This window comes from Lentzea sp. NPDC060358 (assembly GCF_042725365.1).
Taxonomy (GTDB): Bacteria; Actinomycetota; Actinomycetes; order Mycobacteriales; family Pseudonocardiaceae; genus Lentzea.
The window spans coordinates 1-55,084 of record NZ_JBHXCW010000024.1 but is presented as its reverse complement, the minus strand read 5'-3'; the positions used below and the strand labels follow the sequence as shown (position 1 = coordinate 55,084).

General features: G+C 71.6%; 52 protein-coding genes and 2 pseudogenes (1 of these 54 cut by a window edge). 26 read left to right on the top strand and 28 right to left on the bottom strand.

Going from position 1 to position 55,084, the window contains the following annotated elements:
- Positions 1-1,365 carry the 5' portion of a LuxR C-terminal-related transcriptional regulator gene (locus tag ACFWGZ_RS08065; RefSeq protein ID WP_382450746.1) on the bottom strand. 21 nt of this gene lie to the left of the window's left edge, so only the first 1,365 of its 1,386 coding nucleotides appear in the window; its start codon is at positions 1,363-1,365; the stop codon falls past the left edge of the window.
- Positions 1,366-1,619: 254 nt separating this feature from the next.
- On the opposite strand from ACFWGZ_RS08065, the gene ACFWGZ_RS08060 reads away from it, so the two are divergent.
- Positions 1,620-2,483 carry an AraC family transcriptional regulator N-terminal domain-containing protein gene (locus ACFWGZ_RS08060; RefSeq protein ID WP_382450745.1) on the top strand — a complete coding sequence of 288 codons (864 nt, stop codon included), beginning with the start codon at positions 1,620-1,622 and terminating at the stop codon, positions 2,481-2,483.
- On the opposite strand, the gene ACFWGZ_RS08055 is transcribed toward ACFWGZ_RS08060, so the two are convergent.
- From ACFWGZ_RS08055 to ACFWGZ_RS08045, 3 genes are read right to left on the bottom strand one after another with little or no spacing between them, the layout of a single operon-like run.
- Positions 2,461-3,630, bottom strand: a complete 1,170-nt coding sequence (locus ACFWGZ_RS08055) for a hypothetical protein (RefSeq protein WP_382450744.1) — start codon at positions 3,628-3,630, stop codon at positions 2,461-2,463. The genes ACFWGZ_RS08060 and ACFWGZ_RS08055 overlap by 23 nt on opposite strands.
- Positions 3,631-3,645: 15 nt before the next feature.
- The gene (locus ACFWGZ_RS08050) at positions 3,646-4,461 is read right to left on the bottom strand and encodes an SDR family NAD(P)-dependent oxidoreductase (RefSeq protein ID WP_382450743.1); all 816 of its coding nucleotides are present in this window, start codon (positions 4,459-4,461) and stop codon (positions 3,646-3,648) included.
- A gap of 42 nt (positions 4,462-4,503) precedes the next feature.
- Positions 4,504-6,162, bottom strand: a complete 1,659-nt coding sequence (locus tag ACFWGZ_RS08045; protein WP_382450742.1) for an AMP-binding protein — start codon at positions 6,160-6,162, stop codon at positions 4,504-4,506.
- 92 nt (positions 6,163-6,254) lie between these two features.
- Between ACFWGZ_RS08045 and ACFWGZ_RS08040 the strand changes: the two genes are divergently transcribed.
- A complete protein-coding gene (locus ACFWGZ_RS08040; RefSeq protein WP_382450741.1) occupies positions 6,255-7,016 on the top strand; it encodes a LuxR C-terminal-related transcriptional regulator in 762 nt (253 codons plus the stop codon).
- Positions 7,017-7,439 (top strand): nitroreductase family deazaflavin-dependent oxidoreductase, encoded by a 423-nt coding sequence (locus ACFWGZ_RS08035; RefSeq protein ID WP_382450740.1) that lies wholly within the window; start codon positions 7,017-7,019, stop codon positions 7,437-7,439. It begins immediately after the preceding gene.
- Here the strand turns inward: ACFWGZ_RS08035 and ACFWGZ_RS08030 are convergent.
- Both ACFWGZ_RS08030 and ACFWGZ_RS08025 read right to left on the bottom strand, forming a co-directional pair.
- Positions 7,395-7,958 carry a hypothetical protein gene (locus ACFWGZ_RS08030; RefSeq protein WP_382450739.1) on the bottom strand — a complete coding sequence of 188 codons (564 nt, stop codon included), beginning with the start codon at positions 7,956-7,958 and terminating at the stop codon, positions 7,395-7,397. The two genes, ACFWGZ_RS08035 and ACFWGZ_RS08030, sit on opposite strands and share 45 nt — an antisense overlap.
- Positions 7,955-8,518 carry a TetR/AcrR family transcriptional regulator gene (locus ACFWGZ_RS08025; RefSeq protein ID WP_382450738.1) on the bottom strand — a complete coding sequence of 188 codons (564 nt, stop codon included), beginning with the start codon at positions 8,516-8,518 and terminating at the stop codon, positions 7,955-7,957. Before ACFWGZ_RS08025 ends, ACFWGZ_RS08030 begins: the two co-directional genes overlap by 4 nt.
- 381 nt (positions 8,519-8,899) lie before the next feature.
- Here ACFWGZ_RS08025 and ACFWGZ_RS08020 point away from each other — a divergent pair, with 381 nt between their 5' ends.
- Positions 8,900-10,117, top strand: coding sequence for a family 16 glycosylhydrolase (locus ACFWGZ_RS08020; RefSeq protein WP_382450737.1), 1,218 nt, complete (start codon positions 8,900-8,902; stop codon positions 10,115-10,117).
- A 96-nt stretch (positions 10,118-10,213) separates the two neighbouring features.
- Here the strand turns inward: ACFWGZ_RS08020 and ACFWGZ_RS08015 are convergent, their stop codons facing one another.
- The 4 genes from ACFWGZ_RS08015 to mhpB all read right to left on the bottom strand — a co-directional run bounded on the left by ACFWGZ_RS08015 (position 10,214) and on the right by mhpB (position 12,597).
- On the bottom strand, positions 10,214-11,071 hold the full coding sequence (locus tag ACFWGZ_RS08015; protein ID WP_382450736.1) for an ornithine cyclodeaminase family protein: 858 nt from the start codon (positions 11,069-11,071) through the stop codon (positions 10,214-10,216).
- 46 nt (positions 11,072-11,117) lie between these two features.
- Positions 11,118-11,300, bottom strand: coding sequence for a hypothetical protein (locus tag ACFWGZ_RS08010; protein ID WP_382450735.1), 183 nt, complete (start codon positions 11,298-11,300; stop codon positions 11,118-11,120).
- Between the two features lie 47 nt (positions 11,301-11,347).
- Positions 11,348-11,560 carry a DUF3039 domain-containing protein gene (locus ACFWGZ_RS08005; RefSeq protein WP_382450734.1) on the bottom strand — a complete coding sequence of 71 codons (213 nt, stop codon included), beginning with the start codon at positions 11,558-11,560 and terminating at the stop codon, positions 11,348-11,350.
- Positions 11,561-11,754: 194 nt separating this feature from the next.
- Positions 11,755-12,597, bottom strand: coding sequence for a 3-carboxyethylcatechol 2,3-dioxygenase (mhpB, locus tag ACFWGZ_RS08000; RefSeq protein ID WP_382450733.1), 843 nt, complete (start codon positions 12,595-12,597; stop codon positions 11,755-11,757).
- 368 nt (positions 12,598-12,965) lie between these two features.
- Here mhpB and ACFWGZ_RS07995 point away from each other — a divergent pair, with 368 nt between their 5' ends.
- Both ACFWGZ_RS07995 and ACFWGZ_RS07990 read left to right on the top strand, forming a co-directional pair.
- The gene (locus tag ACFWGZ_RS07995) at positions 12,966-14,627 is read left to right on the top strand and encodes a DEAD/DEAH box helicase (RefSeq protein ID WP_382450732.1); all 1,662 of its coding nucleotides are present in this window, start codon (positions 12,966-12,968) and stop codon (positions 14,625-14,627) included.
- Positions 14,624-14,890 carry a hypothetical protein gene (locus ACFWGZ_RS07990; protein WP_382450731.1) on the top strand — a complete coding sequence of 89 codons (267 nt, stop codon included), beginning with the start codon at positions 14,624-14,626 and terminating at the stop codon, positions 14,888-14,890. Before ACFWGZ_RS07995 ends, ACFWGZ_RS07990 begins: the two co-directional genes overlap by 4 nt.
- Here the strand turns inward: ACFWGZ_RS07990 and ACFWGZ_RS07985 are convergent.
- From ACFWGZ_RS07985 to ACFWGZ_RS07970, 4 genes are all read right to left on the bottom strand, one after another.
- Positions 14,850-15,638 (bottom strand): methyltransferase domain-containing protein, encoded by a 789-nt coding sequence (locus ACFWGZ_RS07985; RefSeq protein ID WP_382450730.1) that lies wholly within the window; start codon positions 15,636-15,638, stop codon positions 14,850-14,852. The genes ACFWGZ_RS07990 and ACFWGZ_RS07985 overlap by 41 nt on opposite strands.
- Before the next feature lie 90 nt (positions 15,639-15,728).
- The gene (locus ACFWGZ_RS07980; protein WP_382450729.1) at positions 15,729-16,124 is read right to left on the bottom strand and encodes a VOC family protein; all 396 of its coding nucleotides are present in this window, start codon (positions 16,122-16,124) and stop codon (positions 15,729-15,731) included.
- 19 nt (positions 16,125-16,143) lie between these two features.
- Positions 16,144-16,920, bottom strand: coding sequence for a helix-turn-helix domain-containing protein (locus ACFWGZ_RS07975; protein ID WP_382450728.1), 777 nt, complete (start codon positions 16,918-16,920; stop codon positions 16,144-16,146).
- 85 nt (positions 16,921-17,005) lie between these two features.
- A complete protein-coding gene (locus tag ACFWGZ_RS07970; protein ID WP_382450727.1) occupies positions 17,006-17,980 on the bottom strand; it encodes an ROK family protein in 975 nt (324 codons plus the stop codon).
- Between the two features lie 38 nt (positions 17,981-18,018).
- On the opposite strand from ACFWGZ_RS07970, the gene ACFWGZ_RS07965 reads away from it, so the two are divergent.
- The 9 genes from ACFWGZ_RS07965 (at position 18,019) to ACFWGZ_RS07925 (ending at position 28,544) form a co-directional block, all read left to right on the top strand.
- A complete protein-coding gene (locus ACFWGZ_RS07965) occupies positions 18,019-19,023 on the top strand; it encodes a Gfo/Idh/MocA family oxidoreductase (RefSeq protein WP_382450726.1) in 1,005 nt (334 codons plus the stop codon).
- The gene (locus ACFWGZ_RS07960; RefSeq protein WP_382450725.1) at positions 19,020-19,490 is read left to right on the top strand and encodes a heme-degrading domain-containing protein; all 471 of its coding nucleotides are present in this window, start codon (positions 19,020-19,022) and stop codon (positions 19,488-19,490) included. Before ACFWGZ_RS07965 ends, ACFWGZ_RS07960 begins: the two co-directional genes overlap by 4 nt.
- A 406-nt stretch (positions 19,491-19,896) precedes the next feature.
- Positions 19,897-21,303: a family 2B encapsulin nanocompartment shell protein gene (locus ACFWGZ_RS07955; protein WP_382450724.1), complete on the top strand. Its 1,407-nt coding sequence runs from the start codon at positions 19,897-19,899 to the stop codon at positions 21,301-21,303.
- Between the two features lie 5 nt (positions 21,304-21,308).
- Positions 21,309-22,391 carry a hypothetical protein gene (locus ACFWGZ_RS07950; protein WP_382450723.1) on the top strand — a complete coding sequence of 361 codons (1,083 nt, stop codon included), beginning with the start codon at positions 21,309-21,311 and terminating at the stop codon, positions 22,389-22,391.
- 16 nt (positions 22,392-22,407) lie between these two features.
- Positions 22,408-23,397, top strand: coding sequence for a hypothetical protein (locus ACFWGZ_RS07945; protein ID WP_382450722.1), 990 nt, complete (start codon positions 22,408-22,410; stop codon positions 23,395-23,397).
- 78 nt (positions 23,398-23,475) lie between these two features.
- Entirely contained in the window at positions 23,476-24,834 is a 1,359-nt protein-coding gene (locus ACFWGZ_RS07940; protein ID WP_382450721.1) for a family 2B encapsulin nanocompartment shell protein, read from the top strand.
- 2 nt (positions 24,835-24,836) lie between these two features.
- Complete coding sequence (locus ACFWGZ_RS07935; protein ID WP_382450720.1) at positions 24,837-25,895, top strand: family 2 encapsulin nanocompartment cargo protein polyprenyl transferase; 1,059 nt, start codon at positions 24,837-24,839, stop codon at positions 25,893-25,895.
- An 11-nt stretch (positions 25,896-25,906) separates the two neighbouring features.
- On the top strand, positions 25,907-26,848 hold the full coding sequence (locus tag ACFWGZ_RS07930) for a 4-hydroxy-3-methylbut-2-enyl diphosphate reductase (protein ID WP_382450719.1): 942 nt from the start codon (positions 25,907-25,909) through the stop codon (positions 26,846-26,848).
- Complete coding sequence (locus tag ACFWGZ_RS07925; protein ID WP_382450718.1) at positions 26,838-28,544, top strand: 1-deoxy-D-xylulose-5-phosphate synthase; 1,707 nt, start codon at positions 26,838-26,840, stop codon at positions 28,542-28,544. Before ACFWGZ_RS07930 ends, ACFWGZ_RS07925 begins: the two co-directional genes overlap by 11 nt.
- A gap of 347 nt (positions 28,545-28,891) precedes the next feature.
- Here the strand turns inward: ACFWGZ_RS07925 and ACFWGZ_RS07920 are convergent, their stop codons facing one another.
- Positions 28,892-30,013 carry a citrate synthase gene (locus tag ACFWGZ_RS07920; RefSeq protein ID WP_382450717.1) on the bottom strand — a complete coding sequence of 374 codons (1,122 nt, stop codon included), beginning with the start codon at positions 30,011-30,013 and terminating at the stop codon, positions 28,892-28,894.
- Positions 30,014-30,055: 42 nt separating this feature from the next.
- Here ACFWGZ_RS07920 and ACFWGZ_RS07915 point away from each other — a divergent pair, with 42 nt between their 5' ends.
- Positions 30,056-31,168, top strand: a complete 1,113-nt coding sequence (locus ACFWGZ_RS07915; RefSeq protein ID WP_382450716.1) for a citrate/2-methylcitrate synthase — start codon at positions 30,056-30,058, stop codon at positions 31,166-31,168.
- On the opposite strand, the gene ACFWGZ_RS07910 is transcribed toward ACFWGZ_RS07915, so the two are convergent.
- Entirely contained in the window at positions 31,161-31,310 is a 150-nt protein-coding gene (locus tag ACFWGZ_RS07910) for a hypothetical protein (protein ID WP_382450715.1), read from the bottom strand. The genes ACFWGZ_RS07915 and ACFWGZ_RS07910 overlap by 8 nt on opposite strands.
- A gap of 71 nt (positions 31,311-31,381) precedes the next feature.
- On the opposite strand from ACFWGZ_RS07910, the gene ACFWGZ_RS07905 reads away from it, so the two are divergent.
- Positions 31,382-32,326 (top strand): helix-turn-helix domain-containing protein, encoded by a 945-nt coding sequence (locus ACFWGZ_RS07905; protein WP_382450714.1) that lies wholly within the window; start codon positions 31,382-31,384, stop codon positions 32,324-32,326.
- Between the two features lie 135 nt (positions 32,327-32,461).
- Here the strand turns inward: ACFWGZ_RS07905 and ACFWGZ_RS07900 are convergent.
- Positions 32,462-32,650, bottom strand: a pseudogene (locus ACFWGZ_RS07900) (MarR family winged helix-turn-helix transcriptional regulator); the annotation flags it as partial.
- 208 nt (positions 32,651-32,858) lie between these two features.
- Between ACFWGZ_RS07900 and ACFWGZ_RS07895 the strand changes: the two are divergent.
- Both ACFWGZ_RS07895 and ACFWGZ_RS07890 read left to right on the top strand, forming a co-directional pair.
- A complete protein-coding gene (locus ACFWGZ_RS07895) occupies positions 32,859-33,416 on the top strand; it encodes a YceI family protein (protein ID WP_382450713.1) in 558 nt (185 codons plus the stop codon).
- A gap of 149 nt (positions 33,417-33,565) precedes the next feature.
- Positions 33,566-34,216 (top strand): response regulator, encoded by a 651-nt coding sequence (locus tag ACFWGZ_RS07890; RefSeq protein ID WP_382450712.1) that lies wholly within the window; start codon positions 33,566-33,568, stop codon positions 34,214-34,216.
- Positions 34,217-34,265: 49 nt separating this feature from the next.
- Here the strand turns inward: ACFWGZ_RS07890 and ACFWGZ_RS07885 are convergent, their stop codons facing one another.
- Positions 34,266-35,828 (bottom strand): GAF domain-containing sensor histidine kinase, encoded by a 1,563-nt coding sequence (locus ACFWGZ_RS07885; RefSeq protein ID WP_382450751.1) that lies wholly within the window; start codon positions 35,826-35,828, stop codon positions 34,266-34,268.
- Positions 35,829-35,985: 157 nt separating this feature from the next.
- Here ACFWGZ_RS07885 and ACFWGZ_RS07880 point away from each other — a divergent pair, with 157 nt between their 5' ends.
- Positions 35,986-36,630 carry a hypothetical protein gene (locus ACFWGZ_RS07880; RefSeq protein ID WP_382450711.1) on the top strand — a complete coding sequence of 215 codons (645 nt, stop codon included), beginning with the start codon at positions 35,986-35,988 and terminating at the stop codon, positions 36,628-36,630.
- 6 nt (positions 36,631-36,636) lie between these two features.
- Here ACFWGZ_RS07880 and ACFWGZ_RS07875 read toward each other — a convergent pair whose 3' ends face one another.
- Together ACFWGZ_RS07875 and ACFWGZ_RS07870 are read right to left on the bottom strand one after the other, a co-directional pair.
- Positions 36,637-37,794 (bottom strand): hypothetical protein, encoded by a 1,158-nt coding sequence (locus tag ACFWGZ_RS07875; RefSeq protein WP_382450710.1) that lies wholly within the window; start codon positions 37,792-37,794, stop codon positions 36,637-36,639.
- 80 nt (positions 37,795-37,874) lie between these two features.
- On the bottom strand, positions 37,875-38,402 hold the full coding sequence (locus ACFWGZ_RS07870; protein ID WP_382450709.1) for a CGNR zinc finger domain-containing protein: 528 nt from the start codon (positions 38,400-38,402) through the stop codon (positions 37,875-37,877).
- A gap of 118 nt (positions 38,403-38,520) precedes the next feature.
- Here ACFWGZ_RS07870 and ACFWGZ_RS07865 point away from each other — a divergent pair, with 118 nt between their 5' ends.
- Together ACFWGZ_RS07865 and ACFWGZ_RS07860 are read left to right on the top strand one after the other, a co-directional pair.
- Entirely contained in the window at positions 38,521-38,955 is a 435-nt protein-coding gene (locus ACFWGZ_RS07865; RefSeq protein ID WP_382450708.1) for a nuclear transport factor 2 family protein, read from the top strand.
- 5 nt (positions 38,956-38,960) lie between these two features.
- On the top strand, positions 38,961-39,641 hold the full coding sequence (locus ACFWGZ_RS07860) for an MOSC domain-containing protein (RefSeq protein ID WP_382450707.1): 681 nt from the start codon (positions 38,961-38,963) through the stop codon (positions 39,639-39,641).
- On the opposite strand, the gene icmF is transcribed toward ACFWGZ_RS07860, so the two are convergent.
- Both icmF and ACFWGZ_RS07850 read right to left on the bottom strand, forming a co-directional pair.
- Positions 39,638-42,871, bottom strand: a complete 3,234-nt coding sequence (gene icmF, locus ACFWGZ_RS07855) for a fused isobutyryl-CoA mutase/GTPase IcmF (protein ID WP_382450706.1) — start codon at positions 42,869-42,871, stop codon at positions 39,638-39,640. The genes ACFWGZ_RS07860 and icmF overlap by 4 nt on opposite strands.
- A 139-nt stretch (positions 42,872-43,010) precedes the next feature.
- A complete protein-coding gene (locus tag ACFWGZ_RS07850) occupies positions 43,011-44,267 on the bottom strand; it encodes a LuxR C-terminal-related transcriptional regulator (RefSeq protein ID WP_382450705.1) in 1,257 nt (418 codons plus the stop codon).
- A gap of 140 nt (positions 44,268-44,407) precedes the next feature.
- On the opposite strand from ACFWGZ_RS07850, the gene ACFWGZ_RS07845 reads away from it, so the two are divergent.
- A complete protein-coding gene (locus tag ACFWGZ_RS07845) occupies positions 44,408-45,307 on the top strand; it encodes an NADP-dependent oxidoreductase (RefSeq protein ID WP_382450704.1) in 900 nt (299 codons plus the stop codon).
- On the opposite strand, the gene ACFWGZ_RS07840 is transcribed toward ACFWGZ_RS07845, so the two are convergent.
- A complete protein-coding gene (locus ACFWGZ_RS07840; protein WP_382450703.1) occupies positions 45,294-46,157 on the bottom strand; it encodes a polyprenyl synthetase family protein in 864 nt (287 codons plus the stop codon). The two genes, ACFWGZ_RS07845 and ACFWGZ_RS07840, sit on opposite strands and share 14 nt — an antisense overlap.
- Before the next feature lie 176 nt (positions 46,158-46,333).
- Between ACFWGZ_RS07840 and ACFWGZ_RS07835 the strand changes: the two genes are divergently transcribed.
- Positions 46,334-47,299 (top strand): aldo/keto reductase, encoded by a 966-nt coding sequence (locus tag ACFWGZ_RS07835; RefSeq protein ID WP_382450702.1) that lies wholly within the window; start codon positions 46,334-46,336, stop codon positions 47,297-47,299.
- Positions 47,300-47,390: 91 nt separating this feature from the next.
- Here ACFWGZ_RS07835 and ACFWGZ_RS07830 read toward each other — a convergent pair whose 3' ends face one another.
- The 4 genes and pseudogenes from ACFWGZ_RS07830 to ACFWGZ_RS07815 all read right to left on the bottom strand — a co-directional run bounded on the left by ACFWGZ_RS07830 (position 47,391) and on the right by ACFWGZ_RS07815 (position 52,379).
- On the bottom strand, positions 47,391-48,581 hold the full coding sequence (locus tag ACFWGZ_RS07830) for an acyl-CoA dehydrogenase family protein (protein WP_382450701.1): 1,191 nt from the start codon (positions 48,579-48,581) through the stop codon (positions 47,391-47,393).
- Positions 48,582-48,690: 109 nt separating this feature from the next.
- Complete coding sequence (locus ACFWGZ_RS07825; RefSeq protein WP_382450700.1) at positions 48,691-49,434, bottom strand: crotonase/enoyl-CoA hydratase family protein; 744 nt, start codon at positions 49,432-49,434, stop codon at positions 48,691-48,693.
- 130 nt (positions 49,435-49,564) lie between these two features.
- A pseudogene (locus tag ACFWGZ_RS07820) lies at positions 49,565-49,819 on the bottom strand (LysR family transcriptional regulator); the annotation flags it as partial.
- A 37-nt stretch (positions 49,820-49,856) separates the two neighbouring features.
- Entirely contained in the window at positions 49,857-52,379 is a 2,523-nt protein-coding gene (locus ACFWGZ_RS07815) for a BTAD domain-containing putative transcriptional regulator (RefSeq protein WP_382450699.1), read from the bottom strand.
- A 67-nt stretch (positions 52,380-52,446) separates the two neighbouring features.
- Between ACFWGZ_RS07815 and ACFWGZ_RS07810 the strand changes: the two genes are divergently transcribed.
- Positions 52,447-52,911: a hypothetical protein gene (locus ACFWGZ_RS07810; RefSeq protein WP_382450698.1), complete on the top strand. Its 465-nt coding sequence runs from the start codon at positions 52,447-52,449 to the stop codon at positions 52,909-52,911.
- A 427-nt stretch (positions 52,912-53,338) separates the two neighbouring features.
- Here ACFWGZ_RS07810 and ACFWGZ_RS07805 read toward each other — a convergent pair whose 3' ends face one another.
- On the bottom strand, positions 53,339-53,938 hold the full coding sequence (locus ACFWGZ_RS07805; protein ID WP_382450697.1) for a TetR/AcrR family transcriptional regulator: 600 nt from the start codon (positions 53,936-53,938) through the stop codon (positions 53,339-53,341).
- Between the two features lie 91 nt (positions 53,939-54,029).
- On the opposite strand from ACFWGZ_RS07805, the gene ACFWGZ_RS07800 reads away from it, so the two are divergent.
- Positions 54,030-54,974: a beta-ketoacyl-ACP synthase III gene (locus tag ACFWGZ_RS07800; protein ID WP_382450696.1), complete on the top strand. Its 945-nt coding sequence runs from the start codon at positions 54,030-54,032 to the stop codon at positions 54,972-54,974.
- Positions 54,975-55,084: the final 110 nt, after the last annotated feature.

The following is a 55,084-nucleotide window of genomic DNA, read 5'->3' as shown; positions in this document are numbered from 1 at the left end:
GCGGCGGAGTCCCGGCCTCCCCTCCACCCCCATCTTGCGGTAGACGGAGGTGAGGTGGAACTCGACCGTGCGCAGCGTCAGGTTCAGCTCGGCGGCGATCTCGCGGTTCGACCGCCCGGCCCTCGCCAGCAGCGCGATCCGGCGCTGCTGGCCGCTCAGGGCGGACTCGCCGTCGGTGCGCAGCAGCCGGTGCGTCAGCTCGTCCGCCGACCGCGTCCACTGCGGGCACGCGGCCGTCCCGGCCTCCTCGCGCAGGTACCGGGTGTGCCCGCGGGCCCGTTCGGCTTCCCCGCGGGCGAGCAGCAACTGCGCGAGGTCGTGCCGTGCGCGCAGCGACTCGTCCGCGGTCGAGGCCTTGCCCAGGCAGGTGACCGCCTCCTCGAGCAGGACGTCGTCGCCACCGCGGGCCAGCGCCACGGCGTGCAGCGCGAGCCCGACGCCCCTCGGCGCTCCCCACCGCCGCGCCGCGACGAGGTCCTTGTCGGCGCAGATCCGGGCGAGCACGAGGTCACCGGCGCCGGCCGCCGCCAGTGCCGCCGCCGACCGCCAGGGCAGCACCACGGGGTTGGCGACACCCCACGCGGCGATGTGGCGGCCGCAGTCGAGGAACTCCTCCAGCGCCGCGGCGGCCCGTCCCTCGGCCAGCAGGAGCCGGCCCCGCGCGAAGTGCAGCTCGGCGCCGTCGGGGTGCTCGGCCGGCGCGCCCGCCCTGCGCTCGGCCTGCGCCACGCCGTGGGCCCTGCCGAGCTCGCCGGCCTCGACGAGCGCCAGCACCAGCCAGGCGACCGCGGCGACCCGCGAGCGCGGACCGACACCCCGGCCGAGTGCGCCGTCCAGCAGCCGGACCGCCGTGCGCGGGGCGCGGCGCAGCACCGCGATCCGCCCGCCGAGCAGGTCGTGGACGTCCCTGCCGTGCCGGTGGGCGGAGCAGGCCCAGTGCCGGTGCGCCAGTGCGGCCTCGCCGGCGTGCACCAGCACAGTCACCGCCTGCCAGAACGTGGCGGCGTCAAGCGCCTGCGCCGACGTCAGCGCCTGCCGGGCGGCGTCCACCGCCGCGGACCTCCCGGCGCCGCGGTTCGCCGCCTGCACCGCGCGGAACACGGCCTCCCGGACCGCCGGCGGCGCCTCGCCCGGCCCCGGGCAGCCCGGCACGTAGGCGAGGTCGGCCGGACTGAGTCCGGCAACGGGTCCCCCGGCGCCCACCGCACGGGCCACCGCGGCACCGGCGAGCAGTTCCGCTTCTTTCCAGCGTCCATTGCGGATCAATTCGACCCGCGTGCGCCGAATCGCGTCGAGCGCGGTGTTGTCCAGCACTTCGACGACGCCCTTTCCCGCTCGGGCCGCACCGGATGCGGAATCCGCCAATTGATACGCCGTGCGGGCTGTCGTTCAGCATCACCGCAGCCCAGAGGCCGTGCCATCTGTCCAGAACCGTCTCAACCGGACGGCCACCTGGTCTGGACCATACCGGCAAACACCCGTTCCGGGAACCGGCCGCCGCCCACTCACCGCATTACTGTCAAAACAAAAGAAATGTCTCGTTCTGTCATTTCGGCGCGACGCGCCGACTCCGCCGGCCCACTTGCCCGATCGTCCCGCCGGCGGGAACGATCGGCGGTGTGGACGAACTGCGCGCGCTGATCACCAGGCACGCTCGGCCCGACCTGACCACGGTGATCCCCGACGTCCTGGTCTCGAGGACGACGGCCGGCGGTCCCCCGGCACCGGCGATGACCGGCACGATCCTCGCGTTCGTCGCCCAGGGCCGCAAACGCATCGCGGTGGGCGACCGCGTCCACGACTACCGCGCCGGCCAGTACCTGGTCGCGTCGATCGACCTGCCGATCACCGGCCACCACGTGGGCATCAGCTCGGCCGAGCCCGCCCTCGGTCTCGGCCTGGTCCTGCGCCCCGAGCAGGTCGCCGCACTGCTGCTGGACGCCGAGCTCCCGAAGCCCGCGGGCACCCCGCAGGGGCTCGCCGTCGGCGACGCCACCCCCGAGCTGCTCGACGCCGTCACGAGGCTCGCGCGCCTGCTCGACCGGCCCGCCGACGCCCGCGTGCTCGCCCCGCTCGTCAAGCAGGAGATCCTGTGGCGGGTGATGACCGGCGACCAGGGCGCCGTCGTCCGCCAGCTCGGCGTGCGGGACAGCGGCCTCAGCCACATCGCGCTGGCGGTGCGGTGGATCCGGGAGAACCACGCCGAGTCGTTCAAGGTCGAGGACGTCGCGCGGATCGCCGGCATGAGCGAGTCGGCGTTCTACCGCAACTTCCGGACCGTCACGGCGATGAGCCCGATCCAGTTCCAGAAGCAGATCCGCCTGCAGGAGGCCAGGTTGCTGCTCGCGACCACCAGGGACGTCACGGCCGTCGGCCACCGCGTCGGCTACGACAGCCCGTCGCAGTTCAGCCGCGAGTACCGCCGCCGGTTCGGCACCCCGCCCAGCAGGGACGTGCTGCTCAGGCCCGGACCCGCTCTCTGACGTCCAGGTAGACGGCGCGGACCTCCAGCGTCCGTTCGACCTTCTCCAGCACGGGTGCGAAGAACTGGCGCCGGTGCTCGGCGTCGCTCATCGAGATCACCGAGAAGTACATGCTGCCGAACGCGGCGAACAGCGTGGCGTTGCGCAGCATCGCCGACGGCACACCGGGGACGAGCGACATCTGCGGCGGGGCCCCGATCCACTGCTCGGCGATCGCGGGCGTGACGACGATCAGGCCCAGCAGCACGAAGAACGCGAACAGCGCGAGCCCGACCACCGCGGCCTGCACGAGCTGCCGGATCGCGAGCATCACCAGCAGGTTGCGCAGCTGCTGGCCGTTCAACCGCTTGGCCGGCAGCGGTTCCGGGATGTCCACACCGGACAGCGGCGTGCCCTTGCAGGCACCCGAGAGGATCTCGGGCCGCAGGTCCTGCTCGACCCGGCCGATCTCGTCGCGCAGCCGCGCCGCCGCGGCCAGCACGGTGATCGAGGCGAACAGCAGCACGACGAGGCTCACCCGCGGCCACCGCAGCTGGTTCATCGCCTGCCACAGCTCGCCGGTGAAGAACAGGAAGAGCGTCACGAACAGCATCGGCGGCAACGCCCTGCCGAGCAGCTGCATGCTGTTGCGCAGGTCGGCGATCACGTGCCGGATCGCCGCGCGGGTCAACGCCCCCAGCCCGTAGGTGGTGGCCAGCATCGTTGCCACGAAAGCGAGTCCGAAGAAGATGACGAACAGGACCAGCGCGCCCCACACGGTGTCGGGCTCCTCGTCCCCGGCGGGCGCGGTGACCTTGCTGTCGATCGCGTACTGCACCAGCGGCGTGATCACCGGCATCGCGGCGTACGCGACCAGCACCAGCGCGGTGGTGCGCGGCGAGAAGTTCGGCATCCGGCGCACGAAGAGCGACAGCAGCACCCACGCCGTCACCATCACCGCGACGATCAGCCCGAGCAGCACCCACCGCGACAACCCCGACGACTGCTGCAGCACCAGCCACGCGAGGCTGCCGACGGCGACGAACGCCAGCGCGGGCATCATCCGCGGCAGCACGTGGGACCGGAAGCCGTAGCCCTCGATCATGGTGGGCGCGCCCTGCTGGACGAACCACTGCTCGGTCCGGCGCACCACCGCCTCGGAAGCCATGGCGTGGATCATGCCTCACCGCTCGACGAGCCGCGCCATCACGCTGAAGTAGTGGGTCGGGGCGATGCGGGCCAGTGCGTCGAACACGTACGCGTCCGGCCCCACGAGGATCCGCGCCTTCCCGCGCTCGACCCCGCGGTGGATGATCTCGGCGGCCTTGTCCGGGGTGGTCAGCGCGATCCTGTCGAAGTCGGCGGCGATCTGCTCGAGCGAGCGCCCCCGCTCGTCGAGCTCGGCGTGGATGCGGCCGTTGCGGACGATGTTGGTCTTGATGCCGCCGGGGTGCACGGTCACCGCGGAGACGCCGGTGCCGCGCAGCTCCTGGCGCAGCGAGTCGGTGAAGCCGCGGACGGCGAACTTCGCGGCGCAGTAGGCGCTCTGCTTCGGCATCCCGACGAGCCCGTAGACGCTGGAGGTGTTCACGATGACGCCGTAGTTTCGTTCGAGCAGCAGCGGCAGGAAGGCCCGTGTGCCGTTGACGACACCCCAGTAGTCGATGTCGAACAGCCAGGAGTCGTCCTCCGGCACGGAGTCCAGCACCGTCGAGTACGTGGCGACGCCCGCGTTGTTGAACACGGCGGCCACCGGCAGCGACAGCCAGTCCCGCGTCTCCTCGGCGAACCGCCGCACGTCCCCGGCGTCGCGCACGTCGAGGACCCGGCTCAGCACCGGGCCGCTCAACGACCTCGCCGTCTCCGCGAGGCCCGCCTCGTCGACGTCCGCGATGGCGACCGGCGAACCGAGGCGGGACAGCCGCTGCGCGAGGCTGCGGCCGATCCCCGACGCCGCCCCGGTGATTACGGCCGGGCGTCCGGCGAGCGTGCGCTGCATCAGAGGTGCTCCTGTCGTCGTCGACGGCGGCGGCACCTCACGTTAGCCGCGCAGCTCCGGGAACTGGTCGTCCCGCCACTCCTGTGGCCGTTCGGCACCTTCCTCCTCGCGGGCGCGCAGGTCGACGCGGCGGATCTTGCCGGACACGGTCTTGGGCAGCTCGTAGAACTCCAGGCGCCGGATGCGCTGGAACGGCGCCAGGTTCTCGCGGGCGTGCCGCAGGACCTGCAGGGCCGTCTCGCGGTCCGGTTCCCAGCCGGGGCTCAGCGCCACGTACGCCTTGGGCACCGCGAGGCGCAGCGGGTCCGGTGACGGCACGACCGCCGCCTCGGTGACCGCCGGGTGCTCGATCAGCACGCTCTCCAGCTCGAACGGCGAGATCTTGTAGTCCGACGCCTTGAACACGTCGTCGGTGCGCCCGATGTAGAAGAGGTAGCCGTCCTCGTCGCGGCTCGCGATGTCGCCGGTGTGGTAGTAGCCGCCGGCCATCGCCTCGCCGTTGCGCTCCTCGTCGCCGAGGTAGCCGACCATCAGCGACATCGGCCGCCGCCCCAGGTCGACGCAGATCTCGCCCTCGTCGGCGAGCTCCCCGGTGACCGGGTCGACGAGCACGACCGGCACGCCCGGCAGCGGTGTCCCCATCGAGCCGGGCTTCACCGGCGCACCGGGCACGTTGCCGACCGACAGCGTGGTCTCGGTCTGCCCGAAGCCGTCGCGCAGCGTGAGGCCCCAGTGCTGCTGGACCTGTTCCACGACCTCGGGGTTGAGCGGCTCGCCGGCCGCGACGACCTCCCGCAGCGCACCCGCGCCACCGCTGAGATCGGCCTTGATCAGCATCCGCCACACGGTCGGCGGCGCGCAGAACGTCGTGACGCCCTTGTCCCGGATCTGGCCGAGCAGCGCCGCCGCGTCGAACCGGGCGTAGTTGTAGACGAAGATCGTCGCCTCGGCGATCCACGGCGCGAAGAAACAGCTCCAGGCGTGCTTGGCCCAGCCCGGCGAGCTGATGTTGAGGTGCACGTCGCCGGGGCGGACGCCGATCCAGCGCATCGTCGTGACGTGCCCGACCGGGTACGAGACCTGCGTGTGCTCGACCAGCTTCGGGCGGCTCGTGGTGCCGGAGGTGAAGTACAGCAGCAACCGGTCGCCTGCCCTGGTGTCCGGGTGCGGCAGCGGGTCGTCCGGCGAGGCGTCGGCGTCGGCGTAGTCGAGCCAGCCCGGCGCGGTGCCCCCCACCGCGATCAGGACGGGGCCGCTCGCGAACTTGTCCGCGTCCTGCGCCCGTGCGACGACGTGCCGCACGGACCCGCGGTGCAGCCGGTCCGCGAGGTCGGCCGGGCCGAGCGCGGTGGTGGTCGGCATGATCACCGCGCCGAGCTTCATCACCGCGAGCATCGACTCCCACAGCTCGACCTGGTTGCCGAGCATGATCATCACGCTGTCGCCCCGGCCCACGCCGTGCGACGCGAGCCAGTGCGCGACCCGGTTGGACCGGCGGCGCATCTCGTCGAACGTGCGGACGCGCTCGGTCCCGTCCTCCTCGACGAGGTGCAGCGCCGTCCGGCCGTTGTCCCGCGCGATGACGTCGAACCAGTCGTGCGCCCAGTTGAAGCCGTCGTCGCCGAAGTCCGGCCAGCCGAACTTCTCCGGCTCGGTGAGCATCAGGTCGCGCGCCGCGCGGTAGGTGTCGTGACTGGACATTCCCCGAGGGTGAGGAGGTCGGGGCCTCCGGTATACCCCCGTCCGGGGGTGTACCCCTTTTCGAGGGTGCGGTCGTGGGTGAGACTGCGGGCGTGTTGCCAGAACGTTTCCACGCGCTGCTCCCGCAGCGCCTGGACATGCTGCGCCGGGCCACCGGGCTGCCCGTGGTGTTCGGCGGTGCCGTCACGCCGGCCCGGGACCTCGTGCTGAGCAGCTTCTTCGGCACGCACGGCACCTCGTTGCAGGGGTTGCGCGTCGGCACCGGCCGCGGACTGGGCGGCGCGGCGATCGCGATGGGCACGGCGGTGCGCGTCAACGACTACGCCTCGACCCGCGCGATCACCCACGAGTTCGACCAGATGGTCGTCGTGGACGAACGCCTGACCTCGGTGTTCGCCTACCCGGTGACGGTGCGCGGCACGGTGCACGGCGTCCTCTACGGCGCCGTGCGCGGACAGACGACCGTCGGCGACCGGGCCATCAGGACGGCCGGTGCCATCGCACAGGGCTTCGCGGGGGACCTGGACATGCCTTCTCTTCACACGCAGGCCGCGCTCCGCGAGCTCTCGGAGGTCGCGAAGCTGGTCCGCGACCCGGTGCTGCGCGAACGGCTGCGCAAGGTGCACCAGGACCTCGGCGGCGAGATCCCCGTCGCCGTCCCCGCGGGACTGACCCCGCGCGAACTCGATACGCTCCGGCTGGCCGCGGTCGGTGCGTCCAACCGGGAGATCGCCGCCGAGCTCGGGTTGAGCACCGAAACCGTCAAGGCCTACCTCCGCGGCGCGATGCGCAAGCTGGGGGTGCACAACAGAACCGCCGCCGTCCACGCGGCGAGGTCGACGGGAGCGCTCTGAATGTCGTGGCAGCAGAAGGCCGTGATCGGCACCGACCGGCTGTTGTACAAGCTGACCGGCGGCAGGATCGGCCTCGTGGGGTTCAGCGGCCAGACCGGCCTGACCCTGATCACGGTGGGCGCCAAGTCCGGTGAGCGGCGCGAGAACCAGGTCCAGTACGTGGCCGACGGCGACTCGATGCTCGTCGTCGGGTCCAACTGGGGCAAGCCGCACCACCCCGCGTGGACCGCGAACCTCCTGAAGAACCCGGACATCCGGGTCAACGTCAAGGGCGACGTCCGCGACGTGCGCGCGACGCTGCTCGAAGGGGCCGAGCGGGAGGCCGCCTGGACGAGGATGGTGGCGGCCTGGCCCGCGTTCCAGGACTACGTCGCGAAGTCAGGCGGCCGCGAGCTGAGGGTCTTCCGCCTCACGGCGCGCTGACGCCCAGGCGAGCCACGCGCAGCCGGCGACCATCAGCACGCCGTGCGCGATCCGTGCGGCCGGTGGCGTGAAGAACTGCGGCAGGAACAGGACGAACCCGGCCGCGAACACGAGCGACGGCGTGGTCCTGAGCTTCAGCGCGACCATGACCGCCGCGACGCCCATCGTCACGAGGCCCACGCCGAAAGTCGTGATGGCGAACGGGTTGTAGCGCACGGCCTCGGCGAGTTCGAGCAGGTTCGGCTGCCCGGCGATCTCGTGCAGCCCGAAGTCCTCGGCGCCGTAGTAGGGCAGCGTGAGGCCGGCGCCGACCCAGAACGTGATCGCGGCGGTCCGGTGGACCTCCAGCAGCGCGATCGGCACGAGGATGAAGCCGATCATGGCGAACAGGTGCGACAGCACCCACGCCTGCGACCCCATCGCGGCCGCCGCCCCCGCGGCGGTCGTCTCGTCCTCCCACGGTCTGACCACCGGGTAGAGCAGGAACAGCAGTCCGGCGGCGGTGAGCGTCCACTTCACGATTTCCCCCTGAGATCGTCGAGGTACATCCGGATCAGCTGGTCGTAGGTCTCGTCGAGCCCCTCCGGCAGCCCGAAGCCGCCGTTCGACTCGATCGACGCGAACCCGTGGGCGAGCACCCGGAGTCGTCGCGTGGCATGCACCGCCTCCGACCCCTCGAGCCCGTAGCCGCGCAGCGTGGCGAACAGGACCTCCATGAGCTTCATGCCCGCGGCGCGCTGCAGGTCGTCGTGCAGCGGGTCCATCGGCGCGGCCGCGTACCGCTTCGGGTACTCCGCGACGTAGGCGCGGTAGGCGTGCATCAACGACCTGACCGCGTCGTCGCCGGAGAGCCCCAGCACCGCCTCGGTGAACCGGTCGGTCATCTGCTCGGTCACCCGCACGCCGAGGTGGCCGCGCAGCTCGGCGAGACTCGCGACATGCTTGTAGAGCGACGGTGTGGCGACGCCGGTCCGCGCGGCGACGGCGGCGAGCGTCACCCCCTCGAGCCCGTGCTCGTCGAGCAGGTCCAGTGCGGCGTCGACGACCTTGCCGGTCGTGAGACGTGGACGAACAGCCATAGCCGGAAAGCTAACGCTATTAGCTCGGTCTGGTCAAGGTGACGGCGGGCACCTCCAGCGGGCAGCCGACGCCGACCGCCACTCCGCGACCGACCGCCACCCCACGACGAACCACCACCCCTGCGACCGACCGCCACCCAATGACGGACCACCACCCCGCGACCGACCGTCCCGAAGCGATGGTCTGAACCTCTTGCACCCGTCTTTCGACCCCAATTGGTCACACTCCGCGTAGAACTCGCTGGTCAGGACCTAGATCACTTGAGAGCGCTCTCATATGACAAAAAGATGAAAACCTTTACAAGTTGACCCTGGGTCACGGCGTGGCAACACTTCTGAACCACTGGGCGCAACAACTAAACACCCGGAAAGGTCGGTTCGATGCTTCGACGCATCGGGACGGGCCTCGCCGCCGCCTTCATGGTGGCTGCGGGGATCACCGTTGCCACCACCAGCCAAGCTCCCCCTGCCAACGCGGCGGTGACCTGGGCCGACGAGTTCAACGCTCCCGCCGGCACCGGTGTCGACGGCAGCAAGTGGCAAATGGAAGTCGGTAACAACAACGGCAACAACCGAGAGTCGCAGTGGTACCAGGCGGGCACCTCGAACGCGGTGCACGACGGCCAGGGCAACCTGGTCATCACCGCCAAGCGCGAGAACCCCGGCAACTACCAGTGCTGGTACGGCCGGTGTGAGTACACCTCTGCCCGCATCAACACCGCGGGCAAGTTCACCCAGACCTACGGCCGGTTCGAAGCGCGGATGAAGATGCCGCGCGGCCAGGGGATCTGGCCGGCGTTCTGGATGCTGGGTGCCGACATCAACACCGGCAACCCGTGGCCGGGTTCCGGCGAGATCGACATCATGGAGTTCCTGGGACACCAGACGAACACCGTGTACGGCACGATCCACGGTCCGGGGTACTCCGGTTCGGGCGGCAAGTCCCACGCCTACAACGGCCCGAACTTCTCGGACGGGTTCCACAACTTCGCGGTTGACTGGAAGCCGGGCGAGATCACGTGGTCGGTGGACGGCAACGTCTACGCCCGCAACACGCCGACGGACGTCAACGGCAACCCGTGGGTGTTCAACAAGCCGTTCTTCATCGTCATCAACCTCGCGGTCGGTGGCGAGTGGCCCGGCTACCCGAACTCCAGCACGACGTTCCCGCAGCAGCTCGTGGTCGACTGGGTCCGCGTCTCCAACGACACCCCCAGCGGTGGCGGCTCGGAGATCCGCGGCGTCGGCGACAAGTGCCTCGACGTGGCGTGGGCGAACACCGCCAACGGCACGCCGGTCCAGGTCGTGGGCTGCAACGGCAACGCCGCCCAGAAGTGGAGCCGTCCCGGTGACGGGACCATCCGCGCGCTGGGCAAGTGCCTCGACGTCAACCAGAGCGGCACGGCCAACGGCACTGTGGTCCAACTCTGGGACTGCAACGGGACCGCTGCGCAGCAGTGGGCCGTGAGCGGGGCCCAGGACATAGTGAACCCCCAGGCGAACAAGTGCCTGGACACCGTGGGCGGTTCCTCCGCGGACGGCACGAAGACCCACATCTGGCAGTGCCTCGGCGTTGCCAGCCAGAAGTGGCGGGTCTGAGAAAACCCCGTCGGGTCTGCCTGACCTGACGTGAAGCGCTGGTCGCGACGCCCTTCCTGAAGGGTGCGCGGCCAGCGCTTCGTCGTTTCGGCCCGCTCAGGCCAGCAGGCGCGCGACCGCCCAGTCCTGCACCGCGACGCCGACGGACTTGAACACCGTCCGCCCCTGCCGCAGCGGCGGGTTCCCCAGCGCCGCGCCGAGTTCGACCAGCGCCTCGAGCCGCAGCACCCCGGAGTTCACCGCCCGGATGATCTCCCCGGCCTCGCTGAGCGCGGCCTCGACCTGGTCCACCACCACGACCTCCGCGGTGGCGAGCAGTTCCTGCGGCAGCTCCCGCATCACCGGCCGGTACGACCCGATCGCGTTGACGTGCACCCGGTCCTTGAGCGCGTCGCACGAGAACAGCGGCACCGTCGACGCCGTCGCGCAGCACACGACGTCCGCGCTCGCGACCGCGTCCTCCGCGCTGGCCGCCACGTCCACCACCGTGTCCGGCAGCTCGTCGCGGAGGTCCTCCACGAGCGCCTCCGCCCTCGTGGCGTTGCGGTTGAACACGACGAGCTTCTTCAACGGCCGCACCGCGTGCACGGCGCGGACCTGGTCGGCCGCCTGCGCCCCCGCGCCGAGCAGCGCGAGGTGCGAGGCGTCCTGGTCGGCCAGCAGGTCCGTGGCCACGCCGACGACGGCGCCGGTCCGCACCGTCGTGAGCGGCACCGCGTCGGTGACGAACTGCCCGTCCGGGTGGGAGTAGACGACCGTGCCGGTGATGACCGGGTCCCGCTCGACCTCGATGCTGATCACCTTGACCGCCGTGGACCCCGTGGGCCGGTGGTGCACGGCCATCACGAGGGACCGGCTGTCGCTGAAGGCGTGGCGCGGCGGCAGGTCGAAGTCGCCCGCGGTGAGCCCGACGAACGCTTCCCTGACGGCACCGATCGCTGCGGGCATGGTCATGACCCGGATGGTATCGACCCGGTCGTCCGGTCCCGGTGGACGCGCGTCAGTCCGGTGGCTGCTCCACCGTCGCGAGCACGTCCGCCTCGGCCAGGTACAGCCGGCCGAGGTCGATGAGCAACGTGCCGAGCTCGCGGAAATGCGCCGCGCGCTCGAGGTCGGGAATCAACCCGCACGTGCGCAGCATGTTCCGCGCGAGCAGCTCGCCGAACTGCGGATAGGTCTTCACCACCTCACGCGAAAGGCGTTGAAGGGAAGTGCGGAGCAGGTCCTCCGTCAGGATTTCCGCGGCCACGGCAGCATCCCCTCGCTCTCTCGCCAGATGCCGTCGCAGTCACGGCACGTCGGCCACACGTTCTTGTCGCGCCACAGGCTGATCTGGTGCGGGACCCAGGGATCGCCGCACAGTGTCTCGACGACCTGCCCCGCGGCAGGCTCGTCGGGGATGGCGTGACGCTGCCCCGCGTGGGGCGTCCAACGAAACTTCACGGTTTTATTTTGTGGCTTGGAACTCGGCCAATCTACCGCACTCGGCCGTGTTCCCGTCAAATTGTTCCTGGTCAACGCCCGATTGAGCGTGTCGTTAGTCCGCCTCGGTGACAATGCGCGTCATACGCGCTGTAGGGCTTTTATCGGAGTGAAGAAAACCCACGGGCGTTAAACGCCGAAAATAGGCGGTGAAACTAGTGCGTCATCGCGACCGCACGGCCGCTCGTGTCGAACTCGTGCGCCAGCGCCACCAGCCCCCGCCCGCCGGCCGCCCACGCGGCCGTCCAGGTCAGGCACTCCGCCGCGCCGTTGCCCGCCCTCGGCACCAGGTCGGTGCCGATCGAGTCGAGCCACTCCCACGACGTGCCGCCGACGCCCGCGAGGAACTCCTCGTCCCACGTGCGCACCAGCGAGCGGATCGTGCCCTCGGCGCGCGCCCGGTCGTTGACCGACCTGATCCACGCCTGGCGTTCGGCCTCGGTCAGCTCCTCGCCGGTCTCCCGCTCGCGGAAGCCGGGCAGGTCGTGGGCCAGGCCGCCGGAGCCCACGTACAGGACGCGCCGGTCCGCGAAGAACTCGCCGACGCGGCGGCCCAGCCGCGCCGCGCGGCGGAAGGAGGCGTGCGGGGGCGAGGCGCAGTTGACGAAGACGGGCAGCACCGGCTTGGCGTCCACGGCGCCCAGCAGGTCGCGGGCCGTGTGACCGAAGGCGTGGTCCAGGGCGGCCTGGTAGGCCGTGGCGATGTCGAAGTCGTGTGCGACGAGGTCCGCCACCAGCGCGCGTCCCGCGTCGGACGGCACGTCGTAGCGGCCAACCGGTCCGGCCACGTCGCCCTGCGCCTCGGCCGACAGCACCACGGCGAAGGTCGGGACCACGGCGCGGAACGCCCGTCGGTGGTCCGTGCCGAAGAAGACGACCAGTTCCGGGTCGAACGCGGCCACGGCGTCGCGCGCGGTGGCGATCGCGGCGCGGACCGGGCCGTGGGGCGCGCCGGGCAGGGTGACCAGGTGCGAGGCGCAGACCGTCATTCGGTTCATCCCGCCAGCTTAGGTACCGGACCGTGACGAGTCGCGCACTTGCGGTGACCGGCACGGACATTCCACAATGGACAGTCGGCGGACGGAGGCCGGCGGCGCCGGAATCCGCTTACCGGGAGACCGCGCCGGGTAAGTCCATTGTGGACGATCACCGCACGGTCGTGCGGTGTGGCCGGGGTCACGAAACCCGCGTGCGGGCACCACGACCGGCGGGCAGGTGTCCTCATCGGAACGCGGCCGGTCCGATCGAGATCATCACCGGCCCCGGCGGGGTGCGGAGCAGCGCGGACGGGCGGTGCGGGGCGCGCGGGACCGCGTGGGACGGTCTGGGTGAGTGCGATGTCGGGCGGTGGGGGAAGATGTTCGCCATGACCACCGCCGACAACGGTTTCGCCGACCTGGGGCTGCGGCCCGACATCCTCAACGCGCTCACGACGCTGGGCTACGAGGAGCCGACGCCGATCCAGTCCGAAGCGATTCCGCCGCTGCTCGCGGGCAACGACCTGCTCGGGCAGGCCGCCACGGGCACGGGCAAGACGGCGGCGTTCGCCCTGCCGCTGCTCGAACGCATCGCCGACCGGATAGGCAAGGGCGAGAAGCCTCTCGCGCTCGTCCTGGCCCCGACCCGCGAACTGGCGGTGCAGGTGTCCGAGGCCGTGCACCGCTACGGCAGGCACATGGGCACCCGCGTGCTCCCGATCTACGGCGGCCAGCCGATCGGGCGGCAGCTGCGCGAGCTGTCCCGCGGCGTCGACGTGGTGGTCGCGACCCCGGGCCGCGCGATCGACCACCTGCAGCGCGGCACCCTGCAGCTCGGCGACCTGCAGGTCGTCGTGCTCGACGAGGCCGACGAGATGCTCGACATGGGCTTCGCGGAAGACATCGACGCGATCCTCACCGAGACCCCGGCCGAACGGCAGACCGTGCTGTTCTCGGCCACGATGCCGCCGCGCATCGACCGCATGGCCAAGAGCCACCTGCGCAGCCCCGTGCTCATCCAGATCGAGCGCGAGAAGACCGAGCCCGGCGAGGCGCCGCGCGTCCGGCAGACCGCGTACCTGGTGCGCCGCGAGCACAAGCCCGCCGCGCTCGGCCGCGTGCTCGACGTCGAGTCGCCGACCGCCGCCGTCGTGTTCTGCCGCACCCGCGACGAGGTCGACCAGCTCACCGAAACCCTGAACGGCCGCGGCTACCGCGCCGAGTCGCTGCACGGCGGCATCAGCCAGGAGCAGCGCGACCGCGTGATGTCCCGCCTGCGCGGCGGCACCGCCGACCTGCTCGTGGCCACCGACGTCGCGGCCCGCGGTCTCGACATCGAGCAGCTCACGCACGTCGTCAACTACAACGTGCCGTCCGCGCCCGAGGCGTACACGCACCGCATCGGCCGCGTCGGCCGCGCGGGCCGCGAGGGCGTCGCGATCACGCTGGTCGAGCCGCGCGAGAACTCGATGCTCAAGACGATCGAGCGCGTCACCAAGACCAAGATCCCGATGGAGAAGGTCCCCACCGTCGCCGACCTGCGCGCGCGGCAGCTGGAGCTGACCCGCTCGTCGCTGCACGAGTCGCTGATGGAGGACGACCTGTCGCGGTTCCGCGTCGTCGTCGAGACGCTGGCCGACGAGTTCGACGTCATGGACATCGCGCTGGCCGCGGTCAAGCTCGCCCACGAGGCCTCCGGTGCCGCCGCCGACGAGGAGGAGATCCCGGAGGTGCGCCCGCGCGAGGACCGTCCGCGCCGCGACGGTGCCCCGGCGGGTCCCCGCCGCGAGCGCCGCGGCCCGTCCGAGGGCATGACGAGGCTGTTCCTGGGTGCGGGCCGGTCCTCCGGCATCCGCCCGCAGGACATCGTCGGCGCGATCACCGGCGAGACGAACCTCAAGGGCCGCGACATCGGCGCGATCGAGATCGCCGACCGGTTCTCGCTGGTCGAGGTGCCCGGTCCCGCCGCGAACGACGTGATCGAGCAGCTGCGCGACGCCACGATCAAGGGCAAGCGCGTCACCATCCGCCGCGAACGTCAGCCGCGTTGACGCCCATGAACTTCCAGTACTTCGCGTGGCTGTCCGAGGACAAGGAGTCCGTGGAGGACGCGCGCGAGATCGCCAGGATCTGGACGGGTCCCGACGGGCGCACCGTCCAGGAGCGCTACACGGCCGAGTCCGGCTGGATCGGCACGCAGCTGGTCCACGACGTGCAGGACCTGCGCAAGCCGGGCTGGCTGATGACCATCAGCCAGCGCGACGTGGACCTCTTCAAGGTGATCCTGGCGAGGCGGCGGCACCAGCAGGCCTGAGGCGTCCCGGCAGGCGCGCCTCGACGAGGAACCGCGTCGAGGTGCAGACGAACTCACCGTGCTCCTGGATGTGCGCGTGCATGTCCAGGAGCCGTTGCCGGTAGCCGTCCACGGTGAAACCGGGCACCGTCCACAGCACCTTGCGCAGGAAGTGGACGACCGCGCCGACGTCGAAGAACGCCACCCGCAATGCGGCGGGTTCGAGCCGGAGCACCTCCAGCCCGGCCGCCTCGGCCTCCGCCCGCGCTCGCGCGGTGCTGCGCGCGTCGCCCACCGGTTGCGGGCCCATCATGAACTCGGTCAGCTCCCGGTTCGTGCCCTCGCCGATCTGCTGCGAGAAGTACGTCCCGCCGGGCTTGAGCACCCGTGCGACCTCACCCCACGGCGTCACGACGGGGTGCCGGCTGATCACCAGGTCGAACAGGGAGTCGCGGAACGGCAGCGGCCCCTCGTCAGGTGTTCGCACGACCACCGCCTCCGGCAGGTTCCGCGCGGCCACGGCGGCGTTCGGCGGCCACGACTCGGTGGCGGCCAGCAGCGGCGGTTTCACCGGCGCCGACGCCGTCACCTCTCCCCCGCCGGTCTGCAGGTCCAGCGCCGACCCGACGGCCGCGAGCCGCTCGGCGATCACCGACGCGTAGCCCCACGGCGGGCGTTCCTCGGTGGCCCTGCCCTCGAACCAGGAGAAGTCCCAGCCCTCCAGCGGCACCGCGGCTCCCTCGGCCACGAGTTCCTCGAAAGTCCCCATGACCCCGGATCGCACCACGCGCGGCACCACCGGGGCCACCGAAAATCGCGCCACCCGCCCGGAGGGAGAGCCGGGCCAGTTCGGCGGAGTTCAGGCGCCGCGGTAGGTGCCGAAGCTCCAGCGGTTGCCCTCGGGGTCGGTGACGGTGAAGCCGCGCGACCCGTAGTCCTCGTCGCGCAGCCCGCGGACCTCGGTCGCGCCGCGGGCGAGCGCGCGGGCGTGGAGCTCGTCCGGCCGGTCGGTCACCACGTAGACCGCACCGGCACCGGCCCTGGTCGCCTCGACCTCGCCGACCGAGCGCAGGACGGACCCGAGCATCACGCCGCCGCCCTCCGGCCAGACCAGCTCGCAGTGCACGACCTCGCCCTCGGCCTCGCCGGGGACGACGAGGTGCTCGGTGAAACCGAAGGCCTCGACCAGGAACCGGATCGCAGCGGGCGCGTCCTGATAGGACAGTGTCGGCCAGCAGGTGGGTGCAGGAGTCATGCGTCCACCTTGCGCCTCGTCACCCTCCGCCGCCTTGTAGAAATGGAAGCTCGGCCGCCATCCACTCGGTCGGGGTCGCCCCGCACAGCGAGCGCCAGTCGCGGGTGAGGTGCGCCTGGTCGGTGTAGCCGCAGGCGGCGGCCACCTCGGTCAGCGTCGGCCGCCGCTCGCCGCGCAGCATCCCGTTGGCGCGCTCGAACCGCATGACCCTGGCCACGACCTTGGGCGTCAGCCCGTACTCGGCCGCGAACCGGGCGCTCAGGTGCTGGCGGCTCCAGCCGACCTCGGCGGCGATCTCGCCCACCGGCGCGCCGCTCGCGAGGCGCTGCCACGCCCACGCCACCTCGGGCCGCTGCCGCACCGGCCGCACCAGCCCGCCCAGCACGCGGTCCATCAACGCGAACCGGTCGAGCCACGTCGCCGCCTCCTGCAACCGTTCGCGCAACTCGGCGGCGGGCGCGTGGAGGCTGTCGAGGCCAACGGACACACCGGACAGCTCCCCCGCGGGCAGACCGAAGAAAGCCCGCGCTCCCAACGGGGTGAGCGCGCACTGGACACCGTGCTGGAACCCGTCGTGGCTGATGATCACGGCCTCGTCGTGCAGCCCCCCGCACAGCGCAGCGAACCGGTCGCCGCCGAGGTCGACCGTGCCGTCCAGCGTGACGACGAGGGTGAGCGACCGCGACGGCAGGCCGCGGTGGATGCCGGGCTCGGTGCGCATCCGGTATCCGGAGTACCGCGTGACGAACGGCCGCAGCCGCGGGTGCGGCAGACCGACGACGTGCTCGACGTCCATGCCCCGATGCTAATCGCTCGACGCCGGCCTGCCGGGGACCGCGTTCACACCTCGCGGCGCGGCGAATCCGCCCGCGAGGTGTCCACTAGAACAACTCCCCGAGAACCAGCAGTCCCGCGCCCACCGGCACCAGGTCGGACCCGGACGACGAGACGCTCACGTCCACCTCCGGCATCGCCTCCAGGTACAGCTCCGGCGCCGCCAGCACCTTCCGTCCACTCAGGACGATCTGGTCGAGGTCCAGCAGCTGCACCAGGTTCCGCACCGCCGCGCCCAGCACCCGCGCCGCCTCCGCCCCGGACGCCGCCGCGTGCACCGCCTCCACGCACCCGCGCCGGCCGCACACGCACAGCGGGCCGTCGAGCTGGATCGTCGTGTGCCCGAACTCTCCCGCGCCCGACCGGCCGCCGCGGTGCACCTCGCCGCCGAGCAGCAACCCGACGCCCAGACCGGTGCCGGCGAACACCAGCGCCGCGTCCCGCAGCGGCCGCCGCCACGCCTCGGCGAGCACGGCGGCGTTGGTGTCCTTGTCCACCGCGACCGGGAGGCCGAGGCGGTCCTCCGCCAGCGCCCGCAGTGGCACGCAGTCCCAGCCGGGCAGTCCGTTCGGGGACACCACGCCCGCGGGGAAGGTGAGCGGCCCGGCGATCGCGATGCCGAGCCCGAGCACCTCGTCGCGGACGGGGACCAGCGGCGCCAGCGCGGTCAGGACGTCGTCCGGGGTGAACATCGGGGCGAGCGGCACGACCGCGGACGACACCACCTCGCCGGTGAGGTCGAGCCGGACCACGCGCAGCTCGTCGCGGTCGACGTAGGCCCCGTAGGCGCACGCTCCCCCGGCGGCCAGGCGGAGCGTCGTCCTCGGCTTGCCGCGGCCCCCGCCGCGCACGGTGCCGATCTCCTCCAGCAGGCCCGCCGCCATGAGCCTCGCCACGATCTTCGAGACCGCCTGCGGCGTGAGCCCGGCCTCCGCGGCGATGGAAGCCCTGCTCACCGCTCCCGAGCGGACCAGCCCGAGCACCGTCCGGTCGTTGTGCGAGCGCAGCGAGGAGAGGTCCACGCTCGCAATTATTCAACAGCGTTGCTTTAATCGGAAGCATGAGAGTCGGACTTCTGGGCTTCGGCATCGCGGGACGGGTCTTCCACGCCCCGCTCATCGCGTCCACCGCGGGCATGGACCTCGTCGCGGTCGCCACGACGGACCCGCGACGGCGGGCGCAGGCCCGTGCCGAGCACCCGGACGCGGCGGTCGTGACCGTGGACGAGCTGTTCGCGCTGGACCTCGACCTCGTCGTCGTCGCCACCCCGAACCGGACGCACGCCGAGCACGCGAAGCGGGCGATCGCCAAGGGCGTCGCGGTCGTCGTCGACAAGCCGTTCGCACCGACCTCCGCCGAGGCCGAGGAGCTCGTGGCGGCGGCCGCGACCGCCGGCGTCCCGCTCTCGGTGTTCCAGAACCGCCGCTGGGACAGCGACTTCCTCACCGTGCGCGGGATTCTCGGCAAGCTCGGCGAGGTCCGGCGGTTCGAGTCCCGGTTCGAGCGCTGGATCCCGGAGGTCGGCGGCAACTGGCGCGAGCTCGGCGACCCGCGGGAGGCCGGCGGCCTGCTCTACGACCTCGGCGCGCACCTCGTCGACCAGGCGCTGCAGCTCTTCGGCCCGGTCTCGGCCGTCTACGCCGAGCTCGACCGGCGCCGGCCGGGCGCGCAGGTCGACGACGACGTGTTCGTGGCGCTGACGCACGCGAACGGCGTCCGCTCGCACCTGTGGGCCAACGCGCACGCGGCGCACCACGGGCCCCGCTTCCGGCTGCTCGGCAGCGAGGGCGCGTTCGAGATCGACGGCCTCGACGAGCAGGAGAACGCGCTCGCCGCCGGCCGCCGCCCCACCGGGTACGGCTGGGGGCACGAGACCCGCACGGGCAGGCTCGGCGTGCTCGGCGAGACGACCGAGGTCGCCGTCGAACCCGGCGCCTACCAGACCTTCTACGCGGAACTGCGGGCGGGACGCGTCCCGGTCGACCCGGCGGGCGCGGTCGACGCGCTGCGGGTCATCGAGGCCGCGTTCACCTCCGCACGGGAGAACAGGACGGTGCAGCTGTGAGCCCCACCGCTGAGGAACTGCTCGCCCAGGAGCGGCGGCTGCAGTTCGCGCGCTTCGGCAACGACGTCGCGATCGAGCTCGGCCTGCACCTGCTCGACGCCGCCCGCGAGCAGGGGCTGCCGATCGCGATCTCGGTGCAGCGCAACGGACATCGGCTCTTCCACGCCTCGCTGCCCGGCACCTCGCCGGACAACGACAGCTGGCTCGAGCGCAAGGCCCGCGTGGTCGAGCGGTTCGGTCACAGCTCGTTCTACGTCGGCACCGCGTTGCGCGAGAAGGGCGGCGCGTTCGAGGCGGAGGCGCACCTCGACCCCGCCCTCTACGCGGCGCACGGCGGTGTCTTCCCGGTGATCGTCCGCGGCACCGGTCCGGTGGGCTCGGTGGGCGTCTCCGGACTGCCCCAGGCGCAGGACCACGAGTTCGTCGTGACCCAGCTCGAATCGTTCCTGAACTCCCGGGACGCGTAATAGCACGAATAGGTGCCGGCACAAAATCAGGAGTTCGGACCGATCTCCACCCGACCGCTCACGAGCCGGCATTGGCGCCCACCGCTTCGAGTGGATTCGAGCCCACTCGCAGTGGTGGCGCATAGCACCGGTACCTACCCGGAGAATATGCACCAAAGAGTGATCCTATTGGACCAAACGAGGTGGTCATTCCACCATCTTGTGAATAGTCGCCGGTCACTCGCCCGATCCCGCGGAGTGCCCCGACTACGGCAGTAGTTGCACGCTCAGTAGCAGCGAAAGGCCGAAACCACCCACCCGAATGTCGCCTTCTTGGCCCCTTCACAGTTCTCAATTGCGCGAACTAACGTCCATTCCGGCTCGTCGGATTGCTCCATTAGCGCATTGAGACAGGTAGGTGTGGGTTGTGACCGTGACGGATTCTGACCTCAACGAGGGCCGTCAGCAGCTGAGCTTGGGTACGGCCGCCGCTCGTAATCTGGCCACGACCACCAAGTCCGTCCCGCAGATGCAGGGAATCACCTCCCGCTGGCTGCTCAAGGTGCTGCCGTGGGTCCAGGCCGCGGGCGGTGCCTACCGCGTCAACCGGCGCCTCACCTACACGCTCGGCGACGGCCGCGTCTCGTTCACCAACATCGGCGCCGAGGTCCGCGTCGTGCCGATGGAGCTCACCGAGCTCGCGCTGCTGAAGGGCTTCGACGACGAAGAGGTCCTCGCCGCGCTCGCCGGCCGCTTCACGCAGCGGGAGTACGGCATCGGCGAGGTCATCGTCGAGAAGGGCCGGCCGAAGGACCAGGTCGTCCTGATCGCGCACGGCAAGGTCGACAAGGTCGGCACCGGCGAGTACGGCGGCGAGACCGTCCTGGGCAACCTGGCCGACGGCCAGTACTTCGGCGAGACCGTCCTCGCGGGCCCGCAGGGCGAGTGGGAGTTCACCGCCAAGGCCGTCACGCCGGTCACGGTGCTCACGCTGACCTGGGAGGCCTTCCAGGCGCTCAACGGCGAGGCCGGCGGCCTGCGCGCGCACATCCAGCACACGTTCAACAGCCGCAACAAGCCGCAGGACGAGCACGGCGAGGCCGAGATCGACCTCGCGTCCGGCCACGACGGCGAGCCCGTGCTGCCCGGCACGTTCGTCGACTACGAGCTCACGCCGCGCGAGTACGAGCTGAGCGTCGCGCAGACCGTGCTGCAGGTCCACAGCCGGGTCGCGGACCTCTACAACCACCCGATGGACCAGGTCGAGCAGCAGTTGCGGCTCACGATCGAGGCCCTGCGCGAACGCCAGGAGCACGAGATCGTCAACAACCGCTCGTTCGGCCTGCTGCACAACGCGGACCTCAAGCAGCGCATCCACACCCGCTCCGGCCCGCCCACGCCGGACGACTTCGACGAGCTGCTGTCGATCGTGTGGAAGGACCCCGGCTACTTCGTCGCCCACCCGCGCACGATCGCCGCGTTCGGCCGCGAGCTCAACCGGCGCGGCCTCTACCCGCAGCACATCGACTTCAACGGCCAGCAGGTGCCCGCCTGGCGCGGCATCCCCGTGCTGCCGTGCAACAAGATCCCGATCTCGGACACCCGCACGTCGTCGGTCATGCTGATCCGCACCGGCGAGCAGAACCAGGGCGTCATCGGCCTGCACCAGACCGGCATCCCCGACGAGTACCAGCCGGGCCTGTCGGTGCGGTTCATGGGCATCAACGACCAGGCGATCATCAACTACCTGGTCAGCGCCTACTACTCGGCCGCGATCATGGTGCCGGACGCCATCGGCGTGCTCGAGCACGTCGAGCTCGGCCGCGAGGGCTAGGACCGTTGTCCTCCTTCACCATGCCGGAGTTCTACGTGCCGCACCCGGCGCGGAGGAACCCGCACCTCGACCGCGCCCGCGCCCACTCGACGCAGTGGGCGCGGGACATGGGGATGCTCGACACCGGGGTGTGGACCGAAGAGGTCCTCGCGGGCGACGACTACGGGTTCATGTGCGCGTGGACCCACCCGGACGCGCCCGCGGAGGTCCTCGACCTCATCACCGACTGGTACGTCTGGGTCTTCTACTTCGACGACGAGTTCCTCGCGGAGTTCAAGCAGACGAAGGACGTCGCGGGAGCCAAGGCCTACCTCGACCGGCTGCCGGCGTTCATGCCGCTCAACGGCACGGACCCGTGGCCGGAGCCGCGGAACCCGACCGAGCGCGGGCTGGTCGACCTGTGGCAGCGGACGATCCCGCTGATGTCGCAGGACTGGCGGCGCCGGTTCACCACGAGCACCCACAACCTGCTGCTCGAGTGCATGTGGGAGGTCAAGAACATCGAGAGCGGCACGGTCGCCAACCCGATCGAGTACGTCGAGATGCGCCGCAAGGTCGGCGGCGCGCCCTGGTCGGCGAACCTGGTGGAGCTGTCCGAGGCCGCGGAGGTGCCCGCGTCCGTCGCGGGCACCCGCCCGCTGCGGGTCCTCTCCGACACGTTCTCCGACGCGATCCACCTGCGCAACGACATCTTCTCGTACGAGCGCGAGGTGCTGCGCGAGGGCGAGAACTCCAACGGCGTGCTGGTGTTCGAGAAGTTCTTCGGCCACGACACGCAGACCGCGGTCGAGGCCGTGAACAGGCTGCTGACCTCGCGGCTGCACCAGTTCGAGAACACCGTGTTCACCGAGCTGCCGCTGCTGTTCGCCGAGAACGCGCTGGAGCCGCAGGAGCAGGCGCGGGTGCTCAAGTACGTCAAGGGACTGCAGGACTGGCAGTCCGGCGGGCACGAGTGGCACCTGCACGCCGGCCGCTACACCAAGGTCGAGGGCGGTGGCGCGGGCAACTCCGCGTTCTTCCGCACGATCCTGCGCGGGCCGACCGGCCTGGGCACGTCCGCGGCCTGGCCGGGGGTGGCCCGTGGTTGAGATCCCCTCGTTCGACATGCCTTTCGCGGCAAGGCTTTCGCCGCACGTCGACGCCGTCCGGCAGCACAGCAGGGCGTGGGCGCGGACCACGGGCATGCTCGACGGGCAGCTCTGGACCGAGGCGTACTACGACCAGTCCGACTTCGGGTCGTTCACGCCCCTCGCCCACCCGACGCTCGGCCTGGACGCGCTGGTGCAGATCAGCGACATGCACGTGTGGGCCTGGTACGTGGCGGACCTGTTCTACGACGGCTACTTCCGCACCCGCGACCTGTTGGGCGCCAAGGCTTTCGTCGCCCGCATGCGGTCCATCATGGACAGTCCGGGTCAGCCCACCTGGTCCGCGGTGGAGCGGGGGCTCGCCGACCTGCTCACGCGGGCTCCGCTCGACCAGCGCGACCGTGCTTCGCTCGACGAGTACTTCGACGCGATGCTGTGGGAGGTGCACTGCAACGCGCAGGGCCGGGTGCCCGACCCCGTCGACTTCGTGGAGATGCGGCGCCGGACCATCGCCGCCGACATGTCCGCGCGGCTCGCCGCCGGGCCGTTGATCGACCGGCTGCCGCCGGAGCTGTTGGCCGACTCCACCATGCGGGCGCTGGTCGACGCGTTCGCCGACATCACCAGCCTCAAGGCCGACGTGTTCGGGTACGAGAGGTTCGGCCCCGACACCGGCCTGGTCACCAACGCGGTGCAGGTGGTGCGGAGCTTCTTCGACTGCGAGCTGCAGCAGGCGGTGGACATGGTCGCCGACCTGGTCAACGCACGGATGAAGCAGTTCGCGACATCGGCGGCGCAAGACCTGCCGCACCTCGCCGACCGGTACGGGCTCGACACCGCGCAACGGGCCGCGCTCAAGGCCTACGTCGAGGCGCTCAAGTCGTGGCTCGCCGGTGAGCTGCTGTGGACGCAGCGCACCGGGCGGTACCAGCCCTACCCGACGCCGTCGCTGACGGCGTTGCGACGCCCCACCGGACTGGGCACGTCCGCCGCACTAGTCCGCTAGTTCCCTCCCGCTGAAAACAGATTGGCAGGACCCGCAGTGACTGTTACCGATCCGGGCATTGGGGTCGAGGACCAGCAGATGAGCCTGTCGCGGGCCGCTGCGCGCAACCTCGCCACGACCACCAAGTCCGCACCGCAGATGCAGGGCATCTCGCCCCGGTGGCTGTTGCGCATGCTGCCGTGGGTCGAGGCCAAGGGTGGCGCGTTCCGGGTGAACCGGCGGCTGAGCTACGCGATCGGCGACGGCCGCGTCACGTTCACGGCCGTCGGGTCCGAGGTGCGGATCGTCCCGCAGGAGCTGGGCGAGTTCGTGCTGCTGCGCGGCTTCGAGGACGAGGCGGCGCTGACGGCCGTGGCGAACCGCTTCGAGCAGCGCGAGTACGAGCCGGGCGAGGTGATCGCGCAGCGCGGCACGTCCGTCGACGAGATCATCGTCATCGCGCACGGCAAGGTCGCGAAGACCGGGCGCGGCGAGTACGGCAACGACGTGTCCCTCGGCACGATCGCGGACGGCGAGTACATCGGTGACGAGCCGGTCCTCGCCGGTGCCGACAAGGAGTGGAGCTTCACGGCCCGCGCGGTGACGCCGACCACCGCCGTGGTGCTGACGCGGGCGGCGTTCGCCCAGCTCGACACCCAGATCGAGGCGCTGCACGACCACATCGCGCAGCAGCTGGCGCACCCGTCGAAGACGTCGAACAAGCACGGCGAGGCCGAGATCGACATCGCGTCGGGCCACGACGGCGAGCCGGCCCTGCCCGGCACGTTCGTCGACTACGAGCTGCGGCCGCGCGAGTACGAGCTCTCGGTGGCGCAGACGATCCTGCGCGTGCACACCCGCGTCGCCGACCTCTACAGCCAGCCGATGGACCAGGTCGAGCACCAGCTGCGGCTCACCATCGAGGCGCTGCGCGAGCGGCAGGAGCACGAGCTCGTCAACAACAAGGAGTTCGGCCTCATCGCGAACGCCGACCTCAAGCAGCGGATCAGCACGCACTCCGGCCCGGTGACGCCGGACGACATGGACGAGCTGATCTCGCGGCGCCGCAACACCAAGCTCATCCTGGCCCACCCCAAGGCGATCGCCGCGTTCGGCCGCCAGCTGAACTCGCGCGGGCTCTACTCGCCGACCGCGGACGTCGAGGGCCGGCAGCTGCAGACGTGGCGCGGCATCCCGATCGCGCCGTGCGACAAGATCCCGGTCAACAAGAACGGCACCACGTCGATCCTCGCGATGCGCCTGGGCGAGGAGAAGCAGGGCGTCGTCGGCCTGCGCCAGACCGGCATCCCGGACGAGTACGAGCCCGGCCTGAACGTGCGGTTCATGGGCATCGACGAGCACGCGATGCTCAAGTACCTGGTGTCGACGTACTACTCGGCCGCGATCCTCGTGCCGGACGCGCTGGGCGTGCTGGAGAACGTCGAGGTCGGTCTGTAGCCATGACAGCACAGACGTTTGGCGGGAGGACCGAACCGCTCGCCGCCGGGCGAGCGGCCGGCGAGGTGCTCGCGTGGAGCCGGAGCCTCGTGCTGCCGGCTCTGCGCAGGGCCGTGGACCAGCTGCCGCCGTCGATGCGCGCGGTCGCGGAGTACCACCACGGGTGGCGCGACGAGTACGGCAACCCGGTGCTCGAGAACGGCGGCAAGGCGATCCGGCCCGCGCTGGTGCTGCTGGCGGCCGAGGCCGTCGGCGGCACCCCCGCCGACGCCGTGCCGGCGGCCGTCGCGGTGGAGCTGATCCACAACTTCTCGTTGCTGCACGACGACGTGATGGACCGCGACACGACCCGGCGCCACCGCGCTACGGCGTGGACGGTGTACGGGGTCAGCGCGGCGATACTGGCGGGGGACGCGTTGCAGGCGCTGGCCGTCGACGTCCTCGCCGCGTCGGGACATCCGCGCGCGCTGGAGGCCATCCGGACGCTGGGCGACGCCACGGTGGCGTTGCTCGACGGCCAGGCCTACGACCTCGACTTCGAGTCGCGGTCCGACGTGGTGGTGTCCGAGGTCGAGCTGATGGCCCGCGGCAAGACCGGTGCGCTGCTGGGCGCGTCCACGGCGCTGGGCGCGCTGTACGGCGGCGGGTCGGACCTCCAGGTCGAGGCCATGCGCGGTTACGGCGCCGAGCTCGGGCTCGCGTTCCAGCACGTGGACGACCTGCTCGGCATCTGGGGCGACCCGGCCGTGACGGGCAAGGCCGCGCACTCCGACCTGGTGAACCGCAAGAAGTCACTGCCGGTCGTGCGCGCGCTGAACGCCGGTGTGCCCGCCTCCGCCGAGCTGGCGGAGTTGTACGCGGGTTCGCACGAGATGAACCCGGAAACGCTTGCGCGGGCGGCGTTCCTGGTCGACGCGGCCGGTGGGCGGGCGTGGAGCCAGGCGCAGGCCGACGAGCTGCACACGCAGGCGCTGGTCCACCTCGGCGAGGCGTCGCCGACCGCCCGCGCGGCGGTCGAGCTGGGCACGCTCGCCCAGCTGGTCACCCACCGAGACCACTGAGAGGCCACTCGATGACGGAACACCCGCCGCGTTCGGTCCTGCTCGCCTCACCCCGGTCGTTCTGCGCCGGGGTGGAGCGCGCGATCGAGATCGTGGAACGACTGCTCGACCAGCGCGGCGGCCCCGTCTACGTGCGCAAGCAGATCGTGCACAACGTCCACGTGGTGCGGTCGCTGGAGGCTCGTGGCGCCGTGTTCGTGGAGGAGCTCTCCGAGGTGCCTCTCGGCGCCACCGCGGTGTTCTCCGCGCACGGCGTCTCCCCCGCCGTGCGCGCGGAGGCCCGGGAGCGGTCGTTGGACGTGCTGGACGCGACCTGTCCGCTCGTGGCGAAGGTGCACACCGAGGCCCGGCGCTTCGCCGACCGCGGCGACACCATCGTGCTGATCGGTCACGCCGGGCACGAGGAGGTCGAGGGAACGCTGGGCGAGGCTCCGGACCGGATGGTGCTCGTCGAGACCGTCGACGACGTGCTCGCGCTGGACATCGCCGGACCGGTGTCGTACCTGACGCAGACGACGCTGGCCGTCGACGAGACGGCCGAGGTCGTCGAGGCGCTGCACCGGAAGTTCCCGCAGCTGCGCGGGCCCGGTTCCGACGACATCTGCTACGCCACCACGAACCGGCAGGTCGCGATCCGGGAGGTCGCGGAGCGGTCGGACCTGGTGCTGGTCGTGGGGTCGCGCAACTCCTCCAACTCGGTGCGGATGGTCGAGCTCGCGACCCGCGGCGGCACCCCGGCGTACCTGGTCGACGACGCGTCCGAGATCGACCCCGCGTGGCTCGACGGCGTGTCGAGCGTGGGGCTGTCGGCGGGAGCGTCGGCCCCGCCGGAGCTGGTGGACGAGGTGGTGAGGACGTTGGAGTCGCTGGGCCCGGTCTCGGTGTCGACGCACACGACGGCGACCGAGACGATCGCGTTCACGCTGCCGCTGGCGGTGCGCCGTGCTGGCTGACATCACCTCCCCCGCGGACGTCCGCGCCCTGTCGGCCCCCGAGCTCGCCGCGCTGGCCGAGGAGATCCGGTCGTTCCTGGTCGCCAAGGTGCAGCGGACCGGCGGGCACCTCGGCCCGAACCTCGGCGCCGTCGAGCTGACCATCGCCGTGCACCGGGTGTTCTCCTCGCCCGCGGACGTCGTGCTGTTCGACACCGGGCACCAGTCGTACGTGCACAAGATGCTGACCGGCCGCTGCGCCGACTTCGACTCGCTGCGCCAGGCCGGCGGCTTGTCCGGCTACCCGTCCGCCGCCGAGTCGGTGCACGACGTCGTGGAGAACTCACACGCCTCGACCGCACTGTCCTACGCGGACGGCCTGGCGAAGGCGTTCGAGCTCGACGGCGCCGACCGCCGCGTGGTGGCCGTCGTCGGTGACGGCGCGCTGACCGGCGGCATGTGCTGGGAGGCGCTCAACAACATCGGCGGCTCCACCCGGCCGGTCGTGGTGCTGCTGAACGACAACGGCCGCTCGTACGACCCGACCGCGGGCGGCATCGCGACGGCGTTGCGCGACGGGTCGGCCCGCGGGTTGTTCGAGGCGCTGGGCCTCGCCTACGTCGGTGAGGTCGACGGCCACGACGTCCAGGCCGTCGAGGACGCGCTGTGGGAGGCCAAGGCCCTCGCGCGGCCGGTCGTCGTGCACTGCCGGACCGTGAAGGGCAAGGGGCACGTCCCCGCGGAGACCGACGAGCGCGACCGCATGCACGCGATCGGCGCCTCGGGCTCGTCCGGCGGCCGCACCTGGACCGACGCGTTCTCCGAGGAGATCGTCCGGCTGGGCGAGGACCGCCCCGACGTCGTCTGCCTGTCCGCGGCGATGCTGGAACCGGTGGGGCTGCGGCCTTTCTCGGTGCGCTTCCCGCACCGCACGTTCGACGTGGGGATCGCCGAGCAGCACGCGGTGACGTCCGCCGCGGGCATGGCGATGGGCGGCCTGCACCCGGTGGTCGCCGTCTACTCGACGTTCCTGTCCCGCGCGTTCGACCAGGTGCTGATGGACGTGGCCCTGCACCGGCTGCCAGTCACGTTCGTGCTGGACCGCGCCGGCGTGACGGGCCCGGACGGCGCGTCGCACCACGGCACGTGGGACGCCTCCGTGCTGCCGGTCGTCCCCGGCCTGCGCCTGGCGGCACCCCGCGACCCGGCATCGCTGGGCGAGTTGCTGCGCGAGGCGGTCGACGTGTCCGACGGACCGACTGTCGTGCGTTACCCGAAGGCCCCCATCGGCCCCGACGTGCTGGCGGTGCGCCGGGTGAGCCACTTCGACGTGCTGCACGAGGACCCCGCCGCCGAGGTGCTGCTCGTCGCCGTCGGCCCGCTGGCGGGCGCCTGTCTCGCCGCGGCCGCGGAACTGGCCGCGCACGACGTCTGCGCCACCGTGGTCGACCCGCGCTGGACCGCGCCCCTGGACCCGCACCTCGTGAAGTACAGCGGCCAGCACCGCCTGGTGCTGGCGGTGGAGGACACGACGTCCACCGGCGCTCTCGGCGCACGCCTGGGCCAGGCCCTGGCGGGGTCGTCCACCTGCGTGGCGACCTTCGCGCTGCCGCCCCGCTTCCTGCCGCACGACTCCCGGGCCCGCATCCTGCGCGCCCACGGCCTGGACGCGGCCGGCATCACAACGAGCGTGCTGAAGCGCCTCGGCGTGAAGTGACGACCCGGCGCGGCCCTGGTGCCGGGGTGGAACGTCGACCTCGGCGCAGGGCCAGCCGCCGGTCGTGGCGTGCCCGAGCAGCGCATGGCCCCCGATGACTCACGCCACCGGGGCGGACCAAGGCCGCGGGAAGGCGGGCACTCGCACGGGCTCGGCCGCGCCGTCCTCCCGGCAACCCGTCCGATCCCCGCGACTCTCTCACCGCGACTCGCTCACCGCGACTCGCTCACCGCGGTTCCCTCACCGCGGTTCCCTCACCACGGCACCGTCCAGGTGGCGCAGAGTCCCTCCCGGCGCGGCTCCCGGACCACCCCTCGAAGATGCCGGTGCGCCCACGGCGCCGCCGGCTACGGCCGGTCGCCCGTGTAGACGCCCATCGCGCGGAACCTCAGCCCCGGCTCCTTGTACTCCTCCATCGCGTGCGCGATCCACCCCACGATCCGCGCGATCGCGAAGATCGCCTCCCCGGCGTCGGGCCGCATCTCGAACAGCAGCCCGAACTGCGCCAGCGCCAGGTCGATGTTCGGGAACGTCTGCGGCTGGGTCGCGATCACCTTGTCCGCCACCAGGTCCCCGTGACCGCGCAGCAGCGCGAGCAGGTGGTCGGCCCTCGGGTCGCGCGACTGGTACACGCCGTGGCCGAAGCCCGGGATGGGCACGCCGGAGCGCAGGTGCTCGGCCACGGCGCCCATCGGGTCCGACTGGGCCTGGGCCAGGAAGCGGTGCGCGATGGTGGTGGCGGTGCCGTGCTTCTGGCCCTCCATGGCACCCAGTCCCGCAGACACGACGGCGTACGGGTGGGCGTGGGCCGAGGCGGCGACCCTGGCGGCCATCGTCGAGATCGCCAGGTCGTGGTCGGCCAGCAGGATCAGGGCGGCGTTCAGCAGGTCCGGCTGCGGCTCGCGCGGGGACAGGCGGGTCCACAGGCGGTCGGCGATGTCGGTGCCCTGCGGGCGGCCGATCAGCGGGAGGGACTCGACGACGTCGGCGATCAGCGCCTTGGCGGTGGTGGTGCCGCGGTCGAGGTCGAAGCGGAGCGGGTCACCGGCGCCCGCGAGGGCCACGGCCACCCGGACGCGGTCGGTCAGGGTGGCGCTGTCGGGCAGGGCCATCCAGATCTCCTGGCCCTCCGGGAACTGCAGGTCCGTCGAGTCGATCCCGGTCCACAGCCAGTGGGCCACGTCCTCGAACCGCTTCGTGCTCGCGAGCAGCGGGACGGAACGGCCCCGGTAGTGCAGGTGGTCGTTCTCCAGCAGGGAGATGCGCGTGCGGATGCTTTCGGTCACAGCGGCCACTGCTCCGCGGGCACCGGTGCGCTGCGCCAGCGCCTCCACCTGGGAGACGCTGAACATGCTGGAGCGGTTCACCTTCGTGCTGGTCAGGAGTCCGCGGCTGACGTACGCGTACACCGTCGCCGGCTTCACGCCCAGGCGGCGAGCAGCTTGATTCGTCGTCAACATTGATTCCATCAACGTTGACTGTACTGGACATGTTGACGGACTCTCTCATCCATGTTGATTGATGCACCCAAAGGGCTTAAAGACGTCGTCGTCACCACGACCCTGATCGGGGACGTGAACGGTGCCGCGGGCTACTACCACTACCGCGAGCACGACGCGATCGACCTGGCCAGGACGCGGTCGTTCGAGGACGTGTGGTTCCTGTTCGCCGAGGGCAGGCTGCCGGACGCGGCCGAGGCGGCGGAGTTCGCCGAGCGCACGGCCGGTCTGCGCGAGCTGCCAGCGGCCGTCCGCGAGGTCCTGCCGGCGATCGCCCGGTCGGGGTGCACGGCACTGGCCGGGCTGCGGACCGCCCTGTCGATGCTGCCGTCGCAGCCGATGTGGGACGCGCCGATGAGCACCAGGAGGGCGGACGCGCTCAAGGTCAGCGCGATCACGCCGACGATCCTGGCGGCACTGCACCGGATCAAGCTCGGACTTGATCCGATCAACCCCAGGGTTGATTTGTCCATGTCGGCGAACTGGTTGTACATGCTGACCGGACAGGAGCCGTCCACGTGGACGAGCCGGGCCGTCGAGCAGTACTTGATCGCCACGATCGACCACGGGTTCAACGCGTCCACGTTCACCGCACGCGTCGTGGCGAGTGCCGGCGCGGACGTCGTGTCGGCGGTGACGGCGGCGATCGGCACGTTCTCCGGGCCGCTGCACGGGGGCGCGCCGGACCGGGCGCTGGAGGCGCTCGACCTCATCGGGTCGCCGGACAACGTCGACGCCTGGGTGCGGGAGCGCATCGAGCAGGGCGACCGGATCATGGGCTTCGGCCACGCCGTCTACCGGACGGAGGACCCGCGGGCCCGCCTGCTCAGGGAGATCGCCCTGGAGCGGCCGACCGCGCTCACGCAGTTCGCGGTCACCGTGGAGAAGCGGGTGACCGAGCTGCTGGCCGAGCTCAAGCCCGGCCGGCAGCTGTACGCGAACGTGGAGTTCTACGCCGGCGTGGTGATGGAGCAGTGCGGCATCCCGCGCGAGATGTTCACGCCGACGTTCGCGTGCAGCCGGGTGATCGGGTGGTGTGCCAACGCGCTCGAGCAGTCCGAGGACACGAAGATCATCCGCCCGGTCGCCCGCTACACGGGACCGGAACCGCACATCGTCAGGTGAGGTACCGCAGGTCGTTGCGCGCCCGGACGCGGTCGCGGTCGTGGACGTCGGTCGAGCCGGCCAGGCCGGCGCTGCGGTCACGGTGCCGGTCGAGCCAGACGGAGAGGCCTGCCACCAGGAGGACGATCGCTGCAAGAGTCATGTCAGTAAGTTTGCGGCCAGCAATATCCCGCCAACAGTGGCAGATCTGACGATGCGCGCTAATATCCTGCCATGCTGCGATCGGTGGCGGTTCCCCTCATCGACGGCGTCGCGCCGTTCGAGTTCGGGCTGCTCTGCGAGGTGTTCGGGGTCGACCGGACCGAGGAGGGCGTGCCGCTCGTCGACTTCCGGGTCTGCGGCGAACTGCCGAACGAGCCGGTGCCGACGAACATCCGCGGCGTGAGCATCACGCCCGAGCACGGGTTCGACGCGCTGCAGAGCGTCGACCTCGTCGCGCTTCCCGCCGCGCGCGTCCGCGACGAGTACCCGGAGAAGCTCGTCAAGGCCCTCCAGGAGACCGGGGCGACACTGCTCAGCGTGTGCAGCGGGGCGTTCATCCTGGGCGCGGCCGGGTTGCTCGACGACCGGCACTGCACCACGCACTGGCGTGAGGCGAGGCAGTTCGAGGAGCGCTTCCCGAAGGCCCGGCTCGACCCGGACGTGCTGTTCGTCGACGACGGCGACATCATCACGAGCGCCGGCACCGCCGCGGGCATCGACGCGTGCCTGCACCTGGTGCGCAGGGAGCTCGGCACCAAGATCGCCAACACCATCGCGCGCAGGATGGTCGTGCCACCGCAGCGCGACGGCGGTCAGCGGCAGTTCGTGGAGCTCCCGATCCCCGCGTGCAGCTCCGACAGCCTCGAGCCGGTGCTGGAGAGGGTGCTCGACACGATCGCGGACAACCACACGGTCGCCTCCATGGCGAAGCTCGCCGTCATGTCCGAGCGGACGTTCGCGCGCCGGTTCGCCGCGGAGACCGGCACCACGCCGAACAAGTGGCTGTCACTCCAACGGGTGCTTCACGCGCGCAGGCTCCTCGAGGAGTCCGACCTCGACGTCGACGCCGTCGCCGCCAGGTCCGGCTTCGGGACAGCCGCCCTGCTCCGGCACCACTTCCACCGCGTCGTCGGCGTCGCACCCAGCGACTACCGCCGCACATTCGCCGGTCGTTAAGCGGGTGAGGATCTTCTCGGAGATCTCCCGCAGAGCCGTGACCTCGGCGGTGTCGAGCATGTCGAACACCAGCCTGTGCACCATCTCGGCGTGCGCCGGAGCGGCCGCCTCGATCGCGGACCGGCCGAGGTCCGTCAGCACGACGAACGACCCGCGCCCGTCGCTGCCGCAGCTCTCCCTGCTCACCAGGCCGCGCTTCTCCATCCGCGCGACGTGGTGTGAGATGCGGCTCTTCTCCCAGTTCAACGACCGTGCGAGCTCCAGCACGCGCACGCGTTCGTCCCGCGTGTCGGTGAGCTGCACCAGCACGGCGAAGTCGGCCATCGAGATCTCGGAGTCGGCCGACATCTGCCTGCTCAGATGCGCATTCAGCTCCCCCTGCATGCGGACGTAGGCACGCCACGCACGCTGCTGCTCAGGTTCCAACCATCGTGTCACGGGTTCAGCATACGGGAATAGTTGACACATCATCCAGGTTCGTGCAAAGTGGATGACACTTCAACCAAATCGACCTACCGAAGGACTGACCGACATGACCACGGCCACCAGCCTCACCGAACTGACCGGCGACTACGTCATCGACGTGTCGCACTCCCGCATCGGCTTCGTCGCCCGCCACGCGATGGTCACCAAGGTCCGTGGTGCGTTCAACGAGTTCGACGGCAAGATCAAGATCGACGGTGACAAGCCGGAGAACACGACCGCCGAGGTCACGCTGAAGGCTGCGAGCATCGACACCCGCAACGCCCAGCGCGACGGCCACCTGACCACGAACGAGTTCCTCGACGTCGAGACCTACCCGGAGATCAAGTTCGTCTCGACCTCCGCGAAGCAGGTCGACGCCGAGAACTTCGAGATCACCGGCGACCTCACCATCAAGGACGTCACCAAGAACATCACCATCCCCTTCGCCTTCGAGGGCGTGGCCGTCGACCCGTTCGGCAACACCCGCGTGGGCTTCGAGGGCTCGCACACCATCAACCGCAAGGACTACGGCGTCAGCTGGAACGCGGCCCTCGAGGCCGGCGGCGTCCTGGTGAGCGAGAAGGTCGTCCTCGAGTTCGAGATCTCGGCGATCAAGCAGGGCTGATCGAGACCAGGTTCACCGCACGAGCCCGGGCACCGCGAGAGCGGCCCGGGCTTTCGCGTTCACCTGGCCTGAAACGACGCCCGATCGGCCTAGCGCGGCGCGTGCCGTTGGTCTCCTCGGGACAGGTGCCGTGGGCTACCGTGACGTCCATGGCGACGCGCGTCTTCCTCGTCGACGACCACGAGATCGTCCGCCGCGGCATCGCGGACCTGCTCGGCGAGGAGTCCGATCTCGAGGTGGTCGGCGACGCCGCGTCGGTCGCGGAGGCCCTGACGAAGGTGCCGGGCGCGCAGGCCGACGTGGCGGTGCTCGACATCAGGCTGCCCGACGGCAACGGCATCGAGCTGTGCCGCGAGCTGCGCAGCCGGTTGCCCGGCCTGCAGTGCCTGATGCTGACGAGCTTCGCCGACGACGAGGCCCTGTTCGACGCGATCATGGCGGGCGCGTCCGGGTTCGTGCTCAAGCAGATCCTGGGTGCCGACCTGGTCAACGCCGTGCGCACCGTCGCGGCGGGACAGTCCCTGTTGGACGCTCGCACCACCTCCGCGCTGCTCAACAGGATCCGCCGCGAGCGCGAGGAGGGCGACCCGCTGCGCATGCTCAGCGAGCAGGAGCGCACGGTGCTCGACCTCATCGGCGAGGGCCTGACGAACCGGCAGATCGCCGAGCGCATGTTCCTCGCGGAGAAGACGGTCAAGAACTACGTCTCGCACCTGCTCGCGAAGCTCGGCATGCAGCGCCGCACCCAGGCCGCCGTGTTCGCCTCGCAGTTCCGCAAGGACGGCGAGAAGCCCCGCTAGGACCTCTCCCCCGGGCCCCGGGGCCTGTCCCCCGGCGTGCTCGCCGCTGCTAGAGCGGGACCCGCCACACCAGGCACGCGCCGCCGCCCTCCGTGGCGCGGATCGCGAGCGTGCCGCCGAACTTCTCCGCGCGCCGGGCCAGGTTGCGCAGGCCGCTGCGCGAGGCGTCGGCCGGGATGCCCACCCCGTTGTCCTGCACGGTGATCACGACGTCGTCGCCCGCGTCGATCAGCACGGTCAGCTCGGTCGCGCGCGCGTGCCGCACGGCGTTCGTGACGGCTTCGCGCACCACGGCCTCGACGTGTTCGGCGAGCTCGGGCGGCACGGAGTTGTCGACGGTGCCGGACATGCGGATCGACGGCTTGAGGTGCGTCGCCTCGGTCAGGCCCGCCACCAGGTCGAGCAGGCGGCGGCGCAGCGACGTGCTGTCCGTCGAGTGCAGGTCGAAGATCGAGGTGCGGATCTCGCGGACGGTCTCGTCGAGCTGCTCGACGGCGGTCTGCAGGCGCGCGCTCACCTCCGGGTCGGCGATGCGGCGCATGGTCGCCTGCAGCGTCAGACCGGTGACGAAGAGCCGCTGGATCACGTGGTCGTGCAGGTCGCGCGCGATGCGATCGCGGTCTTCCAGCACGTCCAGCAGGCGTTGGGAGCGCTGCTGTTCCGCGAACTCCAGCGCGACCGCCGCCTGGTCCGCGAACGACGCCAGCACCGGCACCTGGTCGGGCAGGAACCGCGACTGCCCCGCCTTGCGCAGCACGACGAGAGCGCCCGTGACCACCGGCCCGGCCCGCAGCGGCACGGCCAGTGCGGGACCGAACGCCGACCGCAGGTCGTCCACCAGCAGCGGCACGCCGGAGCGGACCACCTCCTCGACCGCGTAGTCGCGCGCGTCGAAGTCGTCGATCCTCACCCCCGCGTTCGCCGCCACCGACAACGGCTCGGGCCCGCCGTCGCCGAGCACGACGAGCGCGGAGTCGGCGCCGGCCAGTTCGAGGGTGCGCTGGGTGATCAGCCGCAGCGCGTACTCGCCGGACGCGCCGCCGAGCAGTTCGGAGTTGACCTCGCCGATGGCCTCGAGCCACCGCTCGCGCAGCCGCGACCGCTCGAAGAGCCGCGCGTTCTCGATGGCGATGCCGGCGGCCGCGGCGAGCGCCTGCAGCACCGCCTCGTCGTCCGCGGTGAACTCGGCCGCGTCGACCTTCTCGGTCATGTAGAGGTTGCCGAACACCTCGTCGCGCACGCGCACCGGCACGCCCAGGAAGCTGTGCATCGGCGGGTGGTTGGGCGGGAAGCCGACCGACATCTCGTGCCGGGCGAGGTCGCGCAGCCGCAACGGCGTCGGGTCCTTGATCAGCAGCCCGAGCAGGCCCTTGCCGGCGGGCAGGTGGCCCATCTTCTGCCGGGTGATCCGGTCGACGCCCACGTGCAGGAACCCGGCGAGGTCGTCGCGCGTGCCGAGCACGCCCAGCGCGCCGTAGCGGGCGCCCACGAGGTCCACCGCGGCCTGCACGATGCGCTGCAGGGTCGACTCCAGCTCGAGGCCGGAGGCGACGGCGAGGACGGCGCTCAGCAGCTCCTGCATGTGGTCACGCGTGGTGACGATCTCGTCCATGCGGTCACGCACCTCGTCGAGGAGCTCTTCGAGGTCGCGGCGACCGGGCGCATTTGGCACGACGACTAGATTCGCACACTTTCCGGCATCGCACGGCCCTGGGAAAAGAGGACCTTCGACCGTGGCCGGATGGTCTGGACCCCCGCACAGTGTCACCATGACGATCGCCCTGCCCGGCTCGCTCGGCCTCGCGGGCGAGGACGTGCGCGGCGTCCTGGCGCTCGCGAGGGCCGCCGCTCCCGGGGTCCGGTTCGAGGTGCGGCCCGAGCAGATCGAGCTGCACACCACCACCCCGCACAGCCGGGAGGCGCGGATCGCCTGCGGGGTCGCGCTGCTCGACGTCCGGCTGGCGCTGCAGGGGCACGGCATCCGTCCACTCGTGACGCTGCTGCCGGGGCAGAGCGCGGGCGGTGCCGCCGCGGCCGTGCGGCTCGGCGGGTACCAGCCGGCCGACCCGGACGTGCTGGCGCTGCTGCACGCGTTGCGCACGAACCGTCGCACGTGGACGACGTTCCCCGAACCGGCCTCGCGGCGCGGGCTGCTGTCGCGGGCGGCCGAGGTGGAACGGGCGTGGGTGCACGTCCGCGGGGACGACGAGCTGGTGCTGTGCACGTTCAACCAGGGCGCCGCCGCGGAGATCCGCGCCGGCCAGGCGATGCAGCGCGTGGTCCTCACGGCCGCGACGGCCGGGATCGCGGTCGCGCCCGCGCTCGACGCGGTGAGCCTGCCGGCGCTGCGCGCGGACCTGCGCCCCTACCTCGGCAACACCCTGGTGCCGCAGCTGGTGCTGCGGCTCGGCTGACCCGTTCTACCTCGACACCACCGCCTTCCACAGCAGCTTCGCCAGTTCGGGGTGGCAGATGTCGTTGTGCGCCCCCGCGATGCCGTCGATGCGGCGGATCACCGACGTGCAGTCGACGTTGTGCACCTGTCCCCTGGTCAGCTCACCGGGTGAGTCGATCTTGTGGCCGTGGGCGTAGGTGCCCTGCACGCCGTGCGCGCCGAGCCCGCCGTACTTCGGGTAGGAGTCGAGGTCGACCTGGCGGCCCGAGCGCGCGGCCAGCGGGTAGAACCGGCCGATGGCGTGGTCGTTCGACGACGTGGTCACGATGATCGGGCCCGGCACGCGGCCGAGCACGCCGCGGAAGTAGCCCGAACCGGGTTCGCCGGGCAGGCGTTCGGCGAACGACCACAGCGACATCGCGCCCTGCACCAGGGTCAGCGTCGCGGCCGGCACCACGTTCGCCATCGCCGCGGCGGTGATGCAGCCGAAGCTGTGGCCCATCAGGTGGATCCGGGCGCCGGGAGCGACCTGCGCGACCTCGCGGGCGATGCGGGCGGCACCGCTCTCCCCGAACACCCGCGCGCGCCGTTTCATCTTCCAGAACGTCAGGATCCTCAGCGGCGACAGGATTCCGCCCAGCGCCGGGTCCTCCAGGCAGGCCCGGTAGAGCTGCGCGGCGTCGAACGCCGACCCGTCCTCGCCCGGCAGGTCGGGCACCGAGCTCTCCAGGTAGTCGTAGGCCTGCTGGACCGCCGGGGACATCCGGCACGGGTGGTGCCGCGCCGCCTCGACGATCGTGCGCACGGCGGCCGTGCGGGCAGCGCCGCCGCCGAGCCTGTTCGCCTGCGCCCGGATGAACTCGTCCGACCGCACGTCCTCGTCGCCCCAGGCCTTCGACGGCCAGTGCAGGCCGACGAGCAGGGCCTGGAAACCACCGGGAAGCCGGTGCGCCGCCTCGCGTTCGGCGTGGCAGCCGGCCATCGTCGCGACCCACTGCCCGTACTGCTGCCGGGCGGCCGGCACGTCGCCGTTCCACCCGTGGATGAAGAAGAACACGTCGGTCACGCCGCGGCGGGCGTCGTACAAGACGTCCGCGCTCGCGCGTCCCCGTTCGTTGCCGGTCTCGTCGAAACAGACGAGGTGATAGCTGATGTCGTGGCCTGGTACGGATTCTCTGGACATCGCGGATCACCACCACACGAAAAATGCGCCTCAGTACCGGGGTTATCGGAACGGCGGCGGCTCATGTGTAGGCCCGGCGATCAGGAAAACCCGTTCGGACCAGGGGATTCACCCCGATTGCGCCGGTAGTGGCGTGCGGCGCGGGCCCTGTTGCCGCACGACGCCGAGCACCATTCGCGGCGCGGGTGGTCCTTCACGAAGTACAGCACGCAGCCCGGTGCGTAGCAGGCGCGCAACAGGACGCGGTCCGCGCCGGTGAACAGCTCGACGGCCTCGGCGGCGATCGACGCGCGTTCCCGGTCGGCGGGGGAACCCTCGCTGTCGTTGTGCCGCACCAGTTCCCCGCCCTCCACGGCCAGCCGCGGCCAGTGCCGCGCGCTCCTGGCCGCACGGTTGACCTCGGCCACCGCGCGGTCGAGGTCGCGGTCCCGCGCGACCTCGCGCGTGTCCTCGGTGAGCACGCCCGCGAGGTCGCGCAACGCCCGCCGGAGGGCGCGGAACGCCGTGAGGTCGGTCTCGTCCGCGGCGACGCCGAGGAAGTCGCGGAGCCCACCGACGGTGGTCAGGTCGTCGTGCACCTGCGACCGGTTGGCCCAGACGGTGTTCATCAGCAGGACCGGACGGGGTTCGTCGGGTGTCAACACACCTAACGGTAACACGGGCTTGCATCCGTTAGAGAACCGTTCTAACGTTTGCAGCATCATCCAACCGTTGGAAGGACCCGCCGTGCTGCTCGTACCCCCGTTCGACGAGGAGACCGCCCGCCTCAAGGTGCAGGCGGCCCAGGACGCCTGGAACACCCGCGACCCGCGGCGGGTGGCGGCCGCCTACACACCGGACTCGGTGTGGCGCAACAGGTCGGACTTCGTCCACGGCACCGACGAGATCGTGGAGTTCCTGACCCGCAAGTGGGAGCGCGAGCACGAGTACGCGCTGCGCAAGTCGCTGTGGGCCTTCGGCGGCCACCGCATCGCCGTGCGCTTCCAGTACGAGTGGCACGACGACCAGGGCCAGTGGTGGCGCAGCTACGGCAACGAGAACTGGGAGTTCGCGGAGTCCGGCCTCATGTCGCGGCGCGAGGCGAGCATCAACGACGTGCGGATCGCCGAGTCCGATCGCCGCGTCGACCCGGCGTCGACCCACGAGATCCCGGCGGAGTGACGGCGATGCACGTCGAAGGCCTGTGGCGCTACCCGGTGAAGTCGCTGGGCGGCGAACCGCTGACCGAAGCCGTGTTCACGAACGACGGCGTCGAGGGCGACCGGCTCGTGCACGTGCAGGGCCCGCGGGGCGTGCTCACCGGACGCACCCGGTACGGCCTGCTCACGATCCCGGCGAGCACCGGACCGGACGGCCCGCTGGTCGACGGACACCCGTGGGACAGCTGGCAGGCGCACGAGAAGGTGCTCCCGTTCGGCGGCAGACTGACCCGCTACTCCGGACCGGAGCGGTTCGACGTCCTGAACGTGATGGTGGCGACGGACGGTCAGGTCGCGGCGGCGGGTGTCGACGTGCGGCGGTTGCGGCCGAACGTCCTGATCGGCGGCGTCGAGGCCGGTGCCGAGGACTCGTGGCCCGGACACGCGCTCGTCATCGGCGACGTGGTGATCGGGATGTTCCAGAAGCGCGCGCGGTGCGTCGTGACGACGATCGACCCCGACACCGGGGCGCAGGACCTGGACGTGCACCGGCGCATCCGGCGCGAGTTCGGCGGCGTGCTGTGCCTGGACAGCTGGGTGATCCGTTCCGGCGTGGTGAAGGTCGGCGACGACGTGGAGTTGGTGCCGACCGACGAGCTGCCCGGCCACGTGGGCGGGTGGATCGTCGGCCGGCCCTACGCCGTCTAGATGTTGCGGCGGTACTGCCCGCCCACCTCGAAGAACGCCTCGGTGATCTGCCCCAGCGTGCACACCCGCGCCGCGTCCATCAGCACGGCGAACACGTTCTCGTTCGTCTGGGCGACCTCCCGCAACCGGGTGAGCGCCTTCTGGGCCTCGTCGCGGTGCGCGGCCTGGAACGCGCGCGTGCGGTCGACCTGCGACTCCTTCTCCTCCTCGGTGGCGCGCGCGAGCTCGATCTTCACGACCTCGCGCGTGCCGTCCTCCGGCAGGAAGGTGTTGACGCCGACCAGCGGCAGCGAGCCGTCGTGCTTGCGCTGCTCGTAGAGCATCGACTCGTCCTGGATGCGGCCGCGCTGGTAGCCCGTCTCCATCGCGCCGAGCACGCCGCCGCGTTCGGAGATGCGGTCGAACTCCGTCAGCACCGCCTCCTCGACGAGGTCGGTCAGCTCGTCGATCACGAACGAGCCCTGCAACGGGTTCTCGTTCGCGGACAGGCCCCACTCCTTGTTGATGATCATCTGGATGGCCATCGCGCGGCGGACGGACGACTCCGTGGGAGTGGTGATCGCCTCGTCGTAGGCGTTGGTGTGCAAGGAGTTGCAGTTGTCGTAGAGGGCGCACAACGCCTGCAGGGTCGTGCGGATGTCGTTGAAGTCCATCTCCTGCGCGTGCAGCGAACGGCCCGAGGTCTGCACGTGGTACTTGAACTTCTGCGAACGCTCCGAGGCACCGTAGCGGTCGCGCATGGCCACGGCCCAGATGCGGCGGGCGACCCTGCCGATGACGCTGTACTCGGCGTCCATGCCGTTGGAGAAGAAGAACGACAAGTTCGGCGCGAAGTCGTCGATGTTCATGCCGCGCGCCAGGTACGACTCGACGTAGGTGAAGCCGTTGGCGAGCGTGAAGGCGAGCTGGCTGATGGGGTTCGCCCCGGCCTCGGCGATGTGGTAGCCCGAGATCGACACCGAGTAGAAGTTGCGCACCTGCTGCTGGATGAACCACTCCTGGATGTCCGCCATCATGCGCAGCGAGAACTCCGTGGAGAAGATGCAGGTGTTCTGGCCCTGGTCCTCCTTGAGGATGTCGGCCTGCACGGTGCCGCGGACGTTGGCCAGCGCGAACGCCCGCAGCTTCGCGTACTCCTCCTCCGAGGGCTCGCGGCCCTCGTCGGTCGTGAACTTCGCGACCTGCTGGTCGATCACGGTGTTGAGGAAGTAGGCGAGGATCGTCGGCGCCGGGCCGTTGATCGTCATCGACACCGACGTGGTCGGCGCGACGAGGTCGAAGCCGTCGTAGAGCGCCTTCATGTCGTCCAGGGACGCGATCGAGACGCCGGACGTGCCGATCTTGCCGTAGACGTCCGGCGGGGTGTCGGGGTCGCGGCCGTAGAGCGTCACCGAGTCGAACGCCGTCGACAGGCGGGTGGCCGGGTTGCCCTTCGACAGGTACTTGAAGCGGCGGTTGGTGCGGAACGCGTCACCCTCGCCCGCGAACATGCGCGCCGGGTCCTCACCCTCGCGCTTGAACGGGAAGACGCCGGCGGTGTAGGGGAAGAAGCCCGGCAGGTTCTCCTTGCGCAGGAACCGCAGCAGCGACCCCTCGTCGTCGTACCGGGGCAGGCTGACGCGCCGGACCTCGTTGCCGGACAACGTCTCCCGCGTCAGCCTCGTGCGGATCTCCTTGTCCCGCACCGTGAACACCAGCTCGTCGCCGGCGTACTGCTCGACGGTCGCGGGCCACGCCCGGAGCAGGTCGGTGGTGTCGCGGTCGAGCTCGCGCTCGGCACCGGAAGCGAGCTCCGCGATGTCGGTGACGCCCTTGCCCGCCGCCTCCAGCGCCTTCTGCGCGGCGGTGAGCTGGGTGTGCGTGCGGACCGCGGCGACCTGCTGCTCGGTCTTGCGGTGGTAGCCGCGCACGGTGTCGGAGATGTCGGACAGGTACCGCGCCCGGGAGGCGGGCACGACCGTGGAGGCCGACGTGGAGGTCTTGCCGGAGACGGGGACGAGCGCGCCCTCCTCCACCGGGAGCCCGTGGTCCACGAGGCCGTCGCGGAGGAACTGGTAGAGCGCGGTCACGCCGTCGTCGTTGAACGTCGCGGCGGAGGTGCCGAAGACCGGCATGTCCTCCCACTTCGCTCCGAACGCCTCGCGGTTGCGGACCATCTGGCGCGCCACGTCGCGGCGCGCGTCCTCGGCGCCGCGGCGTTCGAACTTGTTGATCGCCACGGCGTCGGCGTAGTCGAGCATGTCGATCTTCTCGAGCTGGGAGGCGGCACCGAACTCCGGCGTCATCACGTACAGCGAGAAGTCGACGAACGGCACGATCGCCGCGTCACCCTGACCGATACCGGGCGTCTCTACGATGACCAGGTCCGCGCCAGAAGCCTTGCACGCCACGATGGACTGCTCCAGGCCGTCCGGGATCTCGCTGCCCGCACGGCGCGTGGCCAGCGAGCGGAAGAACACGCGGTCGCCGTCGAGGCAGTTCATCCGGATGCGGTCGCCGAGGAGCGCGCCGCCACCACGGCGGCGCGTCGGGTCGACGGCGAGCACGGCGATGCGCAGCTTGTCCTGCTGGTCGAGCCGGAAGCGGCGCACCAGCTCGTCGGTGAGCGACGACTTGCCCGAGCCACCGGTGCCCGTGATGCCGAGAACCGGCACCTTGCGGGTGGTCGTCAGCGGCTCGGCGGTGCCGGCCTCGATGTGCGTGATCGCGCGCGCCAGGGCCTCGTCGGCTCCCGTCAGCAGCGCGTCGTGGCTGAACGGCGCGGTGAGCGCGTGGTCGCACTCCTCGATCATCAGGTTGATCATCCGCGCGAGGCCGAGCGACTGCCCGTCCTGCGGCGAGAAGATCCGCGCGACGCCGCGGGAGTGCAGCAGCTCGATCTCCTCGGGGACGATGACGCCGCCACCGCCGCCGTAGACGCGGATGTGCCCGGCGCCGCGTTCGTTCAGCAGCTCGACCAGGTACGAGAAGTACTCGACGTGCCCGCCCTGGTACGCGCTGATGGCGATGCCCTGCGCGTCCTCCTGGATCGCGGCGTCCACGACCTCGGCCACCGACCGGTTGTGACCGAGGTGGATGACCTCCGCACCCTGCGACTGCAGGATGCGCCGCATGATGTTGATGGCCGCGTCGTGGCCGTCGAAGAGGCTGGACGCGGTCACGAAGCGCACCGGGTTCACCGGCTTGTGCAACGCGGGCGCGGGGGCGGTCCCGGGAGACGACGTCGTCATGAGAATAGTTTGACTTCCTACTATTGGACGTGCAACCGAGCGTGGTCGAGGTCTCTGGATCGAGCAGGACGGCCATCGTCCCGCCACCGGCCACAGGTTCGCTCGCGGAGGAGTCGGCGCCCTCGTCCGCCGGGGAGCGTCAGCGCGCCGCGGCGCCCCACTCGTGCGCCAGCGCGGCGGCTTCACCGCGCGACCCGACGCCGAGCTTCTCCAGGATCTTCGCCACGTGGAACTTCACCGTGGACTCGCTGATGTGCAGGTCCCCCGCGATCTCGCGGTTGCGGCGGCCGCGGGCGAGCTGCCCCAGGACCTCCAGCTCACGGGCGCCGAGCACGGTCAGCGGGTCCTCGCGCGGGTTCTCCGGCGGCCCGAGCGGCACCTCGATCGCCACGGTCGTGCCCCAGCCCGGCACGGCGTCGACCTCCGCCTTCCCGCCGAGCGGGCCCAGGCGTTCGGCGGCGTGGCGGCGGTCCAGGCTGCCGCAGGTCAGGGTGCCGGGGCCGTCATCGCGCACGGTCGCCCTCAGCGCGGTGCCCACGACCCTCCAGGTGACGTGGACGCGGCTGACGTCGCGCTGGTCGTCGAGCATCGCGTGCACGGCGGACCTGATCACCGCACTGGCCGTCGAGGCGACCTCGGCGGGGATGAGGCGGTCGGCCCCCTCCTCGGCGCCGGGGGTGCCCAGGTCGAGCCGCACGCCGCGGCCGCGCAGCACCCGCTGCAGCGAGTCGGCGAGACGGCCGAAGGCGGTCCCGGCGCGCTCCTCGGTCAACGCCCGCTCGATGTCGGCCCGGGACCTCAGGTCGACCAGCGCCGTGACGGCCAGGTCGACGGCGCGCGAGCGGGCCGACGCGTCGTCCACGGTGCGGTCGCGCAGCACCACGAGCAACGCCGTCAGCGCGGTCCCGTAGGCGTCGCCCAGGTCGGACAGGGTCATGGCGCGCGCCGCCGCGGCCGCGCGCGACACCGCGAGCGTGGCGGGGATCGCCTCGTTGCGCAGGCCTTCCGCGTGCGCGGTCACGAGGTCCCACAGGGAGTGGGCCGGGGCGAGGACCTCCTCGGGCAGCGGCGTGTCCTCGGTCCGGACGAGCACGAGCAGCGAGCTCTGCTCGGGGACGTCGCTCGCCAGCACCACCAGCGGGAGCTCCACGCCGGCCAGGACCGCCCGCCCCTGCCAGGCACCGCGCCGCGGCACCAGGGACCTCAGCGCGGCGACGTCGGCGATGGTGATCTGGGCGCCGGGCGCCTGGCCGCGGACCTTGAACGGCGCGAACGTGCAGTTGGACAGCTCCGCGACGGCCCGGTGGGGAATGGTCTCGTCGAGTGCGGCGGACAACCGCTGCAACGTCTCGCCCAGGGGCGCCTGGATCACCTCGACGGCCGTCCGCAGGTCCATGACCCGAGCGTAGCGCCGCCCGGCGGGGTGACCGCCTGGCCTTCCGGCCAGCCCGGACTAGCCGAAGTGCTGGCACCGGCACGAGGGCTCGGCCGCCATGGTTGACATGTCACCAAGAGCGACGAGCACAGGAGCAAGAGATGAAGGCGATCACCTACACCGAGTTCGGCGGACCCGAGGTCCTGCGCCTCGCGGACGTCGAGGAACCGCACGCCGGACCGGGTCAGGTGCGGCTGAAGGTCGTGGCGGCGGGGGTCAACCCGGTCGACTACAAGATCCGCAACGGGTGGATGCCGCAGCTGGCGCCGCCGTTGCCCGCCGTGCCGGGCATCGAGGTGGCCGGTGTCGTCGACGAGGTCGGCGAGGGCGTCACCGGTGTCGCGGTCGGCGACGAGGTCCTGGGCTGGGCCGTCACCGGTTCCTACGCCGAGCACGCGCTGGCCGTCGACTTCGGCCCCAAGCCCGCGGACCTCGACTGGGACCTCGCCGCCGCCCTGCCCGTGGCCGTCGAGACCTCGGTCCGCGTGCTCGACGCGCTCGGCGTCAGAGAGGGCGACACGCTGCTGGTGCACGGCGCCGCCGGGGTGGTCGGCGCCGTCGGCGTGCAGCTCGCGATCACCCGCGGCGCCACGGTCATCGGCACCGCCTCCCCCGGCAACCACGACTACCTGAGGTCGCTGGGCGCGATCCCGGTCGCGTACGGGGACGGGCTCGCCGACCGGGTCCGCGCGGTCGCGCCGCAGGGCGTCGACGCCGTGTACGACGCCGCCGGGCAGGACCTGGGCGTGCTGGCCGAGCTGCGCGGGGGCGGCGACCGCTTCGTCACGATCGTCAGCCCGCAGGCCGCCGCCGAGGTGAACGCGGTGTTCTCCGGCGGCGGCGCGCCGTTCGGCTCGCGGATCGGCGAGTACGCCCGCCTCGCGGCCGACGGCGTGCTCACCGTGCGCCTCGCGCAGACCTTTGCGCTGGCCGACGCCGCGAAGGCGCAGGAGGTGAGCGCGGGCGGGCACGCCGCCGGGAAGCTCGTCATCCGGCCGTGAGCCGGACGACGGCGGTCTGAGCAGGGACGACGGGAGCGCACCGGGCGGTCGTCACGGCGCCGGCGAGACCGATCAGGTCGCCCGCCTCGCCCAGCCCCGCCCGGCGCAGGTGGTCGAGGGCGCGCGCGTGCAGCAGCTCCGCCTGCTGCACGCACCACCCGCGCCCGTCCTCCGCACCGGCCGCCACCGCCGCCGCGGGGAGGGAGCGGCGGTCGTGCGGCGCCAGCACGTCGTCCACGTGCTTGCGGGCGAGGCCGACGTCGTCGCCGAACTCCCGCAGGTGCCCGGCCTGCGTCCGGCTCGCCCCCGCGGCCAGCGCGCCGAGCTCGCACGCCGCCGCCGTCAGCGAGCTGTGCTTCGCGGCGGCGACGCCCAGGTGCTCGGTCAGGTCCACGTCGGCCCGGTCGTCCATCTCGAGCTCCTGGACGTAGCCGTCCACGACGGACGTCAGGGCGACGTTGAGGATCAGCACCTCGTGCTGGACGAGCCGGGCGAAGGCGAGGCAGAGCAACGCGTCCGCGGCCGAGACGACCCGGTCGTCGCCGAACTCCGCGCGCACGCTCGCCCGGCGGCCCGTCGCGTGGTTCGCGAGGTCGGCGTACAGCCGCTCGTGCAGCGCGGCGAACTCCAGCGCCGTCGCGGCGGCGGTCACGTCCGCCCCTCCGAACGCCTCCGCGGAGAGCAGCACGAGCGCGGCCGTCGAGAAGTCCTGCTGCCGCAGGCCGAACTCGACCACCTCGCGGGTCTCGTCCGGCAGTGCGTCCAGCGCGGCCCGCAGCGACGGCTCGACCGCGGCGCGGACCCGTTCCAGCACGTCCCGCGGTGGCGCGACCAGCTCGGCGATCGTCATGTGCTCCCTCTCGAGGTCGGAGGGCCGACGCTAAACCCGCTGATCAACCCCGCAGCCGCGCATTCCCCTGTCGTGTTGATTCCGGGCACGATCCGGCGAGCGGGACTACGTTGATGTTGAACGGGTTGTCGCCATCATCACCCGACCGTGACCGTCGTTTTCCTGAGGGGCTGACCGTGCGCTACACCAAGCTCGCCGGCATGGACGTGTCCGAGATCTGTCTCGGCATGATGAGCTACGGAGATCCATCGCGGGGCAACCACGCGTGGTCGTTGCCGGAGGAGGAGTCCCGGCCGTTCATCAAGGCCGCGCTCGACGCCGGGATCAACTTCTTCGACACCGCGAACGTCTACTCGGCGGGCTCCTCGGAGGAGATCACCGGCCGCGCCCTGCTCGACCTCGCCCGCCGCGAGGACGTCGTGCTGGCCACCAAGGTGCACGGCCGCATGCGCGAGGGCGCGAACGGCGCGGGACTGTCCCGCAAGGCGATCTTCGCCGAGATCGACCACTCGCTGCGCCGCCTGGGCACCGACTACGTGGACCTGTACCAGATCCACCGCTTCGACGCGTCCGTCCCGCTGGAGGAGACGCTCGAGGCGCTGCACGACGTGGCGAAGTCGGGCAAGGCGCGCTACATCGGCGCGTCCTCGATGTACTCCTGGCAGTTCGCGAAGGCGTTGTTCACGCAGCGGCAGCACGGCTGGACGAAGTTCGTGTCGATGCAGAACCACTACAACCTCCTCTACCGCGAGGAGGAGCGCGAGATGCTGCCGCTGTGCGCCGACCAGGGCGTCGCGGTGATCCCGTGGAGCCCGCTCGCGCGCGGCAGGCTGACCCGCGACTGGGACGCGACGACCGCCCGCACCGAGACCGACGAGTTCGGCTCGAGCCTCTACGTCGAGTCGGACCGCTCGATCGTCGAGCAGGTGGCGGCGGTCGCGTCGGCCCGCGGCGTGTCGCGGGCGCAGGTCGCGCTGGCGTGGCTGCTGCGCAACCCCGTGGTGACGGCGCCGATCATCGGCGTGACCAAGCTGGCGCAGCTCGACGACGCCGTGTCCGCGCTGGACGTGGAGCTGACCGACGACGAGGTTCGCTCGCTGGAGTCGGCCTACGAGCCGCACCGGATCGCCGGGCACTCGTAGGGCCCGCCGGGGAGTTTCACCGCACGTCGTGCTCGGCCGCCCGGCGCACGGCCTGCCGGATCGGAGGAGTCCTCCGGTCCGGCGGGCCGGATCACACGAACGCGCTGTGCCCGGTGATCGCCTTGCCCACGATCAGCGTGTTCATCTCGCGGGTGCCCTCGAACGAGTAGATCGCCTCGGCGTCGGCGAAGAACCGGGCCACGTCGTAGCCGAGCACGATGCCGTTGCCGCCGAAGATCTCCCGCGCCCAGGCCACGACCTCGCGCATCCGGGAGGTGACGAACGCCTTCGCGAGCGACGAGTGCTCGTCCTGGAAGACGCCCGCGTCCTGCAACCGGGCGAGCTGCACGAGCATGCCCCAGCAGGCGGTGATGTTGCCGAGCGACTGCACCAGCTTGTCCTGCACCAGCTGGAACCCGGCGATCGGGCGGCCGAACTGCTCGCGCTCCCGCGCGTAGGCGAGGGCGAGCTCGTAGGCGCCGATCATCACGCCGAGCGCCTGCCACGCGACACCGCCGCGGGTGGCGCGCAGGATCTCCGCGACGTCGCGGAACGAGTTGATGTTCTGGAGCCGGTTCTCCTCCGGCACGCGGACGCCGGTGAGGGTGATCTCGGCGTTCTCGACGATCCGGAACGCGATCTTGCCCTCGATCTTCTCGGCGGTGAAGCCGGGCGTGCCCTTCTCCACGACGAACCCCTTGACCTGGTCGTCGTCGACGTCACGCGCCCACACCACCACGTAGTCCGCGAAGGTGGCGTTGCCGATCCACTTCTTGGCGCCGTCGAGCACCCACGCGTCGCCGTCGCGCCGGGCCGTGGTGCGCATGCCGCCCGCGACGTCGGAACCGCCGAGCGGTTCGGTCATCGCGAACGCGCCGATCTTGTCCATCGCGGCCATCGCGGGCAGCCAGCGGTCGCGCTGCTCCTGCGAGCCGCCGGAGTGGATCGAGTACATCGCGAGTCCGTTGTGGACGCCGAAGAACGTGGCCACCGACGCGTCCGTGCGGCTCATCTCCATCGCGAGCATGCCGGCGAGGAGGTTGCTGACGGCGGCGGGGTGCTCGCCGTAGCCCTCGTAGGACAGTGCGGTGAGACCGGCGCCCCGGAACTTGCCGATCAGCTCGTGCGGGAACTCGCCCCTGTCCCAGGCGTCGTTGACCAGCGGCTTGATCTCGGTGGTCATGAACTCGCGGGCGTGGAGGAGGATCTTGCGCTCCTCGTCGTCCAGCAGCGCCTCGTAGTCGTAGAAGTCGGCGGTCAGCTGGTCTTCCAGGCGGTCCATCGGTCCTCCTCCACGGCGTGCGGCGGCGTGCACGGCTGTCGGCGTTCCCCCTGTCCGAGGATCGTCTCCAGTGGAGGGCCGGAACCGTGATCTCCGCCTCAGCGCGGGGTCATCGTCCTGTCCACCGCGGAGCGCGGCGCTCGGCGAAGGCGGTCATTCCCTCGCGGACGTCCTCCGTCGTCATCAGCCGGGCGTTCGCGGTGCGTTGCGCCGCCCAGGGATCGCCGGACCGCACGACGGCCTTCACGGCGGCGAGCGCCAGCGGGGCGTTCACCGCGATCCGCTCGGCCAGCCGCAGGGCGACCGCGACGGCGTCGCCGTTCGACACGACCCTGTTGGCCAGACCCAGTTCTCCCGCCCGGCGGCCGTCGATCGGCTCCCCGGTCAGCAGCAGCTCCATCGCGAGGTGGTGCGGGATCCGGTGCGGGAGCCGGACGACTCCGCCGGCACCGGCGATCAGGCCGCGCTTCACCTCGGGCAACCCGAACCGCGCGTCCTCGGCGGCGACGATCAGATCGCACGCCAGCGCCAGCTCGAACCCGCCGCCCAGGGCGAAGCCCTCGACCGCGGCGATCAGCGGCTTGGTGAGCTCGGCCTCGGTGAGCCCGCCCAGCCCGCGCTCGTCCACGACCGGCGACTCGCCCCGCATCGCGGCCTTGAGGTCCATGCCGGCGCTGAACGACCCGCCGGCGCCGGTGAGCACGCCCACGCGCAGCTCCGGCGAGGCCTCCAGCTCGTCCAGCGCGGCGGACAGCGCGGTGGCGACGGCGGCGTTCACGGCGTTGCGGACCTGCGGGCGGTCGATCGTGATCAGCAGCGCCGACCCGGTTCGTTCGGTGCGGACCTCGGTCATGCCGGCTCCTCCAGGACTTCGGCGGGGCCCCGGCGGGCACCCGGACGATCGGTTCGGCGAACACCTGCCGACATGATCTCCTCCCGCGGCTCCGCGCGGGCCGGCGTCAGGGAGGTCCCGTTCTCGGCGTGGCCTGGTCGAGGCGCCGGTGGATCGACCCGACCCGGTCGAGGACGTCCCGCGCGATCGGCAGCAGCGCGCTGCCCGCGTCGGTCAGCGCCACGTGGTGCGTGCTGCGGTCGAAGAGCCGGCGCCCCAGCTCGTGCTCCAGGTCCTTGATGCGCTGGCTCAGCGGTGACGCGGCCATGTGCAGCTTGCGCGCGGCGGCGGAGAAGTTGAGCTCTTCGGCGACCGCGACGAAGTACCGGAGGTGCAGCAGTTCCACGCGGTCAGACTAGGCCGTTCGGAGCAGGGTCCGCCGATCACGAGTCCAGGACGGCCAGTCTCCGCGACGCCTCCGACTCGCCCCAGCGGAACCCGATCCGGCGCGACAGCTCCACGGCCTCGCCGTACGAGGCCCGTGCCTGCGCCGCCCGTCCCGCGAGGTCGTGCACGATCCCGCGGTCGAGCAGCGCCCCGGCCTCGACCTGCCGGTCCCCCACCGACCGCGCGAGCGCCACCGCCTCGTCGGCCAGTTCCAGCGCGGTGTCGAGCGACCCGAGCCGGCGGTGGGCGTCGGCCGCGTTCACCAGCGCGTGCAGCTCGCCGGACCGGTCGCCGCACGCGCGGAACATCGTCAGGGTCTTCTCGTAGCAGGCCAGGGCGGACAGGAAGTCGTCCAGGGCCGCGTGCACCAGGCCGAGGTTGGTGCGCACGTACGCGGCACCCCGGGCGTCGCCGAGCTCCTCGCGCACCGCCAGCGAGGCCTCGAGCGCCGTCACCGCCGCGGGCAGGTGGCGGCGGCGCCAGTGCACGATGCCGAGGTTGTTGAGCGTCACGGCCTCCAGCCGCCGGTCGTGCAGTGCGCGGGCCAAGCCGAGCGCGGCCGTCCAGTGCCCCTCGGCCTCGGAGAACCGGAAACCGCGCTCGCAGGCGGCGCCGAGCTCCTGCAACGCCGCCGCCTCCGCACGGACGTCCCCGAGCGTGCGCGCCGCCTCCAGCGCGAGCGCGTTGAGCTCGGTCCAGCCGGCCACCTCGGACCGGCGGCGGAAGTACGGCGAGAGCCCTTCGGCGAACGCGATCGCGGCGGGCGGCGAGGCCTGGTGGGCGGCGGCGACCAGGGTGTCCCGCTCCTGCTCCAGCCAGAGGTCGCCCTGGTGACCGGCCAACGCCTCCAGGTAGTGCTTGTGCAGGCGTTCCAGCGCCATCGACCGCTCGTCCGGCGACTCCGAGCGGCGGCAGCGCTCGCGCGCCAGCACCCGCAGCAGGTCGTGCAGCGCGAAACGGCCCGGCACCGGTTCCTCGACGAGCCGGGCGGCGACGAGCTCGGCGAGCAGGTCCCCGACGTCGGGCACGTCCGTGAGCGCCCGGACCGCCGCGACCGCGAAGTCCGGGCCGTCGACGAGCCCGAGCAACCTCAGCACCCGTGCCGCGGCCGGTCCCAGCGCGGAGCAGCTCACCTCGAACGCCGCGCGCACCGCGACGTCCCCCTGTTCCGGCCCGGCGCGGCGGGTCTGCTCCGCCAGCCGCGCGGCCAGCCGCGGAGCGGTCCACCGCGGATCGTGCGCGAGCAGCGCGCCCGCGAGCCGCAACGCCAGCGGCAGACCACCGCACCAGCGCACGAGTTCCGCCGAGTCCGTTCCGAGCAACCGGACGGCCTCCTCGACGGGCAGGCCGCCGAGCCGCACGTGCGCCGCGCCGCTCAACGACGCGAGCGGGCGCCGTGACGTGATGAGCACGGCCGAGCCGGGACCGGTGGGCAGCAACCGCCGCACCTGGGCGGCCGTGGCGACGTTGGTGAGCACCACGAGCAGCCGCCGGGACGCCGTGGCCGACCGGTAGCGCACCGCCTCCTCGTCGCCGGGCCGTTCACCGAGCGCGCGCAGGAACCGGCTCAGCACCCGACCGGACGCGCCGTCGGAGAGGTCCGCGCGGAGCAGGCCGTCCGGGAACCCGGACGCGCTCTCGTGCGCCGCCCGGACCGCGAGCGCCGACCTGCCGGACCCGGCCGGGCCGCTGATCACGCACACCGCGACCCCGTCGCCGCGCAGCCGCGCCCGGACCAGCCCGAGCTCGCGCGCCCGCCCGGTGAACCCGGCCACGTCCGGCGGCAGCTGCCGGATCGCCGCCGCACCAACGGGTTTCGCGCGCAGCACCTCGGCCTGCACCCGCCGCAACGACTCCCCCGGCTCGACCCCGAGCTCGTCGAGCAGCACCCGGCGGCACTCCCGGAAGGCGGCGAGCGCCTCCGCGGGCCGCCCGGCGCGCAGCAGCGCGAGCATCTGCAGCTCGCGCAGCCGTTCGTCCAGCGGGTGTTCGCGCACCCACTCCGCCAGGTCCGCGACGACCTCGGCGTGCCGCCCCAGTTCGAGCTCCGCCGCAGCGCACTCGACCCGTGCGGCCAGGCGCAGTTCCTCCAGCCGCGCAACGACTCCGCGCAGCAGCCCGGCCGCGGCGAGGTCGGCGAGCGCCGGCCCGCGCCACAGCGCGAGCGCCTCCCGGTAGCGCTGCGGCGCGCGTTCGCGGCGGGCGACGTCGAGCAGGCCGGTGAACCGGGTGAGGTCGAGCTCGGCGGGACCGACGTCCATGAGGTAGCCGGGCGGGCGCGACCGCAGCCGGGAGCCGACGACCTTGCGCAGCTGGTAGACGTAGACCTGCAGGTTCTTGAGCGCCGTTCTGGGCGGCGCGTCGTCCCAGAGCGCGCTGATCAGCCGGTCGGCCGGGAGCACCCGTCCCGGCTGGGCGAGCAGCAGCGCGAGGACGGCCCGCTGCTGGGGCGGCCCGAGGCCCAGACGCGCACCGTCGTCGGCGCGGCACTCCACCGGCCCGAGCACCCGGAACTCCACGCCGCCGATCGTAACCACCTCCCAGCTACTTGACGAAGACCGTCAAGTACTTGCTATCGTCTCTCCAGTGGCGACCACCTCGGAGCACGTGGACCTGCGGGACGACCTGATCCGGCTCGTCACGAGCCGGCTGCTCGACCCGCTGGAAATCCTGCTGCCGCAAGCGGATCTCGCCGGCCTGCGGCAGTCGGCCGAGGCCGACGCGGAGATGTGGGCGGCGCAGCTGCTCGGCCAGGACGACACCGTGGCCCGGCAGACGGCGGTGCGGCTGATGGCCGTCCTGCACCCCGGCGACGTCCCGTTCGACCCGCCCGACGCGTGGTGGGCGACGCCGCTGGGCCGCGTGTCCGCCCGGCGGGTCGGCCACCCCAGCAAGGAGGGCGTGTCGTTCGGGGTGGCGGGCGCGATGCTCGGCATCACCCGCCAGGGCGTCCACGACCTGGTCAACCGCAACAAGCTCGTGCGCCACACCGACGGCGGCGTGACCGTCGAGTCGATCCGCGCGCGGCTCGGACTGAGGAGACAGCGGTGAGGCCGGCGGCTCAGGAGCACGGCACCGAACGACCTCGATGACACCGCGGTCCACTTCGGACTGGAGAACCCGGTTGTCGTCGGCCACTCCCTCGGCGGCATCCTCGCGGGCCTGTAGGCGGTGCGGCACCCGGAGTGCCCCGCCGCGATCAGCCTGGACGGGCACCATTCCGCCACCACCGGTCCGGCGCACTACGCGGGTCTGCCCGACGACCGGCTCCGCGCGGACCTGGCCAAGCTGCACGACGTTTTCACCGCCCAGCTGGAGAGGGTCACGCGCCCGGACCGCTCGATCACCTCGGTCCTGCGCACCGCGCGGGGCTGCGCCGCGACCTGCCGGTCGTGTGCCCGAACGTCGAGGTGCACGAGATCGACGCGACGCACGGCATGGTCGCCGAGAAGCCGTCAGAGGTCGCCGCGGTCGTGGATCACTTCGTGAGCAGCCGCGCGAGCGCCTGACGGGCCCGGCGTGGTGCGGCCGGGTCGTGCTCCAGCTGCAGGAAGTGGTTGAGCGCCAGCATGACGCCGAGGATCTCGTAGACGAGCTGGTCGACGTCGGTGTCCCGCGGCAGCTCGTCGTCGCGCACCGCCCGCCGGATGTGGATGCGCAGATCCCTGCGCCACAACGCGTTCATGCCGGCCAGCGCGTCGCGCACCGGCCCGCTGCGCCCGTCGAACTCGGCCGTCGCCGCCGTGAAGAAGCAGCCGCCGGGCAGCACGTTGCGTTCGAGGTACGACACCCACGCCTCGGTGACGGCCCTGAGCCGCGTCAGTCCCGACGGCATCTGCTTGACCTTGCGCGGCACCTCGCGCTGGAACACCTCCGCGGCCTGGTCGACGACGGCGAGCTGCAACGCCTCCTTGGTGCCGAAGTGCCCGAGCAGCCCGGCCTTGCTCATCCCGAGCTCCGCCGCGAGCCGCCCGATCGTCAACCCCTCCAGCCCCTCGGCCGAGGCGATGGCGAGACTGCGGTCGAGGATGCGCTGCCGGGTCGCCAGCGTGTCGGCAACGGATCGGCGCGGGCTCATCACCTCAGTCTACGGGCCCTTTAGCTACCGACCGATCGGTTGCTATATTCGCCGCGTCGCAACCAGGGCCAGCCTCGCCGAAGGAGCACCCGTGTCCGGATCCCGCCTCGTAGCGCTAGGCCACCACCAGCCCGAACGGGTGCTGACCAACGCCGACCTGGAGCAGATGGTCGACACCGACGACGCGTGGATCCTCCAGCGCACGGGCATCTCGACCCGCCGCATCGCCTCCGAGACGGAGTCCGTGGCGGACATGGCCTCCGAAGCGGGCGCGAAGGCCCTGGCCGCGTCCGGCCTGGCCCCGTCCGACATCGGCCAGGTGATCGTGGCCACCTGCTCGGCCAAGGACCGCTCCCCGTCGATCGCGGCCCAGGTGGCGGCCCGCCTGTCGATCCCGTCCCCGGTCTGCTTCGACCTGAACAACGCCTGCGCGGGCTTCTGCACCGCCCTCGCCACCGCGGACCACACGATCCGCGCGGGCGCGGCCCGGCACGCCCTGGTCATCGGCGCCGAGAAGATGTCGGACCTCGTCGACTGGACCGACCGCTCCTCGTGCATCCTCCTGGGCGACGGCGCGGGCGCGGCCGTCATCAGCACCGCGGACACCCCGGGCATCGGCCCGGTGACCTGGGGCTCGGACCCGTCCCGCGGCAACGCCGTCCGCCTGGTGGACGAGTGGCAGCCGCGCTTCGCCCAGGAGGGCCAGGCCGTCTTCCGCTGGGCCACGAGCGAACTCCCGGCCATCGCCACGCAGGCCTGCGAACGCGCGGGCATCGCCACCACGGACCTGGCGGGCGTCGTGACGCACCAGGCCAACCTCCGCATCATCGAGGCGATGACCCGCAAGCTGAAGCTGTCCGACACCGCCGTGATCGGCCGCGACGTCGTGGTCTCGGGCAACACCTCCGCCGCGTCGGTGCCGCTCGCACTGTCGAAGATGGTGGAGCGCGGGGAACTCCCGTCGGGTCAGCCCGTGCTGCTGTTCGCGTTCGGTGGCGGCCTGTCGTGGGCGGGCCAGGTCATCACGACCCCGTGACCACCGGGGAGCCGGACCCGAACACCCGGCCCTCGCACACCGAAAACCCGTGCCCCCGGAGGGAGCACGGGTCCGGGTGGACCGGTGTGGCGGCTCGGGAGCCCGCCGAG

What these genes read in the sequence shown, in the direction of transcription:
- ACFWGZ_RS08055 (WP_382450744.1), bottom strand. Translation starts at nt 3,630, where the DNA reads ATGGCTTCCGAGGCGGTGGTGCGCCGGACCGAGCAGTGGTTCGTCCAG.
- ACFWGZ_RS08050 (WP_382450743.1), bottom strand. Translation starts at nt 4,461, where the DNA reads ATGCAGCGCACGCTCGCCGGACGCCCGGCCGTAATCACCGGGGCGGCG.
- ACFWGZ_RS08045 (WP_382450742.1), bottom strand. Translation starts at nt 6,162, where the DNA reads ATGTCCAGTCACGACACCTACCGCGCGGCGCGCGACCTGATGCTCACC.
- ACFWGZ_RS08035 (WP_382450740.1), top strand. Translation starts at nt 7,017, where the DNA reads ATGTCGTGGCAGCAGAAGGCCGTGATCGGCACCGACCGGCTGTTGTAC.
- ACFWGZ_RS08025 (WP_382450738.1), bottom strand. Translation starts at nt 8,518, where the DNA reads ATGGCTGTTCGTCCACGTCTCACGACCGGCAAGGTCGTCGACGCCGCA.
- ACFWGZ_RS08020 (WP_382450737.1), top strand. Translation starts at nt 8,900, where the DNA reads ATGCTTCGACGCATCGGGACGGGCCTCGCCGCCGCCTTCATGGTGGCT.
- ACFWGZ_RS08015 (WP_382450736.1), bottom strand. Translation starts at nt 11,071, where the DNA reads ATGACCATGCCCGCAGCGATCGGTGCCGTCAGGGAAGCGTTCGTCGGG.
- mhpB (WP_382450733.1), bottom strand. Translation starts at nt 12,597, where the DNA reads ATGAACCGAATGACGGTCTGCGCCTCGCACCTGGTCACCCTGCCCGGC.
- ACFWGZ_RS07995 (WP_382450732.1), top strand. Translation starts at nt 12,966, where the DNA reads ATGACCACCGCCGACAACGGTTTCGCCGACCTGGGGCTGCGGCCCGAC.
- ACFWGZ_RS07985 (WP_382450730.1), bottom strand. Translation starts at nt 15,638, where the DNA reads ATGGGGACTTTCGAGGAACTCGTGGCCGAGGGAGCCGCGGTGCCGCTG.
- ACFWGZ_RS07980 (WP_382450729.1), bottom strand. Translation starts at nt 16,124, where the DNA reads ATGACTCCTGCACCCACCTGCTGGCCGACACTGTCCTATCAGGACGCG.
- ACFWGZ_RS07975 (WP_382450728.1), bottom strand. Translation starts at nt 16,920, where the DNA reads ATGGACGTCGAGCACGTCGTCGGTCTGCCGCACCCGCGGCTGCGGCCG.
- ACFWGZ_RS07965 (WP_382450726.1), top strand. Translation starts at nt 18,019, where the DNA reads ATGAGAGTCGGACTTCTGGGCTTCGGCATCGCGGGACGGGTCTTCCAC.
- ACFWGZ_RS07945 (WP_382450722.1), top strand. Translation starts at nt 22,408, where the DNA reads ATGCCTTTCGCGGCAAGGCTTTCGCCGCACGTCGACGCCGTCCGGCAG.
- ACFWGZ_RS07940 (WP_382450721.1), top strand. Translation starts at nt 23,476, where the DNA reads ATGAGCCTGTCGCGGGCCGCTGCGCGCAACCTCGCCACGACCACCAAG.
- ACFWGZ_RS07935 (WP_382450720.1), top strand. Translation starts at nt 24,837, where the DNA reads ATGACAGCACAGACGTTTGGCGGGAGGACCGAACCGCTCGCCGCCGGG.
- ACFWGZ_RS07930 (WP_382450719.1), top strand. Translation starts at nt 25,907, where the DNA reads ATGACGGAACACCCGCCGCGTTCGGTCCTGCTCGCCTCACCCCGGTCG.
- ACFWGZ_RS07920 (WP_382450717.1), bottom strand. Translation starts at nt 30,013, where the DNA reads ATGGAATCAATGTTGACGACGAATCAAGCTGCTCGCCGCCTGGGCGTG.
- ACFWGZ_RS07915 (WP_382450716.1), top strand. Translation starts at nt 30,056, where the DNA reads ATGTTGATTGATGCACCCAAAGGGCTTAAAGACGTCGTCGTCACCACG.
- ACFWGZ_RS07910 (WP_382450715.1), bottom strand. Translation starts at nt 31,310, where the DNA reads ATGACTCTTGCAGCGATCGTCCTCCTGGTGGCAGGCCTCTCCGTCTGG.
- ACFWGZ_RS07905 (WP_382450714.1), top strand. Translation starts at nt 31,382, where the DNA reads ATGCTGCGATCGGTGGCGGTTCCCCTCATCGACGGCGTCGCGCCGTTC.
- ACFWGZ_RS07895 (WP_382450713.1), top strand. Translation starts at nt 32,859, where the DNA reads ATGACCACGGCCACCAGCCTCACCGAACTGACCGGCGACTACGTCATC.
- ACFWGZ_RS07890 (WP_382450712.1), top strand. Translation starts at nt 33,566, where the DNA reads ATGGCGACGCGCGTCTTCCTCGTCGACGACCACGAGATCGTCCGCCGC.
- ACFWGZ_RS07885 (WP_382450751.1), bottom strand. Translation starts at nt 35,828, where the DNA reads ATGGACGAGATCGTCACCACGCGTGACCACATGCAGGAGCTGCTGAGC.
- ACFWGZ_RS07880 (WP_382450711.1), top strand. Translation starts at nt 35,986, where the DNA reads ATGACGATCGCCCTGCCCGGCTCGCTCGGCCTCGCGGGCGAGGACGTG.
- ACFWGZ_RS07875 (WP_382450710.1), bottom strand. Translation starts at nt 37,794, where the DNA reads ATGTCCAGAGAATCCGTACCAGGCCACGACATCAGCTATCACCTCGTC.
- ACFWGZ_RS07870 (WP_382450709.1), bottom strand. Translation starts at nt 38,402, where the DNA reads ATGAACACCGTCTGGGCCAACCGGTCGCAGGTGCACGACGACCTGACC.
- ACFWGZ_RS07860 (WP_382450707.1), top strand. Translation starts at nt 38,961, where the DNA reads ATGCACGTCGAAGGCCTGTGGCGCTACCCGGTGAAGTCGCTGGGCGGC.
- icmF (WP_382450706.1), bottom strand. Translation starts at nt 42,871, where the DNA reads ATGACGACGTCGTCTCCCGGGACCGCCCCCGCGCCCGCGTTGCACAAG.
- ACFWGZ_RS07850 (WP_382450705.1), bottom strand. Translation starts at nt 44,267, where the DNA reads ATGGACCTGCGGACGGCCGTCGAGGTGATCCAGGCGCCCCTGGGCGAG.
- ACFWGZ_RS07845 (WP_382450704.1), top strand. Translation starts at nt 44,408, where the DNA reads ATGAAGGCGATCACCTACACCGAGTTCGGCGGACCCGAGGTCCTGCGC.
- ACFWGZ_RS07840 (WP_382450703.1), bottom strand. Translation starts at nt 46,157, where the DNA reads ATGACGATCGCCGAGCTGGTCGCGCCACCGCGGGACGTGCTGGAACGG.
- ACFWGZ_RS07830 (WP_382450701.1), bottom strand. Translation starts at nt 48,581, where the DNA reads ATGGACCGCCTGGAAGACCAGCTGACCGCCGACTTCTACGACTACGAG.
- ACFWGZ_RS07825 (WP_382450700.1), bottom strand. Translation starts at nt 49,434, where the DNA reads ATGACCGAGGTCCGCACCGAACGAACCGGGTCGGCGCTGCTGATCACG.
- ACFWGZ_RS07805 (WP_382450697.1), bottom strand. Translation starts at nt 53,938, where the DNA reads ATGAGCCCGCGCCGATCCGTTGCCGACACGCTGGCGACCCGGCAGCGC.